Below are 57,671 nucleotides of genomic sequence, written 5' to 3' on the forward strand. Positions count from 1 at the left end.
TTGGCCGCGTATTTCGTCAGCTCCGCCGTCTCCAGCGAGGTGACGACGATCGGCGTCTCGATCAGGTAGAGCGGCCGGTAGAGCCGCCGCATCACCTCGCCCGCGCGGTCCGAGGTGGCGCCGATGACGACGCGGTCGGGTCGCATGAAGTCGCCGATGGCCGAGCCTTCGCGCAGGAATTCCGGGTTGGAGGCCACGTCGAACTCGGCGTCTGGACGAACGCGGCGAATGATGTCGGCCACCTCCCGCCCGGTGCCGACCGGCACGGTCGACTTGGTGACGACCACGGTGTAGTGGTCGAGGTTGGCGGCGATCTCCTCGGCGGCGCCGTAGACGTAGGAGAGGTCGGCGTGGCCGTCGCCGCGCCGCGAGGGAGTGCCGACCGCGATGAACACGGCGTCGACGCCCTGCATCGCCTCCTTCAGGTCGAGCGTGAAGGACAGGCGGCCGGCGGCGACGTTGCGGGCGACCAAATCGTCGAGGCCCGGCTCGTAGATCGGGATCTCGCCGCGCCTCAGCCGCTCGATCTTGCCGGCGTCCTTGTCGACGCAGGTGACGTGAACGCCGAACTCCGAAAAACAGGCGCCCGACACCAAGCCGACATAGCCCGTGCCAATCATCGCAATACGCATGGTCTTCCTCTTTTGGAGGAAGGTTTATCCAACCCGGCTTCCATGCCGCAAGGACAAACTCGGCCCGCTCCCAAGCGCGTCCCGACGCATGGGCAGACACGCCATGACTTGTCCCAGCATCCGCAGGGGATAGGGATTCGCGCAAGGGCGCGCCTGTGCTATAGCTGCGCATTGCAGCGTCAGCCAGAGCGCCCCAATGCAAATCTCTCCTAATACATCCAAATACGATGCGATCGGCGCTTCCCTGCGCAGCCGGCACAACAATTTCGATTTCATCCGCTTCGCCGCTGCCACGCTGGTGCTGGTGAGCCACTCCTGGCCGCTCTCCGGCACGCCCAACGAGTTCTTCGCGACGTGGAGCGGGGGGGTGGACACCGGTGGCGGGCTGGCGGTCTGCATCTTCTTCGTCATCAGCGGCTTCCTGATCACCGGCTCCTTCCAGAACGCGCGCTCGCTCGGCGCCTACGCGCTCGCGCGCGTCCTGCGCATCCTGCCGGGGCTGGTTTTCGCCGTGCTGTTCACGATCCTGGTGATCGGGCCGCTCAACACTACGCTGCCGCTCGCCGAGTACTGGCGGCATCCGCTGACGGCGGCCTACCTGCTGAACGCCACGGTCTTCCAGTCCTCGGCGGTGCTGCCGGGCGTGTTCGAGACGCTGCCCGACCCCTTCATGGTCAACGGCTCGCTGTGGACCCTGCCGGTCGAGGTCTTCATGTACGCGCTGGTGGTCGGGCTCGGGCTGGCCCGCGTCCTGACGGTGCGCTGGTTGATCGCGCTGGTGGCGGCCTTGTTCCTGCTCCGTCTCAACCTCACCGTCCATTGGGGCTGGCGCTGGGAGAAGCAGGGCGGCGTCCTGCTCGGCTCCATCCCGCTCTACTCGACGCTGCGGCTCGCCTTCTTCTTCTTCATGGGCAGCCTGCTCTACGTGGCGCGGGACAAGGTTCCGGTCCGCTGGGATCTGGCGCTGCTCTGCGTGGTCGCCATCGTCGCCTGCCGCTACACCCCGGCCGGGGAGACCGTGTTCTTCCTGCTGCTGCCCTATCTGGTCCACTTCGTCGCCTTCGCCCGCATCCCCGGCCTGGGGATCTTCGCGAAGCACGGCGACGTCTCCTACGGCATCTACATCTTCGCCTTTCCGATCCAACAGACCGTGATGAACCACGCCCCCGGCCTCAGCCTGCCGGCCTTCATCGCCGTGTCCTTCGTCGCCACGCTGGCGATGGCGGTGGTGTCCTGGAAACTGGTGGAGCAGCCGGCCCTGCGCCTGAAGTCCATCCTCCTGCCTCGCCGCATGACCCCCGCCAGCGAAATGGCGTGAGGCGCGCCCCGTTCTGATTTCCGACGCCCTGCCCCCGTCGCCCGCCGCCTCCACAGGCCCACCACCGCAGGCTCCGCCATGACCAACGCCCTTTCCAAGCCCAGCCTCGACGGTCTCACGGGCCTGCGCTTCTTCGCCGCCCTCTGGGTGGTCCTGTTCCACGTCCGGCCGCTGTTCCTGCCCGACGCCTCCCCGCCGGTGTTCGAGTTCGTCAGCATGGGGTTCGTCGGCGTCGGGCTGTTCTTCATGCTGTCGGGCTTCGTCCTGGGCTACCAGTACACGGACCGCGACAGCACCAGCCGGGCCGGACGGCGGCGGTTCATGATCGCCCGCTTCGCCCGCATCTACCCCGTCTACCTGCTCGGCCTCGCGCTCACCTTCCCGAGCTTCTGGCAGGACAGCGTCGATCTCATTTCGGTCGGCCTGCGGACGCAGGCACAGCTTCTGGGAACGCTGTTCGGCAACGCGACCCTGTTGCAGGCCTGGACGCCCTGGACCTCCTGCCAATGGAACTGCCCGGGCTGGTCGCTGTCGTCCGAAGCCTTCTTCTATCTGGGCTTCCCCCTGATCGCCGCCGCCGTCGCGCGGCTCGGCACCGGCCGGCTGGTCGCCGTCGCGGCGCTGCTCTATCCCCTGGCCCTGCTGGCGCCGGCCCTCTACAGCTACAGCCCGGCGGTCCAGCACTGGGTCGCGCAGAGCCCGGAACGGCTGGTCCTGGCGAACGCCTTCATCCAGTACACGCCGCTGCTGCGCCTGCCCGAGTTCATCGCTGGCATCCTGCTGGCGCGCGTCTTCACCATGGGGGTGCGGGTTCCCGCCTGGGGCGGCGTGACGGCGGTGGGGCTGGCCGTGCTCTTCGCCTGCTTCTGGCGGACGCTCGGCACGCCCGACCTGATGGTCAGCAACGGCCTGCTGATGCCCCTCTTCGCACTGCTGATCCTCTCGGTCGCCGGCGGTCGCGACTGGCTGGGAAGCCTCCTGGCGAGCCGGCCGCTGATCTGGCTGGGAGAGGCCAGCTACGCCACCTACATCCTGCACTTCTTCCTGCTCAGGGCCTTGCAGCCGCGCCTCGCCGGGCTCGGCCTTCCCCATGGCCTCCAACTGGCGCTCTACCTCGCCGCCACCGTGGCCGCCTCGCTGGTGACCTTCGTCTGCCTGGAAAAGCCGGCGCGCCGGTGGCTGAAAACCCGGCTGGAAGCGCTTCTGGTCGACCGCCGGCCGCCGGCCGTGCAGGCCGCGACGCCCTGAGGCGATCCTCCGGCGCTCTCTTGAGAGTCGTCCGCCCTCAAGGCTCGCGGATGCTCTCGTCGAGCGCCCGGATCACCGGGTAGAGGAAGTAGGACAGCACCGACCGCGTGCCGATGCGGATCTCGGCCGAGGCGACCATGCCGGGGCTGAGGCGGGTGCCCTCCGGAACGCCCTCCGGCCGGGTCGCCAGCAGGCGCACCCGCGCGCGGAACACGGCGGCGCCCCCCTCCTTGGTGCCGTCCTTGGCCTCGCGCTGGAAGGCGTCGGCGCTGATGGTGCGCACCTCGCCCGCCAGGGTGCCGTGGCGCTGGAAGGGGAAGGCGTCCAGCTTCACCCGCACCATGTCGCCGACCCGGACCAGCCCGACGTCGCGCGACGGGATCTCGGCCTCGATCTCCAACGGCACGTCGCTCGGCACTAGGGTGACCAGCGGCTCGGCCTCCTTGACGACGGAGCCGACCGAGCGTTTCGCCACCTCCAGCACCACCGCGTCGACCTGGGCCGTCATGGTGACCAGCGAGCGGCGGCGCTCGGCCTTGGCGATCTGCTCGACCAGCGTGCCCCTCTGACGGGTCTGATCGACCAGCTCCTCGGACGCCTTGCGGCGCCATTCGTCGATGAAGGCGGAGCGTTCGGCCTGCACCGCCTTCAGCTCGTGCCCGGCCTCGCGCTCGCGGTCCTGGAGGGCGGCGAGGTCGTCGCGCACGCGCAGACGCTCGCTGCGCGCCTCCAGCAGGTTCAGCAGCGAGCCGGTCTGGCGCTGCTGGGACTGGTGGCGGATCGTCTCGACCTCCTCGATCACGGACAGCCGCTCGGCCAGCCCGCTCTGCGAACGGCGGCTGGTGGCGATCACCGCCTGGGCCTGGGCCGCCTTCTCGTCCAGCGCGGTCAGCCGGGCGACGTATTCGGCGCGCCGCCGCTCCAGGATGGTGTCCTGCAGCGCCGCGTCGGCGTTGCCGGCCTCGGCGCGGAAGACGCCGCCGTCGATCTCGGCGCGCAGCCGGCCGATGTGGGCGTCCAGGCTGACCAGCCGGGCGGCGAGGTCGGCCAAATCCGCCGCCGCGAAGGTCGGATCCAGCGTCGCCAGCCGGTCGCCGGCCCGCACCACGTCGCCCGCCGCCACGTCGATGGAGCGGACGATGGCGGTCTCCAGCGGCTGCGCCACGATGGTGGGCGCGGTGGTGATCAGCCGGCCGCCGGCGGTGACGACCCGGTCGACCTGCGACAGCGCCGACCACAGCAGCCCGGCCCCCAGCAAGGCCGCCAGGACGTAGAGGGTGGAGCGCGCCAGCCAATGCGGCGGGGCGTGTTCGATCGCCGCTCCGTCGGGCAGGAAATCGACGGCGAAGCCGGCGGGCAGCCTGGTTTCGGAGCGGGAGAACAGGCTCATCGCGCTCAGCCCCCCCGCCGGTTCTGCTGTTGCCAGAGATGGCGGTACTCGCCGCAGCGCTCCAGCAGGACGCCGTGGGGGGCGCGGTCGATCACCCGGCCCTTCTCCAGCACGGCGATGCTGTCGCAGCCGGTCAGGGTGGACAGCCGGTGGGTGACGATCAGCACGGTGCGCCCCTGGGCGATGCGGGTCAGGTTGTTCATCACCACCGCCTCGCTGTCGGGGTCGAGCGCGCTGGTCGCCTCGTCCAGGATCAGGATGCGGGGCCGCGGCAAGAGCGCGCGGGCGATGGCGATGCGCTGCTTCTGCCCGCCCGACAGGTTGGAGGCGCCCTCCTCCACGATGGTGTCGTAGCCGTCGGGCAGGTTCTGGACGAACTCGTCGGCGCCGGCCAGCCGGGCGGCCTCGATGACCTCCTCGCGGGTGGCGTCGGGGCGGGTCATGGCGATGTTCTCGCGGATGCTGCCGCGGAACAGGAAATTCTCCTGGAGCACGACGCCGATGGAGCGCCGCAGATGCGACAGGTCGAGCTCGCGGATGTCGACGCCGTCGTAACGGATCGAGCCTTCCTGCACCGGGTAGAAGCCTTGGAGCAGCCGCATCAGCGTGCTCTTGCCCGACCCGCTGCGCCCGACCAGCCCGACGACCGAGCCGGCGGGAATCGGCAGCGACACCCCTTCCAGCGCCGCCGGGCGGTGGCGGTCGTAGCGGAAGCCGAGATCGGCGATGTCGATCCGACCGGCCAGCACCGGGTGGGCGCCGGTGCCCTCGCGACGCGGCTCGGCCGGATGGTTCATCACCTCGCCCAGCATGCGCACCGACAGCGCGGTCTCCTGGTACTGGTGGATCAGCGAGACGATCTGCACCAGCGGCGTCACCACCCGGCCCGACAGCATCTGGAAGGCGATCAGGGCGCCGACCGAGAGCTGGCGGTCGAAGACGTCGAAGGCGCCGACCGCGACCACCGCGACCAGCATGGCCTTTTCAAGGAACTCAGTGACCGTGCGCGCGGCGATGGAGATGCGGCCGACCCGGTAATGGCTGGTCACCGCGCGGGCGGCGCGGCGGTCCCACAGCCGGCGCTGCGTCGGCTCCAGGGCCGAGGACTTGACAGTGCGCATGCCGTGGATGGTCTCCACCAACATGGCTTGGCGCTCGGCGTCGGCGCTGTAGAGGTCGCGCAGACGCTTCTGGTAGACAGGCACCAGCGCCACCACCACCCCGGCGATCAGCGCCGCGAACAGCAGGGCGATCAGCGTCAGCTTGACCGAATAGAAGAACAGGACCGGCAGGAAGACCAGCAGCACCAGTGCGTCCAGCACGGTGGACAGCAGGTTGCCGGTCAGGAACTCGCGAATGCGCTCGACCTGCTGCATATGGCGCACGGTGACGCCGGCCGAATTGCCGTCGAAGAAGGTGATCGGCAGGTCCAGCAGATGGCCGAAGGTCCGGTTGAGCAGCCTTATATCGATCTTGTTGGCCGCCGACAGCAGGATGAACTGGCGCAGGAAGCGGAAGGCCGCCTCGAACAGCAGGGCCGCCAGCACGCCGACGGTCAGAACCTGGAGCGTGGTGATCGCCTCGTGCACCAGCACCTTGTCGATCACGATCTGGAAATAGACCGGGACGATCAGGGCCAACCCGTGCAGCACCAGCGCGGCGACGATGACGTCGCGGAAGGCGCCGCCCTGCTTGAGGATTTCCGGGACGAACCAGCGCAGGCCGAAGGGCTGGCGCGGGTCGGCGATGCCGTGGCGCGGCTTCAGGAAGATCAACTCGCCGTTCCAGCGCTCCAGGAAGCGGTCGCGCGGCACGTCGATCACGTCCAACCGGTCGGCCAGCGGGTCGACCACGCCGACCGTCGGCTCGGCATCGGCGCTCCCGGCAGCACCCTCCGCCGGGCGGGAGACGCCGACCAGAATGACGGTGTTGCCGTTCTTCAGCCGGGCCAGCAGCGGGAAGACCGGCGGCAGCGCCTGCAAATCCTTCCAGCCCAGACGCCGCGCGCTCGCCTTCAACCCGGCCTCGCCGGCAATGCGCAGCAGGGCGGCGGTGGACGGCTCGGCCGAACCGCCGGCCGTTGAACCACCGGCCGTCGGGACGGGGATCGGGGCCGGCGCGGGCAGTCCGTGGTGGCGGGCCACCAGGGCGAGGCAGCGCAGCGCGCTGTCCGGCCGGGGCGGCGCGGCGGCGGCAGAGTCCTGGGGCGCGGCGGCGCGCCGATCAAGCGGCGATGAGCTGGCGTCCGGCACGGCGGTCAACCGAAATTGGGTGATTTGGGCGGGACCGGCATCGACGGCGCGGGGGCGGCCACTGGGGAGGGCAGCGATCCACCCGTCATCGCCGCCGTTGGGGCCGCGACCGCGAACGGGCCGGGCGGGCGCGGAGCCGCGTCGGCGGGTGCAACGTTGGGAACGCCGTTCGGAACCAGAATCCCGGCCGCCTCCAGACGCTGGCGCATGCCGTCCATGGCGCCGAGGCTGGACAGGAAGCCCTGGAGGCTCATGACGACGCGCTGCCGGATGGCGGGGAGGGGCTGCCCGTTCTCGTCCTTGCGCAGGGGGGAAAGGCTGAACAGGTCGATGCGAACCATGCCGTTGCCGAAGCCGACGTCGAGGATTCCGTCGGCGTAGAGTTCGGGAATGCGGTCGTCCTGGCCGCCCTGCGGATCGCGAATCATGGTGGCCTTCGGGGAAACAGGGCCGGGACGGCGGGCCGTCCTCAATCATCCCTGTTTACCCGAAGGGTGTACCACAACCAAGCCGACTGTTGAGGGGTCCCCAAAGGGACACAAGCCACGCCCAAGCCAGACGGACAACCGCCGGCGGACGGGGCGGCGGCTCAGTTCCGCCCGTAGGAATCCTCCAGCCGGACGATGTCGTCCTCGCCCAGATAGGATCCCGACTGCACCTCGATGATGGTCAGCGGCACCTTGCCGGGGTTTTCCAGCCGGTGGACCGTGCCGATCGGGATGTAGATGGACTGGTTCTCGTAGACCAGGACCTGCTCCGCGTCGCGCGTGACCAGGGCGGTGCCGTTGACCACCACCCAATGCTCGGCCCGGTGATGGTGCTTCTGCAGCGACAGCCGCGAACCCGGCGCGATGGTCAGGCTCTTCACCTGGAACCGCTCGCCGGTGTGCAGCGACTGGTAGGCCCCCCAGGGCCGGTGGACCTTGCGATGGTTCACCGACTCGGTTCGTCCTCCCGCCTTCAGCTTGTCGACGATGCGCTTGACGTCCTGCGCGTGGTCGCGGTCGGCCACCAGCACGGCGTCGTCGACCACCACCACCACGGCGTTCTCCAGCCCGACCACGGCGGTCAGGTGGTTGTCGCTGCGCACGTAGCAATCGCGCGCGCCATCCAGCAACACGTCGCCGACGACGACGTTGCCCTGCTCGTCCTTGGCCCCGACGTCCCACAGGGCCGACCAGGCGCCGACGTCGGTCCAGCCGATGTCGCAGGGCACGACGGCGGCGCGGCCGGTGCGCTCCATGACCGCGTAGTCGATGGAGATGCCGGGCGCCTTGGCGAAGGCGTCGGTGTCGAGCCGGAAGAAGTCGAGGTCGGCCGCCCCCTTCTCCAGCGCCTCGCGCCCAGCGGCGACCACCGCCGGGGCGTGGCGCTCCAGCTCCGCCAGCAGCAAGGCGGCGGGAAACAGGAACATCCCGCTGTTCCAGACGTAGCCGCCCTCGGCCAGATAGCCCTGGGCGACCTCCAGCGTCGGCTTCTCGACGAAGGCCGCGACCTCGAAGGCGCCGTCGGCGTCCTCCAGGAAGCCGCCCCGGCGGATGTAGCCGTAACCGGTCTCCGGTGCCGTCGGGGCGATGCCGAAGGTGACCAGCCGGTCCGCCCGCGCCGCGCGCACCGCGATCCCAATGGCCTCGTGGAAGGCCGCGACGTCGCGGATTTGGTGGTCGGCCGGCAGCACCAGCAGCAGGGCGTCGGGATCGGTCGCGGCAACGGTCAGCGCCGCGACGGCGCAGGCCGCCGCCGTGTTGCGCCCCACCGGCTCCAGCACGATGCCGCGTGGCGCGATGCCAGACTGTCGGAGCTGCTCAGCCACGAGGAAACGGTGCTCCTGGTTGCAGACGACCAGCGGCGCCGTGAAGGCGACCGCGTTGCCGACCCGCAGCGCGGTGTCCTGCAGCATCGTGCGGTCGGAGCACAGGGGAAGGAACTGCTTGGGATACAGCTCCCGGGACAAGGGCCAAAGACGGGAGCCGGAACCGCCGGACAGCAGCACCGGTACGATCTTCTGCGTGGAAACGCCGTTCATCCTGCCGCCTTGAAACGTGTTTTGCCAAGGAACGCCACGGCCGCCACGGCGGACACCGCCCCGCGCCCAAGCGTTTCCCTTATAAACCGCGCTCCTCCACGACCACAAGCACCCCTCCGGCGGCTACCCGACCGGGGATCCCGGCCGGAACGGACGGCGCGAACCGACCGAAGGAGGGAGAGACAAGACTCCAACCCCCCGATCGATTGCCACGCCCAGGCTTGGAGTCTTGTCGCGCCCCCCCGCGCCGGATCCCCCCCGGCCCCTCTGCGGGAGGGGGGGCGCGACAGAACTCCAAACATCGTCCGATTCGCAGAGACACGGAGGGTGCCCAAAACAGCGTTGCGACTCGGAAAACAGCCCTTTGCAAGCGATTCGCCTCCAGAACCAAGCTTTTCCCCTGGAGTCTTGTCGCGTACCAGGAAAAATCCACAGGCCGTGTGGACTATCCGCTGGAGTCTTGTCGCGGCAATTCTGGAGTCTTGTCGCGCGACTCGCGATTCGCTGCTGGAGTCTTGTCGCGCAAACTAATAACTGAATCAAATAACCTAACAAATAGTTTGAGCGACAAGACTCCAAATTGCTGGGGTCGACCCGGCGTGATATAGGGTTTTCCACAAAGTCGTTCCAAGGTCAGCTCGCTATGGGACAGATACACAACCTGATCAGCCAGCTTGGACGCGACCAAGCCAGGGCACTCCAACCCGATCCGGAAAAGCGGTCGCTAGTCGATGTCGCCGCCGCGGTCATGGAAGAGGAGCGCCAAGAGCTCGGCATCACCTATTCGGGCTTCGCGCTGACGGCTCTTCCCCATCGTCGTCTTCCCGACGACCAGCCATGGGAACGCCGTGGTCATAAGATCCGTTTGCTGATCGAGCCCGGACGACTGCCGATCCGCAACGGGGGCTTCAAGCTCTACGGCGTGCCCTACGGCAGCCGCGCGCGCATGATCCTCCTCTATCTGCAGACCCGCGCGATCCAGACCGACAGCCGCGAGGTCGAACTCGGCCGCAGCATGCACGAATGGCTCGACCGCATGGGCTTGTCGGTGGGCGGCCAGACCTACCGCGACATCCGCGAGCAGGCGTCGCGCATCGCCGCCTGCAACCTGACCTTCGCCTGGGAAGATGCCCACAGCATCGGCTTCGAGAAGGGCTCCATCGTCAAGGGCGGCATCCACTTCTCCTCGAACACCGGATCGGACCAGGGGTCGCTGTGGGAGGACCGCGTTCTGCTCTCGGAAGCCTTCTTCCGCGAGCTGAAGGCCCACCCGGTGCCGATCTGGGAACCCGCCCTGCGCCACATCCAGAACAACAGCACCAGCATCGACATCTACATCTGGCTCGCCTACCGGCTGCACAGCCTGTCGCGCTCGATGACCATCACCTGGCCGGCGGTGTTCGAGCAATTCGGCGCCGGTTACAGCCGCCTGCGCGATTTCCGCAAGCGCTTCATCGAGGCGCTTCAACTGGCGCTCGCGGTCTACCCCGACGCCCGCGTCGAGGTCGAGGAGCAGGGATTGCTGCTGCACCCGTCGGCCCCGCCGATCCCGGAACGGAAATTCGCCCAGCTCTGCCGCTGAGAGCTGGACCTGGTACCGACGGATTGGGGGCTGCGACAAGACTCCAAACCCGAAGCCGATCCGTCGGCGCATCACGCTCTACCGGTTGGTTCGGATCGCCCGCGCGACACCCGCCAGAAGTTGCCGCAGGGCGCCGCGCGCATCCTCCAGCGGCACGGCCTCTCCAGCGGCGACGACCCCCTGGGGAGGAGCCACGAAGAAGGGCGGAGCACCCACGTCCGGCCTTGCCCGGTACAGGCTGGCGGAAAGTGCCAGCACACTGCCCGGCGGCGCGTCGCGTAGCGTGGCGTGCAGCAGAACGACCAGCGTGCCGGAATCGCCGACCCGTTCGTCGTTGCGGACCAACGCCGTCGTCGTCGGCCCTTCGACACCGATCAGGCTCTTCATCTCCGCCACGGCGAGGCCGCACAAGGCGGCCTCGTCCGGCGCGACGCCAGCCCGCTCCGGAGCCGCATCCATCGCGCACAGCACGCCGACCTGCCGCACCTGCTGAAAAAAGGGTACGGGGGACATGGCGAAGGCTCCGTTTGCAAGCAAAGCCGCGAGCGTTGCGGCAAGGCTGGTGATCCAGGCCATGCCTCGGCCTTTTCGCAGCAAGAAAACGGTCTTTCCATGGGAAGCGGGCCGCAACGGAAAGGGCAGACTGGGCAAGGGTCCCGGTCGACAGCCAGAGCCATACCCTTCGGTCAGGAAGTAAGCGGAGCTTCGCAAATTACCCTCCTCCGAAAGAACAAAGAAGAAAAATAAACAAGAATATTATTTTGATATTTTCATTGTATCTATAATGTAATGCAGAACATCCTCTCTATTATTCCACATCAATGCGTCAATTATCGACAGATTTTCAATATGATTGTAAGGATAACAGTCATAAGTATAAGATTTTGGTTCCAAGAAACACAAATCAATCCCTCGAGATTCCCAGTCATGCGAGACGAAAATCTCACGGCCGCCCGGCGCATTGACGTATCGCCGGGCTTCCAAAGCGCTGCTGATTTCCAGTGCCCACTGGCCGGCATAGTCGATGGTCGGCAACTCCAGAGCCATTTCCGAACAAACGCTCCAGTCGAAGGCGATGCCGAGATAATCGCAGACCACAGCAAGCGAACGCACATTGAGTTCGCAGAGACCGTTGGTTTTCGTTGAGGCGAAGGCTTCCGAAACCAGCCCACAGACTTGCTGGAAGAACGGCGCCTTTCCACGGTAATGCTCGAGCTGCCCAAGAATTCGCCGCGCCGCGGCCTCGCCGTCCACCACGGTCGCGGCGTTGATCGGTGTGCCGTGGGGGGCGTGGACCGGAACGCTCACATACTGCCAACCGCCATTCGGGTGGAGCACGCGATTCCGGTTCATCCAGCTCTTCCGGTTGTACTTGACGACGTCGAACACGATTCCGCGGTCGACGGCGAGGATGAGTTGGAAATAGCCCAGATACGGAAAGAAGTAGGGCTGCATGATGCCAAGCGTCGTCATGCCCGTGCCGCCATCCGGCCTTCCGGAGTGGCCGCCCAGCGGATTATGGCGCAGACGCGCTTGACGTCGGCGTCGGTCACGGCCTGCCCGCTCGGCAACTGGACCAGGGTTTGGCAGAGATGGTCCGTGATCGGAAGCTCGGCCATCCCTTCATCGCAGAACGGCGGGGTCCGGTGGACGCCGGGAAAGAAGTAACGGCGGGCAAGAACGTTTTTGGCTTGAAGCAGGTCGAGAAGCTCGTCCCGCGACAGGCCGAGCTCCGCTGGCGAAACCGACAGAACGATGAACTGGTGGTTGCTCGTCTCACCCGCCGCGTAGTCGAGAAAGTGAATCCCCGGCGTGCCGTCGATCCCGCTTCGGTAAAGTTCGTAGCGGTGGCGATTCTGCTCGATCAGGGAATCCAGGCTCCTGAGACCGAGCAGGGTCATCGCCGCCTGCGCCTCCGAAATCTTGGCGTTCAGGCGGAGAAGGCCGGGGACGCGCTCGTCCGTGTCATGAAAGCTGCGCATCGTCCGGAGCCGGGCGGCGAGATCGTCGTCGTCCGTCGTGATGCAGCCGCCTTCGGCGCCGTTGAGGATCTTGGTGGCGTGGAAGGAGAAGACCTCGGCGTTGCCGAATCCGCCGAAACGCCGCCCCCGGAAGGTGGCCCCGACGGCGTGGGCGGCGTCGAACACCAGCTTCACGCCCCGGCTGGCGGTCAGCGCCTCCAATTCGAGCGGATCGCAGCCGCGTCCCCAGATGTGCACGCCGAGAACGGCGGCCGTGGCCGGACCGATCTTCGGTGCGACGCGCGCTGCGGTCAGCGTCTGCGTCTGCGGGTCGATGTCGCAGAAGACCGGCCTCAACCCCGCCCAGACCACCGCCTGGACGGTCGCCGGAAAGGTGAAGGACGGCACGATGACCTCGCCGTCGAGGTCGAGCGCCCGAAGGACCAGCATGAGGGCGGCGGTTGCGTTCACCACGCTCACCGCGTTGCGCACGCCGAACAGGCTGGCCAGCTCCCGGTCCAGCCGCTGCTCCAGGGGGCCATGGTTGGCGAAGAACCGGCGGTCGAAGATGCCGTCGAAGGCTTCGCGAAACGCTTCCGCCGCCGGCAGGTTCAACTGACCGACGTGCAAGGGTGTCTCGAAGCCTTCCGGCGGACGGGGCGCCGGGCTTGGCGGGGTGCGTTCATCGCTCATCGGGGCAACTCCCGCAGGCGGCCGGCGATCGAGCCGGATCGGCGGTCCAGCGTGGTGAAGAATCGGCTGATCGCGCCGATGTCTTCGACGGAGACGAGATCGCCCACCGGCATCTGGATGAACTCTCGGCTTACTTGATCGGACACCGGCAGCTCCACCGCCGGGGCGCCGCCCGACGCCGGGACCGGATCCACGCGATGCAGCGGCGGCGCGTAATAGGGGCGCACCAACGCGTTCTCCGCCCGCAGGATGCGGATCAACGCGTCGCGCGTGTACGGCGCGTCCGGCGCCACCCTCAGGAGAACCAGGCTGTACGTGCCGGGCGACCGGCTGTAATCCGCGAAAGACACCCATGGGATGCCGGCGAGGCCGTGTCGATACGCGGCGAAGCGCTCGGCGTTGCCGTCGACGATGCTTTGGACATGGGGCAGATTCGACAAGGCGAACGCCGCGTGGAGTTCGTTGAGCTTGCCGTTCAGACCCAGCTGGCGCACCAAGCCGTCATCCCCAAATCCGAAATTCCGCTGGCTGCGCAGATCCAGCGCCAAGGCGTCGTCGTCGGTCGTGAGATAGCCGCCTTCGAATCCGTTGATCAGCTTGGTCGCGTGCAGGCTGAAGACGGAGGCCCTTCCGCGCGACCCCACGCGGTCCCGGCCATAGGAGCCGCCGATCCCATAGACGCAATCCATCAGCAGGGGAACGCCGGCGGCCCCGGTCAGCCGCTCGATCGCGTCGATGTCGCAGAGAGCGTTGACGTTGTCCACCGCCAGCACCGCGGCCGTGTCGGGGCCGATGTGCCGCGCGAGGCTTTCCGGTGCCAGCGTGTGGGTCACCGGATCCACGTCGCAATACTGCGGCTCGAGACCGGCCCAGCGGATCAGGTGCGGCAGGCCGCGAAACGTCAGCGCCGGCAGAAGAACCCTCTTCGCCCCCGGCCGCGCCAGCGTGCGGAGGGCGAGGGCCAACGCGAAGCAGGCGTTGGCGAAGGTGACGCAATGGGCCGTCCCGTGGAACCGGCACAGCCGCTCCTCCAGTTCCTGCACCAGCGGTCCCTGGTTGGTCAGCCAACGCCGCTCGAAGGCGCCGGACGCCAAGGCAAAGAACCGATCGGGGTCGCGGTTGGCCAACTGGCCCGTCGTCCGCGCCCGTGAAAACAACGGCGCGGCGCCGAACACGGCCAGTTCCGCAAGGCTGCCCGCTTCATTCGACTCTGTCATTCCGATACGCCGTCCCCTGTTCCCCGGCACGCTCAAGAGCGCGTCAGGACCGCGTCGAAACGATAATGCGAGGCAAAGAAATGCGCCGGCATGCGCTCGCACCGGGCGGTCCAGCCTGCGGCCTCCGCCAACGCCGCCAATTCGGCCGGCGTGCGCCAGATCCCGAGCAGCGACGCCGGATCGTCCTCTTCCCCAGGCGCCGGATCGCGGTCGGCGAAGAAGGCCTTCATGCGCGTCTTGTCGGGCATCTGGCCAAGGAAGAGGTGGGTCGCCCGGTCGAACCGTTCGCTCAATCCCTGCAGAAGCCCATGCGCGGCGTCATGGCTGAAATAGGGAAAGGCGCCGTAGCAGAGAATCTTCGTGAAGGCCTGGGGATCGCTCTCGGTCCGGACATAATCCAGCGCGTCGGCAAGACGATAACGCTCGGATGGGCCACGCGTGAAGCGTTGGTTGGCGACTCCGATCAGAAAATCAGAATAATCGACGCCAAGACCGCCACGGCAAATCTCGAAAAGATGCGTCGTCAGAGCGCCGTTTCCGCAGCAGAGATCAAGCAGAACATCGTCGCCTGCGAGAGAGAGGCCGTTCTTGATGGTCGTGACGATCAGCGCGATCTGCTCGGGCGACACCGGCTTGCCATTGATCGTGCGCTTGACCTGGCCCCAGTGATCGTCCGGATCGCAGGTTTCGGGGTGATGCTTGAACATGTAATGGCTGCTGTCGGAAGACATGGTGCCTCTTGGAACAGGACGATCACGGATCAGGACAACCGGTGGGCGATGAGCCACCGGACGATGAAGGCCAGTTTGGCCGGGGTCAGTCCGCGCCTTGCCGACGGCGCCTCGTTGTCCTCAACGGAAACAGGGGCGAACAAATCCTCCCGATCCAGAAAGATCCGGGCGACCGAAGCGTTGCCCTGCGCATAGGAATCCACCAGGGCGGCGCGCTGGGAGGCCGACAGAAAGGGGGTGTCGTCGAAAACGGTGTCCCCGGCCGTGGCCGCGGTCAGCGCGATGAGGTGCTTGTGATAGCGTCTCTTCTGCGCGACCTTCAGCGGCAGCCGATTGAGCAGCCGCTGAAAATCCAGGATGTCCCGGTTGATCCGTTCGTTCGGCCGTACCGGCGGCAGGGCGAAGGGCGCGTGCGGCAGCCCGATGGCCGTCAGGAAATCCCCCCGCACGTCGCCGGAGGCGAGCGCGGTGTAATCCCGAAGGATGAGGGCCGAGGTTCCGAACTCGGCCTGCCAGGGCTTCAGACGCTCCGCGTAGTCCCACAGCCCATGATCGCGGCGAACGCTCGCCTCGAAGCCCGCCGAGTTTCCCTGGGCCTTGACGGTCTGGTTGTACCAGGAAACATGCGCCTCGTCCTGGCGGCGCAGATAGCAGACGATGGAAACCCGGTCGTCCGCCTCCATTCCCGCGCTGCGCAGCAGGCCGCGCAGCGTCGCCGGCTCCGGGTAGAGATAGAAATTCTCGCTGCTGAGAAGGACGGTATCCGTCCCGCCCGCCCTCACGGCGTCGCGCAGAGCCGCACCGAGTTCCGCAAGCGTCCGGTCCTGCGGAGTGGCCCACACGGGGTAGCCGCCGCCGAGCAGGAAGGCGAGGTCATGATGCCCGTAGCCGCGGAGGCTGACGTCGGGATACCGGACGCCACAGGCGAGAAGCGACTCCCTGTTCTCGAACAGGAACCGCTGTATGGCGGTCGAACCTGTCTTGGGCGCGCCGATATGGACGATCCAATGCATCCCGGTCGATCGCACCCTTGTTCATTCCTGGTTCAACACTGATCATCCAGACGCTGCAGCGGATTTCTTTCTCGCTTGTCAAGCCAAAGGATCAGAACCAGTCCATTTTTCGGAACGGACCCTATCGGTCGGGCCCATTGTAATGAAGCGATTGTATGACAAAGAATTTTGGCAGAGTCAACCACCCTCACTGTCTGAAGTAGTTGCCATCCGCCCTATGATCCTTGCATAAATCCCGGTAAATATCCTGTTAGGGCCCGCGTTTGGAAACGACATCTTTCGCAGAGGATGCCTTCCAACGTGTCCATTGGAACGGAGTGACAACGGCATGGACGCATCCGAGCAGCCTCTCGAAGCTTCAGCGGACTCGCGAAAACTCGAGATAGAAAAACTTCTCGTGCTCCATCGTTTCGAAGAGACCAAGGCCCGTCTGCAGGCGGCCCGGGCCGCCTTCCCTGAAAACGCTTGGTTTGCCATGATGACAGGGGCCGTTCTTCAAATATCGGGCGCGGACGAACAGGACCGGTCAGCCCGGATGGGCAGGATAAGAGCCAAACAAATATCCGACGATTTCGAAAAGGCCGTAACGGCTTGCACCGAAGCCATTCGGCTCGGATCGAAAGATTGGGCGACGTATTTTTACCTCGGCATGGCGCAGCAGGCGCTCGGGCGTTCCGCCGAAGCGGCCGTGGCGCTGATAAAGGCCTACAACTGCCGCCCCGACGTGGCAACGGGGTGCCGTCTGCTGGAAACGGTCGTCGCTGCACGCGGCATCGATTGGGGGCGCAAGCTCTACAATGATTTTACCAAGAGCTATGCGGAGCGAAATCTGCCGGATCGAGCGTTCACCGAGACCTGGGCGACGCTGCTCTTCGAGGCCGGGCTTGGTGGGGAGATCGAGGCGCTGGGGGTGGATTACCATTGCGCCAGACTGTCCTCGGTGATGGATTGGGCCGAAAAGGCCGGTGTGGCGTTGGATTTCACCGACGAATGCGAAGACATCCCGGTCGAAGATCCCAGCCTGATCGGCGGTCCGCCGGTCACCCTCTTCAAGGGAATGGTCCGCAGCTATCGCCCCTATGTCTGCACGGCGTCCGATGCCGTCGTTCTGTCGAAATCGGACATGGTGCTGACCCCGGACGGCGCCGCGCTCAACGACGTCGCGGCGGACAGCCGCTATGGCCGGTTCATTGAGTTTTATCACGACAAGTCCGTGCGGCGTCGACGCGGCGAACAGATCCTCATCGACCCGCAGCAGCACCGGATCACCGACCTCGACGAGGGAATCATGCTGTCGGGCGGCGCGTCCGAGCATTTTGGGCACTGGGTGCCGGAATTCCTGTGCCGCCTTACCTTCCTTGTCCAGCATCCGGACTTTGCGAAACTGCCCATCATCGTCGACGAAGACATGCCGGGCAGTCATTTCGATTACCTCCGGCAGCTTGTCGACAACGAGCTCGTCCTATTGCCAAGCAAGAGCGGGTTTCGCTGCCGGCGTCTGGTGATGGCGCCGCCGCCGACCTTCTTCCCGGTCTATTGGGCCGTGGATCATGACATTCCGACGCATGAGCAGGGGCCGTTCTCGCCGCGATGCTTTCGATTCCTCCGGGATCGCATCTTCGCCAGCCTGCCGCCCTCCGGTGCGCGCACGCGGCGGATCTACCTGTCGCGCGGGAAACGGCACTGGCGCCATCTTCTGAACGACGCCGAGATTGCGGAGCATCTTCGCACGGAAGGCTTCGAAACCGTCTTTCCCGAGGAACTGAGCTTCGTCGAGCAGGTTCGCCTGTTCCAGGACGCCGAGGCGATTGTCGCTCCCAGCGGTTCGTCCCTGGTCAATCTGATTTTCGCGGATCCGTCGGTGAAGCTCCTCGTTCTCAATCAACCCAACATCTTCAGTCTCAATGGTTTTTACGGACCGATGCGCGCGCTCGGGTACGATCCGAAAATCGTCTGCGGAACCGAAGGGGATCCCAGCGATAAGCATGCCCATTTCCGCATACCGCTCTGGCGGCTGCGTGAGGGGTTGGCGCAGATCGGGCTGTGAGGGACCAGCCGCTGGAAAGAGGAGATTGGGGACCCCTCACTGCCCTTGTTGGCGTTGCAGCGCCATCCAGCGCAGGCAGGCGACGACGGTCCCGCCATCCATCGCGGGTGACGTCAGCGCCAGTTCCTCGGCCTCCTCGGCGCTCATCATAACCAAGCGCCCGGCGCCCAACTCGGGGGTGGCCGCGGCGCCGTCAGGCAGGGGCCGGCACCGGGTCGCCGCGAACAGGGCGAGGCTCGCCTCCAGCACGCCGGGGTCGAGCAGCAGGCGGCCCAGCGGGCGCAGGTCGGCGGGCGCGCAGGTCAGCCCCGCCTCCTCCTCCAACTCGCGCAGGGCCGAGGCCTCCGCCATCTCGTTCGCTTCGGCGAATCCGGAGGGCGCGACCCACAGGGGCCCGGCGAAATGGGGCCGGTGGACCCGCATCAGCCCGACGCGGCCATCCTCCAGCACCGGCAGCACGCAGACCCCGGCGACGCCGCCGGCCAGCCGGACCTTCGGCCGCACCATCAGGAAATCCGGCACCTCCGCCCCGTCCGGTCCCGCCACATGGTCGAGCATCACGTCGAAGCGGCTGTTGGAAAGCCCGACCCGGCGGGCGAGGATGCGGTGGCGGCGGTCCATGGCGTGGGCCTCGGGAAGGTGGGAACGGCTCGAACCTCCGTTATAGGCGGCCCCGCCGGCGCGTGAAATGGCCGCCCCTTCCCTTTGTGGCATCGACAAGCACGCCCGAAGGACGCAGGCTGTCGGCCCTCCACCACTTTCGCGCAGCCTGTCCATGCGGATTCTGTTCGTCCACCAAAACACGCCCGGCCAATACAAGCATCTGGTCCGCCGCTTCGCCGCCGATCCGGCGCACCAGGTCGCCTTCATCGGCAAGGTCCAGCGCAGCCTGCCGGGGGTGCGGAGCGTCGTCTACCGTCCGGCCCGCGAACCGGGCAGCGCCACCCACCCCTACATCACCCTGTTCGAGGGGCAGATCCTGCACGGGCAGGGCGCGGTGCGCGCCGGGCTGGCGCTGCAGAAGGAGGGCTTCACGCCCGACGTGATCTGCGCCCATCCCGGCTGGGGCGAGGCGCTGTTCCTGAAGGACGTGTTTCCCGACGCCAAGCTGATGCTCTACTGCGAGTTCTTCTACCGCGCCGACGGATCCGACGTCGGGTTCGACCCGGAAAAGCCGGTGACCCTCGACACGCGCTGCCGGATCCGGGCCAAGAACGCCGCCCTGCTGGCCGGTCTGGAAGCGGCGGATTGGGGAATCAGCCCGACCGAATGGCAGCGCCGCCAGCACCCCGCCGTCTTCCGTCCGCGCATCTCGGTCATCCACGACGGCGTCGACACCGCGCTGTGCCGGCCCGACGAAACGGCGACCGTCACCCTGCCCGGCGGCCGAATCCTGTCGCGCGCCGACGAGGTCGTCACCTACGTCGCCCGCAACCTGGAGCCCTACCGGGGCTTCCCGACCTTCATGCGGGCGGCGGCGGATCTGCTGCGCCGCCGCCCCAACACCCACATCCTGGTGGTCGGAGGCGACGAGGTCAGCTACGGCACCAAGCCGGCCGAGGGCGGAACCTGGCGCGAGCGGCTGACGGCGGAGGTCCGGCCCGATCCCGAACGCATCCATTTCCTGGGTAAGATCCCCTACGAGTCCTTCCTGTCGGTGCTGCGGATCTCGCGCGCCCACGTCTACCTGACCTACCCCTTCGTCCTGTCCTGGTCGATGCTGGAGGCGATGGCCTGCGGCGCGGTGATCGTCGGCTCGGACACCCCGCCGGTGGCGGAGGTCATCGAGGACGGGCGCAACGGCCTGCTGGTCGACTTCTTCGACGCCAAGGCGGTCGCCGACCGGGTGGAGGAAGCGCTGGACGATCCCGCCCGGATGGCGGGGATCTCCGCCGCCGCGCGGCGCACGGTGGTCGAGCGCTTCGACCTGGAGACCGTCTGCCTGCCGGCCCAGATCCGCCTGCTGGAGGATCTGCACGCCGGCCGTCTGCCGCCGCTTTCCGAAGCTTGAGGGGAGTCCGCGCGGCAGACGCGCCTTGCGCGCGCCGGCCCGCTGAATTAACCCCCTGCTCAGGAAGCTCCGGTTACGGTCGACCGTGAGCTCTTCCATTCCCGATCCAGTCCATGACCAGCAGGCGGAACCGATGGTGAAGACAAGAGAGAGCGACCTCATCGGCACCTCCATCGAGGACTCGCGCGCCGCCGGCTTGCGGATGCTGGACGGGCGATCGATCCTGGTGACGGGGGGCACCGGTTCCTTCGGGCGGCGCTTCGTGGAGACGGTGATGCGCCACGCCAAGCCGCGACGCGTCATCGTCTTCTCGCGCGACGAGTTCAAGCAGTACGAGATGCAGCAGCGCATGCCGGCGGACTGGGCGCCGACCCTGCGCTATTTCATCGGCGACGTGCGCGACCGCGAAAGGCTGGAGCTGGCGATGCGGGGGGTGGATTTCTGCGTCCACGCCGCCGCGCTGAAGCATGTCCCGGCGGCCGAATACAACCCGATGGAGTGCATCAACACCAACGTCTACGGGGCGGAGAACGTGATGCGCGCCGCCCTGTCGACGGGCGTGCGCCGGGTCATCGCGCTGTCCACCGACAAGGCGGCCAACCCGATCAACCTCTACGGCGCCAGCAAGCTGGCGGCCGACAAGATCTTCATCGCCGCCAACAACCTGTCGGGCGCGCTCGACACGCGCTTCTCCGTGGTGCGCTACGGCAACGTGGTCGGCTCGCGCGGCAGCGTCGTGCCGCTGTTCCGCAAGTTGATCGACCAGGGCGCCGACCATCTGCCGGTGACCGACGAGCGGATGACCCGCTTCTGGATCACCCTGCAGCACGGCGTCGATTTCGTGCTGTCCTGCTTCGCCATGATGCAGGGCGGCGAGATCTTCGTGCCCAAGATCCCCAGCATGCGGATCGGCGACCTCGCCCGCGCGATGGCGCCGGATCTGCCCCTCAAGCTGGTCGGCATCCGGCCGGGCGAGAAGCTGCACGAGGTGATGATCACCGAGGACGACTCCCGTCAGACCTACGAGCTGTCCGACCGCTACGTCATCGAGCCGGCCTTCGCCTTCTGGCAGCACGCCCCCTACGAGGGGCTGGACGCCCGCCCGGTCGCCGACGGCTTCCGCTACGCCAGCGACGGCAACGACGATTGGCTGGACGGCGACCGGCTGCGCGCCCTGCTGGCCGAGGCGTCGTGACCGCCGCCGCCCCGCCTTTTCTGCCCTATGGCCGGCAGAGCGTCGACGAGGAGGACATCGCCGCCGTCGCGGCGGTCCTGCGCGGCGACTGGCTGACCCAGGGGCCGGCGGTCGCCGCCTTCGAGCGCGCGCTCGCCGACCGGGTCGGGGCCCGCGAGGCGGTGGCCTGCGCCAACGGCACGGCGGCGCTGCGGCTGGCCTACGCGGTGCTGGATCTGGGGCCGGGCGACGCGGTGGTGGTGCCCGCCAACACCTTCCTGGCCACGGCGTCGGCCGCACGCCACGCCGGGGCGGAGGTCGCCTTCGCCGACGTCGATCCCGCCACCGGCCTGATGGGGGCGGAGCAGGCCGAGGCCGCCGTCGCGCGCGGGCGGGCCGCCGGCTGGCGGGTGCGCGCCCTGGCGCCGGTCCATTACGCCGGCCAGACCGCCCCGATGGCGGATCTCGGCGCCCTCGCCCGCGCCGAGCGGCTGGCGGTGGTCGAGGACGCCTGCCACGCCGTCGGCAGCGTCGACCGCGTGCCCGGCGGGGCGGCGATCCCGGTGGGGGCCTGCGCGGAAAGCGCGCTCACCGTCTTCTCCTTCCACCCGGTCAAGACCATCGCCGCCGGCGAGGGCGGGGCGGTGACCGGCAACGACCCGGCCCTGATGGCGCGGGTTCGCGGCCTGTGCAACCACGGCATGCTGCGCGCCGCGCAGCACGGCGATCCTGGCTTCGCCGACCCCGAGGCGGCCTTCGACGCGGACGGCACGCCGAACCCCTGGTACTACGAGATGCCGGAGCCGGGCTTCAACCACCGGCTTTCGGACATCCATGCGGCCCTGGCGCTCAGCCAGATCCGGCGCCTCGACGCGTTCGTCGAGCGGCGCCGTCGGCTGATGGCGCTCTACGCCGAGCGGCTGGCCCCCCTGGCGCCGCTGGTCGAGCCCCCGGCCGCCGTGCCCTGGTGCGACCCGGCCTGGCATCTCTGCGCGGTCCGCATCGACTTCGCCGCCGCCGGCCGGTCGCGGGCGCGGGTGATGGCGGCGCTGCGGGCCGACGGAATCGGCAGCCAGGTCCATTACATCCCGGTTCACCGGCAGCCCTTCTGGCGCCGCCGCTACGGCGAAGCGGATCTGCCGGGGGCGATGGCGCATTACGGCCGGACCTTGTCGTTGCCGCTGTTCCCCAACATGGCCGACGCCGACGTGGACCGGGTCGCCGCCGCTCTTGAACGGGCGCTCACCGGTGCCATCTCGTGACGGAATGGCGAATCCGTTAGCCTTTTTTTCGGGATGGACGGATAAGGATTGTTATCCGGGACGCTATAGTGCCTAAGCCGAAAGCCAGAGGTGTGATGGTCCCGGCCATGCCCGCCTTCTCTCTGTGCGCTGCGTACGGACATCGCCCTTGTTTCGCAACACGCTCTGGAATCTGCTTGGCGAGGGGCTGCCGATGCTGGCGGCGCTCCTGTCGATTCCGTGGCTTCTCGCCGCCGTCGGCATGGAGCGCTTTGGCGCCCTGACCCTGATCTGGGCGCTGCTCGGCTATCTGGCCGTGCTCGACCTCGGGCTTGGGCGCTCGCTGGTCCAGATCGTCGCCGAGCGGGTCGGGCGCAACGGAACGGGAGGGGGCCGGGGCGGGGCGGCCGGGGAAGGGGCCGAGGGGACGGCGGGGATCGCCGGCCCGGCCATCGCCATCATGGCGCTGCTCGGCCTGCTGACCGGCGGCGTCGTGGCCGGCCTTGCCGGGGGGCTGGCGGATCGCTTCCTCCTGGGGTCGGGCACGCCGTCCCAGGAAATCCGCGACAGCCTGATGGTGGTGGCGGCCATCGTCCCCATCGCGCTCGTGTCCGCCGGCCTGCGCGGCGTGCTGGAGGCCCACCAGCGCTTCCGCCCGATCAACCTGGTGCGGATGACCGTCGGCGTTCTGAACTACCTCAGCCCGCTCTGCGTCCTGCCGTTCAGCCAGAGCCTGGTTCCGGTCATCGCCGCCATCGCGGTGGGACGGCTGATCGGCATGGTCGCCTACGGAGTGCTGGCGGTCCGGCTGGTGCCCGATCTGGTCCGGCCGGCGCGCTACGGCCGGCAATCCCTGCGCGGGCTGTTCACCATGAGCGCCTGGATGATGCTGAACAACCTGATCGGCCCGGCGATGCTGTACGCCGACCGCTTCATCCTGCTCAGCTTGGTGCCGGCCGCCCTGGTGGCCTTCTACACCACGCCCTTCGAGATCCTGACCCGGCTGATGGTCGTTCCGGGCGCCCTGTCGATGGCGCTGTTCCCGCTGGCCTCCAGCCTGTTCCGGCGCGATCCCGCCGCCCTGCCCCGCATGCTCGACGCCGCCGGACACCTGACGCTGGCCGTGTTCCTGGCGGTCCAGGCGGGAGTGATCGTCGGCGGCGACCGGGTGCTGGAGCTGTGGCTCGGGCCCGCCTTCGCCGCCAACAGCGGACCGATCCTGTCCATCCTGACGCTGGGCGTCTTCTTCAACGCGACCGCCTATGTGCCCTACACCCTGATCCAGGGGGTCGGGCGGGTCGACGTGACGGCCCGGCTGCAGCTGGCCGAACTGCCGGTCTATCTGGGCGTCCTGTGGTTCCTGGCCGACCGCTACGGCGCGACCGGCGCGGCCATCGCCTGGAGTCTGCGGACCGCCGCCGATTGCGGGCTTCTGCTGGTCCTGCTGCCCCGGCTGGCGCCGGGAACCGGAGCCGTGGCGCGGACCATCGGGCTGCGCGCCGGGGCCGCCGGCCTGGCCGGTCTGGCGGGGCTGTCGATCGGCGGCCCGTTCGGGGCGTCGGTCGGCCTGCTGGGGCTGGCCGCAGTCGGTTGGGGGGTCGTCCGCCGGCTGCTCGGCACGCGGTCCTGGAAACGTCTGTGCGGAGCGCAACGGTCGGCGGCCCGGCTGTCGGCGCCCATAGGCCAGCCCCGCCGGGACATGGTGCCGGACCGGCTGGTCGACACCGTCTAAAGATCGGGGAACCGGAGCGGCGGCAGGGAGTTCCTTTGCCGCTGGAAATGCGCTATGTGAGCGCAATCTCTTTTGCAACGCTTGTTTGGAGCAAGGCCATGGCCGAGGGAACTGTGGACTATTACGCGATGGTCGAAGAGGCGTGGCAGCTGAGCGACACCGCCCGCGACTACGTGAAGAACGCCGGCCGCGAGGTCGACAACACCGAGCTGTGGGAGAAGGTGTTCGCGCCGTCGCCGCTGCTCGACATCGACCGCACCCGCGCCGAGGGCGGCCAGCCGCTCCAGAAGATCTTCTTCAAGAACCCCTACGGTCTCCAGTACCGCGCCGACCACAAGGACTGGATCCCGTTCCGCCACGGCGCGCTCGATCCGGCCTATCTCCAGGTGGTCTGACCCGTTTCCGCTCCCGGCCGTCGCGTCGGGAGCGGCCTGCTTCGCCGTGTCACAGGCGATCTCTGGGAAGGGCTTGAGGCATGTCGCGGTTGGTGGCGGGGTCCGGCTTCGCGCTTGATTTCGACGAGGCCCGGCTGGCGAACGGCTTCGTGCACGACGCCTTCACGACCCAGCCCGCGTCCGGCGCGCTCGCCGCCGGGACGAACACCGTCACCGTCGCGCGCGTCGCCGACGGCCGGTGGCACGACACCAGCCTGACCTACAGCGCGACGGGAAGCGGGAACGGCCTGACCGCGCGCTTCACCGGCCTGATCGACCGCGACGCGGGAGGCGCCCAGCGCTACCGGATCGAGGGCGTCGACGTCGCCCTGCCTACCGGCCAGCTCGACCGGCTCGGTGTCCGCATCTTCCAGGGATTGACCGAGATCGTCGGCGCCGAAGGCGACGACGTCTTCTACATGGGCGTTCCCGGTGGCCGCTCCTTCGACGGCGGGGCGGGGAGCGACCGCGCGGTCTACGGCGCCGACCCCCGGCGCTACGCCCTGCGCGACGGCGCCTACCAGGCGGAGACCCCGGTCGTCGTCGCCCTGGGCGACGGCCGCTACGCGGCGGTGTCCGCCCAGGCCACCGACATCCTGGCGGGGGTCGAGACCGTCACCATCGACGGGCGGACCACGGCGACCGCCGACGCCGCCTTCGACGCGCTGGGCTATCTGGCGGGAAACCGCGACCTTGCCCTGGCCTTCGGCACCGACACCATCGCCGCCGCCCGCCACTACGCCCAGACGGGGCGGAACGAGCGGCGCACGGCCGCCGGCTTCGACGTCTACGGCTATCTGGGATCGAACCCCGACGTGCTGGCCGCCGTCGGGATCGACGGGCCTGCGGCGGAACGTCACTACCTGACCAACGGCCTGCGCGAGGGACGGACGACCACGGGTTTCGATCCCTACGCCTACCTCGCGGCCAACGCGGATCTGCGCGCCGCCATCGGCGCCGACCCGGCGGCGGCGCTGCTCCATTACGCCCGGTACGGCCTTGCCGAGGGGCGGACCACCCGGTTCGACAGCCGGTCCTATCTGGCCGCCAACCCAGACCTCGTCGCCGTGTTCGGCTTCGACGCGGTGGCGGGCGCCCGGCATTACATCGAGTTCGGCGCCCGGGAAGGCCGGAGCGTCCGCTTCGACTCCGCCGCCTATCTGGCGGCCAACCCGGATGTCGCGGCGGCGGTCGGAGGCGACGCCATCGCCGCGCTGGAGCATTACATCGCCCATGGCTTCGTCGAGCGCCGTCCCTTGCGCGCGGCCTCGGCATTGGGCCCCGTGGCCGCTGCGGTCGCCGGCACCACCGGCAACGATACCCTCAGCGGCACCGCCGGCAACGACAGCGTCGAAGGGTCGGGCGGGATCGACACCTTCGTCCTGACCGGCGCCATGGCAAGCTACGCGCTTGCCTTCGACGGCAGCGGCAATCTGGTGGTCACCGGCGCCGACGGCTCCGACACGCTCAGCGGGGTCGAAATGCTCCAGGCGACCGACGGGCTGTTTCCCGTGGGGTCGCTGGTGACCTTCTCCCTTCCCACCCTCGGCGGCTTGCCCGTGTCGGCGGCGGCGACCGCCGGGAACGATTACCTGGTCGGCACCCCCAACGCCGACGCGCTCGGCGGCGGGGCCGGCAACGACACCCTCAGCGGGCTGGCGGGCAACGACCAGCTGCTCGGCGGAACCGGCAACGACGCGCTGCTGGGCGACGCCGGGATGGACACGCTGGAGGGTGGCGCCGGCAACGACCGGCTGTCCGGCGGGACCGGCGACGACAGGCTGAATGGTGACGTCATCAATGTGTCCGGCAACGACACGCTGCTGGGCGAGGACGGGAACGACTGGTTGGACGCCGGCGAGGGCATGGACTGGCTGGACGGTGGGGCCGGCAACGACACGCTCTACGCCGGCATGGGGGCCGACGTTCTGCGCGGCGGCGAGGGCGACGACATCCTGTTCGGCGACGTCTATTCCGACCGCACCCACGCCATCGCGGTCTCCGCGACCTCGACCCTGTCCCACGACGACGTGCTGCTGGGCGGGGCCGGCAACGACACGCTGATCGGCGGCATCGGGGCCGACCTGATGGACGGCGGCACCGGCGCCGACTGGTTCTCGGTGCGCAACCCCAACGAATCGACGCTCGCCAGCCCCGACGTGATCGTCAACTTCAACGGCGCCGCCGTCGCCGCCCAGGCGCTGCTGGGGATGGCCGGCCATGGCACCATCGGGGCGGAGGGCGACCGCATCGACGTGTCGGAGATCGACGCGGTCACCGCCACGACCGTCAACGACACCTTCAGCTTCATCGGGACGGCTGGCTTTTCGGCCGCCGGGCAACTGCGCTACACGGTGTCCGGCGCGGTCACGCTGATCGAGGGCGATGTGGACGGCGATCGCGCCGCCGATTTCCGCATCCAGGTGAACATCGCCAACTACGGCTTCACGGCCTTCGATTTCATTCTTTAAAGCCATGAGATCATGAAAATAAATGATGACAGCGCCGCGCCGCTGGCTCGGGTGATCGTCGTCAGCTACAACTCGGCCGCCTACGTCAACCGTTGCCTGGCCGCGCTGCGGACGCAGACCGAGCGCCGGTTCGAGGCGGTGGTGGTCGACAACGCCTCGCGCGACGCCGACGCCATCGAAGTGCCGGACGATCCGCGCTTTTCCCTGATCCGCCTCTCGGAGAACACCGGCTTCGCCGCCGCCAACAACACCGGGGCGCGGGGGGCCGAGGCTCCCTGGATCGTCACGCTCAACCCGGACGCCTTCGCCGAGCCGGGGTGGCTGCGCGCGCTGCTCGAGGCGGCGGAATCCCATCCCGGCGTGGCCATGTTCGGCTCGACCCAGCTCTCGGCCGACGATCCGACGCGGCTGGACGGGGTAGGCGACCGCTACGCCGGCTTCGGGCTGTTCTGGCGCGGCGGCGTCGGGCAGTCCGCCGTGCCGCCCTTCGCGGACGGGGAGACTTTCTCGCCCTGCGCCGCCGCCGCCATGTACCGGCGCGATCTGTTCGAGCAGGCGGGCGGTTTCGACGAGTCCTTCTTCTGCTACGGCGAGGACGTCGATCTCGGCTTCCGCATCCGGCTGCTGGGCGGCGGCTGCCGTCAGGTCGGGGCGGCGGTGGTCCACCATGTCGGCTCGGGCATCACCAAGGAGTACGGCGATTTCAGCCTGTTCCACATCGCCCGCAACGGGCTGTGGATCCTGATGAAGAACATGCCCTTTCCCCTGATCCTGGCGAGCGGGCCGCTCTATCTGCTGGCGACGGCCTATCTGCTGCTGTTCCGCTGGCGGGGCGCGCCGGCCCGCACCGTGCGCCGGGGGCTGCGCGCGGCCCTGTCGGGCTTGGGCGGCGTCCTGCGCCGCCGCCGCGCCGTGCAGGCGAGCCGGCGGATCTCCCAGCGGGCGCTGATGGCGGCGATGATCTGGGATCCCCGGTCGGTCCGCCGGGGCGATTGAGGACCGCTTTTACAACCCCTCATTTCAGTGGAGGAGGCTCTCGCCGAACGGGGAGGGTCACCCCTTTTTCGCGGGTTTTTTCAGGATGCTTTGCTCGCAAACTATCCTTTCGAGTAACCGCCTCAGCGTCATCCCGAATCGGCAAATCAAAGCGGGAACAACAAATTATACCCCGAACATGTTGAAAGTTACCTCCCCCCTTCTTGCCGTGCCTAGCCCACATTAATGGATTGTTAACGTCGTTTTTTCAGCCACATTAGGGTCAACGAACGCTTTTCACACACACTCGTCAGCAGTGAGCGGCGGGAATACCAGACCGGAACGGGCCGTTTCTTGCCTGCATTCCGATGGGCCGCCATCCCAAGGAGGAAGACCTGTGCGCGACGTACTGATTGCGGATGCTGGCCTTGCCGATCTCGACGTTCTGCTCGGCCAATGCGGGCCGGACGTCCATGTCGTTCCGGTCGCGGCGGCGGGCGATGCCCACGCTGCCCTGGCCCAGGCGCTGACCCGGCGCCCGGCGGTCATTCACCTTCTGGCGCATGGCGAACCGGGCGCGGTCCGCATCGGCGCGCAGGTTCTCGACGCAGGCTCGGTCGCCGGCCGGACTTGGCCGCAGGCTCCGGACACCGCGATCCTGATCCACGCCTGCCACACCGGCGCCGACGGCGGCCGCTTCGCCCAGGCGCTCGCCCAGGCGACCGGCGCGCGGGTCGCCGCGTCCTCGCGGGCCGTCGGCCACGCCGATCTGGGCGGTTCCTGGGATCTCGACGTCATGACCGCGCCGGTCCCGGCCAAGGCCCCCTTCGCCCGCACCGAAGGCTGGACGCATGTGCTGGCCTACACCGGCACCCCCACGGACGGCGACGACACGCTGGTCGGCGACAACACCGGCAACACCATCAACGGCGGCGCCGGCAACGACTCGATCGTCGGCGGCACGGGCAACGACAGCCTGGTCGGCGGCGCGGGCGACGACACGCTGATCGGCGGAGGCAACGACGGTCTGGCGGGCGACACGTTGAACGGCGGCCTCGGCGCCGACCATTACGTAGGTGGCAACGGCTTCACCGCCGTCACCTACGAGGACGCGGCGACCGGCATTACCCTCGATCTGGGCAATCCGTCGAACAACACCGGCGAGGCGGCCGGCGACACGTTCGAGGACATCCAGCGCTGGATCGGTTCCAACCACGACGACAGCCTGACCGCCGGCGACGGCCCGGTCTGGTTCTGGGGCCATGACGGCAACGACGTCGAGCACGGCAGCGCCCACAACGACACGCTGGAAGCCGGCAACGGCAACGACACCGTGTTCGGCGGCGCCGGCGACGACCTGATCTACGGCCGCGCCGACAACGACGAACTGCATGGCGAGGCCGGCAACGACACCATCGGCGGTGGCAACGGCGACGACCTGATCGACGGGGGCGTCGGCAACGACCGCATCTTCGGCGACTGGGGCCGCGACACGATGAACGGCGGCGACGGCGACGACACCTTCGAGGCCGGCGAGGTCCAGTCCGGCGGCTTTTCGGAAACCCAGTCCGACATCATCAACGGCGGCGCCGGCAACGACGTCTACCTGATCGCCAACCAGCTTGAGGCCGGCACGGTCACCTACGACGGCGGCACCGGCACCGACACGCTGCGCATCAGCTCGGTCGCCCTGACCAACTACGAATACAAGGTCACTCCGGCCTCCCCGACGGTCGACATCACCGGCATGACGCTGACCAGCGTGGAAAACCTGGATCTGGTCGGCGCCGACCCCCACCACATCGTCATGACCGCCGAGCAGGCCGCCGGCTTTGAGCGGATCACCGGGGTCAAGACCGGCGACACCCTCACCATCAGCGGCGTGACCCTGTCCGGCGCGGTCACCGAGGGCACCGGCGCCGCGCTTGCGGCCGGCGCGGTCGCGATGGAGACGGTCGGCGGCAACACCGTCCTGCACATCGGCACGGACGCCACGGCCGGCGCCGACCTCAGCATCACCATCGCCGGCACCCTGACCGCCGCCGACATCCTGCTCGGCGCGGGGGGCATCGGCTTCGGCGTGACCCCGACCGGCCCGGTCGTCTCCCCGCCGCCTCCCCCGCCCCCGCCGCCCCCGGTCGGTGAGGAAACCCCGCCCGGCGGCACCGTCGGCGGCGTGGTGCCCGGCACCAACGACAACGACACGCTGACCGCCGACGACAGCGGCGCCCGCATCTGGGGCCTCGGCGGCGCCGACCTGCTGGTCGGTGGCGCCGGCAACGACACGCTGATCGGCGGCTGGGGCGTGGACACGATGCGCGGCGGTGCCGGCAACGACCTGTTCATGGCCGGCCAGAACATTTCGGGCGGCTATTCGGAGGCCCAGGCCGACGTGATCGAGGGCGGCGCCGGCAACGACCGCTACCTCGTCGTCAACCAGAACGACGCCGGGACGGTCAGCTTCGACGGCGGCGCCGGCACCGACACGCTGGAGATCAGCAGCGACGACCTCACCTACAACGATGTGTCCGCCGACATCTACCAGTCCACCATCGCAGCCTCGCCGGCCATCGACATCACCGGCATGACGCTGACCAGCGTGGAAGCGCTGGAGCTGACCGGCGCGCGGGGCCACGACGTCACCCTGACCGGCGCGCAGGCCCAGGCCTTCACGGCCATCACGGGCGGCGCCGGCACCGACGTGCTGCGCATCGACGGCAGCGCCGACCTGTCCGCCGTGGCGGTGTCGGGCATCGAGACCATCGCCCTGACCGACGCGGCCTCCACCCTGACGCTGTCCTCCGCCCAGCTCGCCGGCCTGTCGGTGACGGGCGCCGGGGCCGGGAACAGCCTGGTGGTCGGCGCCGCTGGGAGCGGTGCGACCATCGACGTGAGCGGCGCCGGGCTGGCCGGCTTCGGTCGGGTCGCGGTGACCGGCTCGGCCGGCGACGACACCATCACCGTGGGCGGCACGGGCGCCACCACCGTGACCGGCGGCGCCGGGGCGGACGTCTTCCACATCGCCGCCGGCACGACCGGCAGCGTCGCCATCACCGACGCCGCCATCGGCGACCGGCTGGTGATCGACGGGCTGACGCTCGACGGCTTGCTGGGGCTGGGCGACGGCGCCGACCTGCTGGCCGGCGGCATCCAGGCCGAGACGGTCGGCGGCAACACGGTGCTGCATTTCGGCCGCGACGCGGTGGCCGGCGCCGACCTGACCGTCACCCTGGCCGGGACCTTCGACCCGACGCAGTTCCAACTGACCGGCGGCGGCGTGACGCTGGGCGAAGTGGTGGTGTCTCCACCGCCCCCGCCCCCGCCGCCGCCCGTGACGGAGCCGGTCTCCCCGCCGCCGCCGCCTCCCCCGCCCGTGACGGAGCCGGTCTCCCCGCCGCCGCCTCCCCCGCCGGTGACGGAACCCGTCTCCCCGCCGCCTCCCCCGCCCCCGCCCGTGTCGGAGCCGGTGTCTCCGCCGCCTCCCCCCCCGCCGCCGGTGACGGAGCCGGTCTCCCCGCCGCCTCCGCCGACGCTGGAGCCGGTCGAGCTGGTGAACGACGCCCCCACGGTCCAGGCGGACAAGACGGTGACGATGCGGGAGAAGACCGCCGCCGTGTCGCTCGGCATCGCCGCGCCCACCGACATCAACGGTGACGCGCTGTCGGTGACGGTCATCGGCGTGCCGGCCGGCGGCGTGGTCCGTCTGGCCGACGGTTCGACGGTCGCCGTCAACCAGACGCTGACGGCCGGCGACCTGCCGGGGCTGAGCTTCGTGGCCACGGCCGGCGTCACCGGCAGCGCCGGCGCCTTCTCCTACAGCGTGAACGACGGTCGGGGCGGCGTCGCGGCCCAGAGCGTCGCGGTGGAGGTCACCCCGCTGGCGGTCATGATGGCGAATTTCGACCCGCTCGCCTACATCGCCTCCTACCAGGATCTGGCGGCGGCGCTCGGCACCGACACGGCGGCGGCCACCCAGCACTTCACCGCGCAGGGTGCGGCGGAAGGCCGGACGGTCACCTTCGACGCCTTGGCCTACATCGCCTCCTACCCGGATCTGGCGGCGGCCTTCGGCACCGACACGGTGGCGGCGACCAAGCACTACATCGAGACCGGCATGGCCGAGGGCCGGGCCGTCAGCTTCGACGCCCTGTCCTACATCGCCTCCTACCCGGATCTGGCGGCGGCCTTCGGCACCGACACGGTGGCCGCGACCAAGCACTACATCCAGAACGGCATGGCGGAAGGCCGGACGGCCAGCTTCGACGCCTACGGCTATCTGGCGGCGAACCCCGACCTGGTGCAGGTCTTCGGCGTCAACCCGGCGGCGGCGGCGCAGCACTACATCCAGAGCGGCATGACCGAGGGACGCACCGCCAGCTTCGACGCGCTGCGCTACGTCGCCAGCAACCCGGATCTGGTCCAGGCCATCGGTCCGGACACCAAGGCGGCCGAACTGCACTACATCCAGCACGGCTTCGCCGAGAACCGCTCGACGACCGCCTTCGACCCGGCGGCCTACCTTGCCAGCAACCCCAGCATCGGCGCCGTCTTCGGCACCGAGCCGGGAGCCGTCGAACTGGCCTACATCCAGCAGAGCACCTCGACGGCGGCGCCGGTCGCGGTGGCGATGCTGGCGGCGGGGATGACCGGGTCGGCCTCGCAGGGGATCGACGGCTTCCACCAGGACCAGAGCGCCGCCTCGGCGTCGCTCGGCACCCTGGTGGCCGCCGACGGCGGGCTCAACGGGCAGCGCCGGGCGGATCTGCCCGCCTGACGGCGCGGCCGAGCCCACCACCAAGCGTGACGTGACGACGGCGCCGGGTCCTCCCGGCGCCGTCTTTCGTCATGGCCGGGCGGGCTTGCCCTGGACGGGCTTGGCCGTGGCGACGTCGATAACCAGCCGGTGCCCCCGCTCGCCGTCCGGCGGCAGGGCGGTGATGCCCTTCGACGCGAGGGGGGCCGGTCCCTTGATGATGAGACGGCTGGATGTGCCGGTGTTCTCGACCCGGTAAGTGAACTCCGTGGCGGGAAGCCGGCCGGCGGGGGCGGCCCGCCAGTCCGTGCCCGGAAGCGTCACCGCCAGCGACCCGTCCGGCCGGCGCGACGGCGGCTCGAAGCGCGGCGCGCGATCGAGATCTAGGACGACCCGGACCGCGCCGTCGCTGTTTCCGGTGCGGATCCGGGCGACCTGGACGCCGGTCGCCGGCTTCGGGCTGGCCCTCATCTCCGGTGCCGGTGCGGGCGGGGAAGCCGGGCGCGAAGGCTCCGAATGGGGGGCCGGATCCGGTTGTGGTTCGGGGCGCGGCTTGGGGGGCGGAGCGGGAACGGCCGGCGCCGGTTCGGCGATGGCCGCCGTTCGAGGCGGCGGCTCCGGGATCGGCGCGGGGGCCGGTGCGGAAGCCGACACGGAGGGGGGAGCCGGAACCGGAGCCGTGCGGAAGCCGCCGGGGCGGTTCTCGGCCCGGCCGCTTTGGAGGTAATGGGCGTAGCCGCTGCTCATCCGGCCGTCGCGCACGGCGGCGGCGACGTCGGGGTTGGCGGCGAGATAGCCGGATTCCCGCCAGCCCGGCGGCGGCAGGCTGGCCGGATCGACCGTCTTCTCGAGCTGCAGCCAGTCGGACAGCACCGCGGGCAGCGACCAGCGCAGCCCCAGCCCCTGGGCCGCCAGAGAGAGCCACAGCGGCGTCAGCAACAGCAGCAGAAGGCGAAGGATATTCGGCAAAAGCGACAAGATCGGACGCATCCGGCGGTTGGCGGGGAAAACAAGGTCCGGAGACCCTGCGAATACGTTCGGGGCTGTCCTTTCCGGCGAAGGGATCGCGCTTGAATGCGTACTCCCATCGGTGCGTCCGGGTCTAGGAAAAGCCGGGATGACCGGTGGGTGTTACTCCATCGTTCGAGGTGGTGGCGGGGTCCGGGGATGCGCATTTTCGGTATGGTGCAGCCTTTCGGCGCCTCCCATAAAGTTTTCGGAACCGGAAAGCCTCATGGAAAACACGCAGAACGGGCCGGCGAACGATCCGACCCACAATGGCTCGACCCAGAACAGCCCGGCCCAAACCGGCCGGATCGACTCTGGAACGGACTCCGCGATCGGTCCCAAGATCGACGCGGGCATCGCCGGGCTGGTGGCGGCGTTGCGCATCCTGGGCGTTCCGGCCGATTACGAGAGCGTCCGCCACGCCTGCGGTGGCGAGACGCCGGGCCTCGACGGTCTGGTCCGGCAGGCCCAGCGCCTGGGCGCCAAGGCGCGGGTGGTCAAGACCTCGTGGGAGCGGCTGGAGCGCACGCCGCTGCCGGCCCTGGTGCCCGGTCCGGACGGCGGCTTCCTGGTGCTGGCCAAGGCCAACGCCGACCGCGTGCTGGTCCACGACGCGGTGAGCGGCCAGACCCGCGTCATCGACCGCGCCGCCTTCGAGCCGCTGTGGTCGGGCCGCCTGCTGTGTCTGGGCCGCAAGGGCGCCATGGGCATGGGGCAGGCGCGCTTCGACGGCCGCTGGATCGGGTCGGTCGCCTGGAAATACCGCAGCATCCTCGGCGAGGTGCTGCTCGCCTCCTTCTTCATCCAGCTCTTCGGGCTGGTGACGCCGCTGTTCTTCCAGGTCGTCGTCGACAAGGTCGTGGTCCACCGCAGCCTCGGCACGCTCGACGTGCTGATGATCGGCATGCTGGCCGTCACCCTGTTCGAGGCGGTGCTGGGGGGCCTGCGCACCTACACCTTCGCCCACACCGCCAACCGGCTGGACGTGGAGCTCGGCGCCAAGCTGTACCAGCGGCTGCTGTCGCTCCCCATGGGCTATTTCGCCGCCCGGCGCGTCGGCGACAGCGTCGCCCGCGTCCGCGAGCTGGAGACGATCCGCAACTTCATGACCAGCTCCACCATCACGCTGGTGCTGGACCTGCTGTTCACGGTGGTCTTCCTGGGCGTGATGATGGTCTACAGCCCGATGCTGACGGCGGTGGTCGCGGCCTCCTTCCCGGTCTACATCGCCATCAGCCTGGTCGCGACGCCGATCCTGCGCCGCCGGCTGGACGAGAAGTTCGCGCGCGGCGCCGAGAACCAGAGCTTCCTGGTCGAGACCGTGTCGAGCATCGAGACCGTCAAGGCGATGGCGGTCGAGCCGCGCATGCAGCGCAAATGGGAAGACCAGCTGTCGGGCTACGTCACCGCCGGCTTCCGCGCCGGCAACCTGAACAACATCGCCAGCCAGAGCGTGCAGTTCGTCTCCAAGCTGTCGACCATGGCGGTGCTGTGGCTGGGCGCCAAGCTGGTGATCGAGGGCAGCCTGACGGTGGGCGAGCTGGTCGCCTTCAACATGTTCGCCGGCCGCGTCGTGCAGCCGGTGCTGCGCATCGCCCAGCTCTGGCAGGACTTCCAGCAGGTGCGGCTGTCGATGCAGCGCATCGGCGACATCCTGAACACCGCGCCCGAACCGCTCCAGACGGCGGGCAAGGGCGCCATGCCGGCGATCAAGGGCGACCTGACCTTCGACCACGTGACCTTCCGCTACCGCCACGACGGGCCGGAGACGCTGAGCGACGTATCGCTGCACATCCCGGCCGGGCAGATCGTCGGCGTGGTCGGCACGTCCGGCTCGGGCAAGAGCACGCTGGCCAAGCTGCTGCAACGCTTCCACGTGCCCGAGCGCGGCCGGGTGATGGTGGACGGCACCGATCTGTCCACCGCCGACGCGGTGTGGCTGCGCCGCCAGATCGGCGTGGTGCTCCAGGACAACGTGCTGTTCTCCGGCACCATCCGCGAGAACATCGCGCTCACCGACCCGACCATGGACATGGCCCGCGTCGTCGCGGCGGCGAAGCTGGCCGGCGCCCACGACTTCATCGCCGAGCTGCCCGACGGCTACGACACGGTGGTGGGCGAGCGCGGGGCCAGCCTGTCGGGCGGCCAGCGGCAGCGCGTCGCCATCGCCCGCGCGCTCGTCACCAACCCGCGCATCCTGATCTTCGACGAGGCCACCTCGGCGCTCGACCATGAATCCGAACGCATCATCCAGGCCAACATGCGCCGCATCTGCGCCGGCCGGACCGTGCTGATCATCGCCCACCGCCTGTCCACCGTCGCCATCGCCGACCGCATCGTCACCGTCGAGCGCGGCCGGGTCGTCGAGGACGGCGCGCCGGACGAGCTGCTGCGGCGCGGCGGCCGCTACGCCACCCTGTTCCGGGGCCAGATGGGCGGGCATCCGGCGGCTCCGGTGGCGCAACAGCAGGTGGCCGCCCAGCCGGGTGGCCTGGTCACCCAGGCGGGTTGAGGAGAGCGATCATGACGCAAGCCCAGAACGCCACCCTTCCCGCAACCGCCAAGGCGGCCCCTGCTCCCGCTCCCGTCCCGGCGTCCAACAATGTCCGCCGCCTGCCGACGCGGCGGCGCGACGAGATCGACTTCCTGCCGGCGGCGCTGGAGATCATGGAGCGCCCGCCCTCGCCCACCGCGCGGACCTTCAGCGCGGTCATCATGCTGGCCTTCGCGGCGGCGGCGACTTGGGCGTGGTTCGGCGAGATCGACGTGGTCGCGGTGGCTCAGGGCCGCGTGGTGCCGAGCGGACGGACCAAGACCATCCAGCCGATGGAGGCCGGCGTCGTCCGCGCCATCCGCGTCGAGGACGGCCAACTGGTCAAGGCCGGCGACCTGCTGATCGAGCTGGACTCGACCGAGGCCACCGCCGACCGAGACCGTTTCCGCTCCGATCTGGCCGCCGCGCGGGCCGAGGCGGCGCGGCTGCGCGCCGCGCTGGACGTGGAGAACGGCAAGCTCGACGCGCTGCGCGCCTTCGTTCCGCCGGCCGGGTTGTCGCCGTCGCTGGCCCAGATGCAGCGCCAGCTCCTCGAAAGCCAGATCGCCGAGCAGCGTGCCAAGCTCGCCGCCATCGACCGCGAGCAGGCCCGGCGCGAGGCCGACCGCGCCACCGTGGTGCAGACCGTCAACAAGCTGACCGTCACCCTGCCGCTGATCCGCGAGCGGGCGGAGGCGTTGCGCTCGCTGTCGGCGCAGGGCACCACCTCGCGCTTCCAGTATCTCCAGCTCCAGCAGGATCTGGTCGGGCAGGAGCAGGAGCTGCTGGTCCAGAAGATCCGGATGACCGAATCCGACGCCTCGCTCGCCGCCAACGCCGAGCAGCGCAACCAGACCGAGGCGGAGTTCCGCCGCTCCCTCTACACCGGTCTGGCGGAGGCCGAGCGCAAGGCCGCCTCGCTGGAGCAGGATCTCGCCAAGGCCGAGCAGCGCGTCTCGCTGCAGCGGCTGACGGCGCCGGTCGACGGCTACGTCCAGCAGCTCGCCGTCCACACGGTGGGCGGCGTGGTGACCACCGCCCAGCCGCTGCTGGTGCTGGTGCCCGAGGACAGCCGGCTGGAGGTCGAGGCCTTCGTCCAGAACAAGGACATCGGCTTCATCGAGCCGGGCCAAGTGGCGGAGGTCAAGGTCGACACCTTCTCCTTCACCAAATACGGGCTGATCCCCGGCCGGGTCGCCTCGCTGTCGGGCGACGCGGTGCAGCAGGCCTCGGCCGACAAGAACACCGACAAGACGGCGGCGAAGGCGGCGGAGACCGGCTCGGTCTACGCCGCGCGCATCGCGCTCGACCGCGACACGCTGGACGTGGACGGCCGCGCGACCCGGCTGGCGCCGGGCATGACGGTGACGACGGAGATCAAGACCGGCCGCCGCCGCATCGCCGACTACCTGCTCTCCCCGCTGTCGCGCCGCGCCCAGGAGGCTATGCACGAACGCTGAGGCGGAAGGCGGGCTGCGTTCCAAGGCATCGCTCGAAGCCCCTCTCCCCTTGCGGGAGAGGGGCTTCAATCGGCCAAAATTCGGTTCACCCGATTGCCCTGGCCACGTCCCGTCAGGGGGGGGTGGCCCGGTATCGAGGACTCCGGCCGGTCGAGCAGGCCCAGCACGCCCAGCACCGTCCAGGCGTTCTCGAAGCGGACATGGCCCGTGCCCTTCTCCAGGGCGATGACGACGGTGTGATGCACCCCGGCCAGCGAGGCCAGATCCTTCTGGGACAGGCCCTCGGCCTCGCGGCGCTCCCTGGCCAGGGCGGCGATGCGCTTGAGGGACGGCAACTGATACCGACTCTCCGGGTCTATTGAAAAAGCGGTGAATGACTGATTCGATGGCGGTGTGAGGGAGGACACCGCCATGCTGGGTCAGCGGGATCGGCGCCAGCCCGAGCTGTTCGTTGCCGGATCGCTCAGGGATCTGGTGCCGGAGGACCATGTGCTGGTCCGGGTTGACAAGGTGCTCGACCTGAGCTGGTTGGAGGCGGAGGTGGCCGGGCTCTACCACGCGGGCATCGGCCGCCCCGGCATTGCGCCCGAGGTGGCGGTGCGCCTGATGCTGGCCGGGATGCTGCTGGGGATCGTGCACGACCGGCGCCTGATGCGCGAGGCCCAGGTCAACCTGGCCATCCGCTGGTTCATCGGCTATGGGCTGCACGAGCCGCTGCCGGATCATTCCAGCCTCACCCGGATCCGGCAACGCTGGGGAGCCGAGCGCTTTGAACGGATCTTCCGGCGTACCGTCCAGGCCTGCGTTGCAGCGCGGATCGCCACCGGCGAGGTCGTCCACCTCGACAGCTCCTTGATCCGCGCCAACGTCAGCTGGGATGCCATCGCCCGGCGCCATGTCGCGGCGGTGGAGAGCGCCAACACCGAGGACGGGGAGAGCGGGGCACCTGACGGCGGAACATCCCGGCGACGCGTTGCGCTGCCATCCGCGTGCACCACCGATCCCGACGCCAGCTTGGCGACCAACCGCAAGGGGCGGCGCAGCGAGCCGTCGTACAAGCATCACACCGCCGTCGATGCCGGATGCGGCGTGGTTCTCGATGTGGCGGTGACGACCGGCGCCGTCCATGACACCCAGACGGTCGGCGCGCAACTGGACGCCATCTCGGCGACCACTGGTGCCGCCATCCGGACGGCGAGCATGGATGCCAGCTACGCCATCACCCGCGTGTTCGCCGAACTGGAGGCGCGCCGCATCGAGGCGATTATCCCGACCAAGGCCGAGCACCCACCAAAACGCGGCGTAATCCCGGTGCGCCGGTTCAAGCTCGACGCCAAGAACCGGGTGGTCCGGTGCCCGGCCAAGCGGCTGTTGCGGCTGCACGGCAAGCCCGACAGCGATGGCTTTCAGGCGTACCGGGCGCGGGTTCCGGTGTGCCAAGCCTGCCGCCTGCGTCCGAAGTGTTTTGGCGCGACGATGAAGCGGCGGGCCATTCTGCTGCATCAGGATCACCCCGCTCTGCTGCGTGCTCGGCGCAAATACGCCCGCTGGCAGGAGCGCGAACGGGGCGTCTACCGCAGCCACCGCATCCGTGTCGAAGGCTATCATGGGGAGGCCAAGACGTGGCATGGCCTGGGTCGCGCCGTCCGGCGCGGCCTCGACAACATGCGCATCCAGGCCTACCTCGCCGCCGCGGCTGTCAACCTCAAGCGGCTGGCCGCAGTCCTTCGCCTGATCCTGGCTTGCGCCCGACAGCGTTCAACTGGATTCCAGCAGAAAGCCGCATAATGGCGAGCCGCCTCACCCAACTTGCCGGCACCTCCGCCAAGCCGCCTTTTTCAACAGACCCTCTCCTATGAAATGACCTTCTGGAGCCAAGGCGGGAAGCAGAGTGATTTGATGCGGCCGGTTTCGGCGACAAGCGCGTTCCAGGCGTCGCAGCAAGCGTCGATTATGGCGTCCTGATCGGGAAAGACCCGCAGCGACATCAGCTTTTCGCGGAGGAAGAGCCAGATCCGCTCGACCGGGTTACACTCGGGCGAAGAGGGCGGCAAGGGCACGAGGGTGAGATTGGCGGGCACGACCAGGCTCTTGCTGGCGTGCCAACCGGCGCCGTCGAGGACCATGACGGCGTGGTCGTCCGAGGCCAGGGTGGCGGCGAAGTCGGCGAGGAAGCGGTTCATGGCGACGGTGGACACCGTCAGCAGGACGAGGGCAAAGCCGTCCCCCGTCTTGGGTTCGACGGCGGCATAGAGGTAAGTCCAGTCGAACCTTTGGTCGCATAGGCCGGGCGGACGCTGGCCCTTCAGCCACCAGCGATGACACAGCCGCCCCTTCTGCCCGAACCGCGCCTCATCTTGGAAAAACGTGCGCCTCGGCGGCCGCGGTCAGGGCGCGGCGAAGCCCCCTTTTTTGAAACGCTCCTGCGCTTTGCTCTCGGTTTTCGGGTGAACGGGCCGGGCCTTCTGGCGCGAGAGGCCCAGCCGCCGCAACGTCCGACCGACACTGTGCGGATGGAAGGTTTTGCCGAACTTGGCGGCGATCCACACCGCCAAGGCCTCGCAGGTCCAAGTGCAGACCCCATCCACGGCGGGGGCCGGTCCTTTGAAGAGCGCGGCCGCCAAGGCCGCCTGCTCCGCGTCGGTCAGCCACTCCGCCCGGTGCCCCTTGGGCCGGTCGAACAGGCCCGCGACCTCTTCCACGTTGTAGCGCAGCACCGCGTCCCGCAGCGCCTGCCGCTCCATCCCAGCCAAGCGTGCGGCCTCCACGGTCCAGCCCATCCAAGGCGTTGGCGATGGCATACGCCCGCGCTGCCGCCCGACCGTTGCCGCACCGCCGTGCCCACAGCCGCAGGGCCGCCGCCGTCATCCCGTCCGCGATCTTCAGGCTTGCCGACATAGTCACCCCCACTCCCGGTGGAGCTTCAGTGAATCATGCTCGCTATAATTTGGGAATCCCCTGCGCCCCCAGAGTCAGTTCAGGCGTGAGCCGGTATTATTCATGGATCCGCTCCCAGGCGTCCCACACCGAGGCGCGGTAGAGATGGGCCAGTTCCTCACGGCAGGCCGAGGGGGCGGTCGAGCCGGGCGAAGACCACCTCCTTCTTCCGCTTCAGGCTGTCCAGGGCGGCTTCGGCCGCCTTGCGGGGCAGACCGATCCGGGCGGCCAGATCGAGCAGGCGGGTCCGGTCGTGGGAGTCCCACTGTGCCCGCTCCCCGTCGGCGAGCAGACCAAAGCGCGTGGTGTAGCCCTGTGCCCCGTAGACGTAGCCGTTCAGCGCATCGTAGGCCGGCGTCAGCCGCAGGCCGGTCGCGGTCTCCATCAGGCTCCAGTTCTTCATGTGGCAATCGACGTTGCCGACGAGGACATAGGCCGCCAGCCGCAGGAAGGCGCGCCGCCGGTCGAGGACCGGCGCCGACGAGAACTCCAGCGCCGCGCCCAGATCCTCGTAGCTGGCGTTGTACTTGCCCTGGTGATCGCGGCCCGGACGCCGGTTCAGGACCTGCATGAAGTCCTCGCAGCGGAGGTTCCCGCCGTCGCGGCGGTCGAAACGCTCGACGATCAGGGCGACGCCCGGAATGCCCTCGACCATCCCGAAGCGGACCGCGTTCACCTCCCCCTTGCCGAGCAGGACGGCGCAGAGCTCCAGGGTGAGGGCCTCGTTGCGGACCATGCCCGGCAGGTCGCGCTTGGGGAATTTGGCGATCAGCGGGGCCGGGCCGGAGTCGCCGGCCGGAAGGGTCGTTCCGTTCTCCTCGACGCACAGGATCTTGGCCTGGACGCCGCTGATGGTCCGTTCGCTGCGGATGGCGGCCTGATCGAGGGGGGATCCGAGTGCTTTGAGCCCGATAGGGCGCTGTTCGGGATCGATGACGCCGATGGCTCCGACGCAATCCCGGCCGAAGCTCAGCAGAAGCCCGAAGTCATCGGCGGAATCGACGTCGGCGTAGGCCGATTGCCAGTCGCGAAGCCAGCCTTCCGGGCCGAGATGGGCGAAGACGGGGAGCAGCCCCGCATCGTCGGTGAAGCTTCCTAGGGGGGCACTACACGAAAGTGATCAGATTGTCCAGGATGTGGGAACGAAAATAGAACTTATGTGGCGAGCAGGGACTGCATTCTCCGCAATGGCCTGAGGCCGGCTTCTGGAAGGGGTTCGGCTCCCCAGACATAGTCACCGGTGAGGCCGATATGCTCCCATCCCAGAGGCGCCACATGCCGCATCAATTCGGGGGCTACGCCATGCCCTTGGCTTGCCAGTTCGGCGAAGGCAGCTTCGAGATAGCGTGTGCTCCACAGGATGATAGCGGACACCAGCAGGTTCAGCCCCGATGCCCGGAAGACTTGGTTCTCGAAGCTGCGGTCGCGCATCTCACCCAGGCGATTGAAGAAGATGGCCCTGGCCAGGGCGTTCCGAGCCTCCCCTTTGTTGAGGCCGGCGTTGGCGCGCCGGCGCAGGGCGGGATCACGCAGCCATTGCAAGGTGAACGCGGTCCGCTCAATACGGCCGAGTTCTCGCAGGGCCAGGGCCAAGCCATTCTGGCGTGGGTAAGCCGAGAGCCGCCGCAGCATGGCCGAGGCCGTCGCGGTGCCCGAGTGGATTGAGGTTGCCAGTCGCAACAACTCCGTCCAATTGGCCGTGAGATGATGGGTGTCGATGGTTCCGCCGACCAAGGGCCGCAGAATGGCGGGGGCTTCCCGGCCGGGCAGCAGGTAAAGTCTCCGGTCCTTCAAGTCGCGAATGCGCGGGGCGAAACGGAACCCGAGCAGGGCACACAGGCCGAAAACGTGATCGCTCGCGCCTCCGGTGTCCGTGTAATGCTCCTCGATGTCCAAACCGCTCTGATGATGGAGAAGGCCATCGATGACGTGGGGTGCCTCGCTGGCGGTCGTTGCGATCACCTTGGTGTGGAAGGGGCCGTACTGATCGGAGACGTGGGTGTAGAAGGCGATACCCGGCTCGTTGCCATGATGGGCGTTCACATCGCCGACAGCTTCGCCGCGGCCGCCAGCACGGTAGAATTGCCCGTCGGAGGATGACGTGCGCCCGTCACCCCAGACGGCAGCCAACGGCAAGGCTCGATGGGTGTCGATGATGCGGGCGAGCGCCACCATGTAGGTATCGTCGCGGATGTGCCAGTCGTGCATCCAGGCCAGTTGCCGCATGGATGCCCCTCGGCAGGCTTCGGCCATCCGGGACAGCCCGAGGTTGATGCCGTCGGCCAGCACAGCGGTCAATGTTGCCGCCCTGTCGTCAGCGGGTCGGCCGCTCCGTTGGTGCGTGAAGCAGCCGGAGAAGTCGGTCCAGCCATCCACCTCCTGCAGAAGGTCGGTGATCTTGACCCGTGGCATGAGATCGTAAGCTCGGCGGTCAAGGTCTTCGACCTCCGGTGGGGTCGTGTCCCGGATCGGCGTAACGCGGAGTTCGCCATCGGACAGGTCGACGTCTTCAAGCAACCCCTCTTCGGCAAGGTCCGCCACTTCGGCAACGATCCGGTCGAGTTCCGCGCCTCTTTCAGCAAGGTGGCCGTCGGCGCTGCGTGGAACGGCCACGGGCAACGCCCCCTCCTCGCAAAGGATATCGAAGGTCGGACGCGGCATGAGGCAGTTCTCGAAGTCCCGGTACTGGCGGCTCCCCTCCACCCAAACGTCGCCTGCCCGCAACCGGTCACGCAGTTCGGACAATGCGCAGATTTCGTAAGCTTTCCGGTCGATGCCCTCCTTCTTGATGACGAAGGGGCGCCAGGAGCGTCGGATGAATCCGGTCGGTGGCTTCTCGGGCAGAGTGCGGCGCCCGGCGGCGTACATGACGCGAATGGTATCGAGCGCCCGCAGCAACGGCGTCACCGATGGACTGCCGAGAAAACTGAAACGGTTGAGGAGCGTGGGGGCAAAGGCTCGAACGGTCGCGTAGCGGCCAAGCATCTCGGTGCGCGGGTCGGTGATCTCCGGCTTCGCAAGGGCTTCGCTGTCGGTGACGCATTTCATGAAGCGGAACCAGCCGACCCCCTGGTCGACAGCCTCGTAGGGATCGGCGCCGGCCTCCCGCGCGCCGATCACCGCCTTGCACGCGGTCAGCAGCACCCGCAGTTGGGTCTGGGTATCGCGAACAGAACGCAGGGTGCTTTCCGCCGTCCGGCGCTCGGCCTTCCGTGCCAGACTGCCGATCAGCTTGTCGAACATCGACAGGGTGACATCGGTCAGATCCATCTCCAGGCGGATCGCGGTGGCTGCGAGCACAGCCCGCCGGCGCGACATCGCCAGATCCTGAAGATGCTGCGGCGTCATCCGCAGGCCTTCGGCCGCGAGTCGCTCGAACGCGACCTCCGGCACGCGAGCGCGCAACGACCGATCGATGCCGAGTTCCTTCAAGGCGGAAAGGCGCTCAATGACCGCCAGCATGTTGCGGGCGGTGGGGGCCGCCGGCACCCGACGCAACCAAGCGAGCATGGTCGTTTCGGTGTTGGCCTGCAGGGTCAGCAATCGGTCCAGCGCGTCGGTTGTGCGCTGGTCGACACCATCGACAAGGGCACGATGCAGAACCCGTTCGGCCCGGCCACGAGCCTGATGGAGCATCAGTTCCAGGATCGCTGCCGAAGGGATCAGGATGCGACGACGCCGGAACTCATCGATCAGGGTGGTCGCCAGAATGATCGGGTCCCGTGCGATCTGTGCCTTGGAGGTCAGCCAGGCGGCAAGGTCGCGAAAGAGGGTTCGATCAAAGGCACGGTGGCCGGTCCGTGCCATGATCGCGGCAACCTGCTCGCGCCGGTTCTGGTCACGTCGACTGTAGGCGATGAAATCGTCGGGCTCGGCGCCACCTGCCGGGCGACGAACGCCAGCAGCGCGATGGGCGGGCGCTCGTCCGGCCCGGGAATCCGCCCAGGATGATGGAGATAGCAGAGCAGAATGGCGCAGCCGAGGCGGGTGTGCGCCGTGCGCCGGAGGGTGACGATGTCGAGATCGTCCCTGCTGAGCGTATAGTGGCGCACCATCGCGCGTTCGTCGTCCGGCACTGCCAGGAGCCTTGCCCACTGGTCTTCGGTCAGCAACCGTCGACGCGCCATTTTTCCAATCTCCCATCGCCTCGTTTTCGGGGAGAATAGTGATGCGGTTCCAAGGCTGTCACGGAGTGAGCGGCCGGAGGCGCTGCTTCCGGTTTTCCCGCGTCCCCTTACCGCATGGCGCGCAAAACTGCTGATTGCCTCAAATCGATAATTCGACTATCGTCGAATCATGGAAAACAAGATTGCCGTCGAAGCCTTTGCCGCTCTTGCCCAGGAAACCCGTCTGGCCGTGTTTCGCCTGCTGATCACGGTCGGACCGAACGGGCTGACGGCCGGCGAGGTCGCCCAGCAGGTGGGGGTTCCGGCCTCCACCCTGTCCCATCATCTGGCGACGCTGGAACGCGCCGGCCTGCTCCGCTCCTGGCGAGTGCAGCGGCAGATCTTCTACGCGTCCGACTATGAGGGCACCCGCCGCCTGATCGCCTTCCTGATGGAGGACTGCTGCCAGGGCCGCCCTGAACTCTGCTCCCCCGACCTGATGCAGGCCGTCCCATGTGGTCCCGACGGATGTGACCGCGACGCCTGAGGCCTCGATCCCAACCGCCGCAAGTCCCGCAGCCTGGAAAGGCAATCCAGCGATGACCGACCGCATCTACACCGTCCTGTTCCTATGCACCCACAACAGCGCCCGCAGCGTCATGGCGGAGTGCCTGCTGAACCGCGAGGGCAAGGGCCGCTTCCGCGGCTTCAGCGCCGGCAGCCAGCCGTCCGGGCGCATCAACCCCTATGTCCATGACCTGCTGGAACGGCTCGGCTTCCCGGCCGCCGAGCCGCGCTCCAAGATCTGGGACGAGTTCGCCGCGGCGGACGCCCCGCACATGGATTTCGTCTTCACCGTCTGCGACAACGCCGCCGGCGAGGTCTGCCCCATCTGGCCCGGCCAGCCGATGACGGCGCACTGGGGCTTCTCCGACCCGTCGAGTGCCCAGGGCATCGACGCGGAGAAGGCAGCCTTCACCGCCACGGTGTTCGGGCAAATCCAGCGCCGCATCCAGGCCTTCGTCAGCCTGCCCATCGCCTCGCTCGACCGGCTGGCGCTGAAGCGCAAGCTGGACGATATGGGGCAGGCGTACGCCACCCCGGAGGCGGCGCGATGACGTCGGTCACCATCTACCACAACCCGGATTGCGGCACCTCGCGCAACACGCTGGCGCTGATCCGCAACAGTGGCGTCGAGCCGATGGTGATCGAGTATCTGAAGACACTGCCGACGCGCGACGAGCTGGCCGACCTGATCCGCCGCATGGGCATGCCGGTGCGCGCCGTGCTGCGCGAGAAGGGCACGCCCTTTGCCGAGCTTGGTCTTGAAGACCCCGCACTGACGGACGAAGCACTGCTCGACGCAATGATTGCGCACCCGATCCTGATCAACCGACCGATCGTGGTGACGCCGCTCGGCGTCCGGCTGTGCCGCCCGTCCGAGGTGGTGCTCGACATCCTCCCCGATGCCCAGCGCGGCGCCTTCGCCAAGGAAAACGGCGAGCAGGTCGTCGACGCCGCCGGACGCCGCATCGGCAAAGCCTTCTTACGGACACGCATCATGACCGCTGACATCCAGGCCACCCCGGCGGCCCGCCCCGCCATGGGCCTGTTCGAGCGTTACCTCAGCGTTTGGGTGGCGCTCTGCATCGTCGCCGGCATCGCGCTCGGCCATCTGGTACCCGGCCTGTTCCATGCCATCGCCGCGGCCGAGGTCGCCAAGGTCAACCTGCCGGTGGCGGTGCTGATCTGGCTGATGATCGTGCCGATGCTGCTGAAGATCGAGCTCGGCGCGCTGGGGCAGGTCAAGGAGCATTGGCGCGGAGTCGGGGTGACGCTGTTCATCAACTGGGCGGTCAAGCCCTTCTCGATGGCGCTGCTGGGTACGCTGTTCATCGGAAACCTGTTTGCCCCGCTGCTGCCGCAGGACCAGATTTCCTCCTACATCGCCGGCCTGATCCTACTGGCGGCGGCGCCCTGCACCGCCATGGTCTTCGTCTGGTCGAACCTGTGCGATGGCGAGCCGCACTACACGCTGAGCCAAGTGGCGTTGAACGACATCATCATGGTCTTCGCCTTCGCGCCGCTCGTCGGGCTGCTGCTGGGCGTTGCGTCGATCACCGTGCCGTGGGACACGCTGCTGCTGTCGGTTCTGCTCTACATCGTCATCCCCGTGGTCGGTGCCCAGCTCTGGCGCCGCAGCCTGCTGGCGACCGGCGGCGAGCCGGCGCTGAAGCGGACGCTGGACCTGATCCAGCCGGTCTCGCTGCTGGCGCTGCTGACCACGCTGGTGCTGCTGTTCGGCTTCCAGGGCGAGCAGATCCTGGCCCAGCCGCTGGTCATCCTACTGCTGGCTGTGCCGATCCTGATCCAGGTCTATTTCAACGCCGGGCTGGCCTACTGGCTGTCGCGCCGTTTCGGGGTGGCATGGTGCGTGGCGGCGCCGGCGGCACTGATCGGCGCCTCCAACTTCTTCGAACTGGCGGTTGCCGCCGCCATCAGTCTGTTCGGTTTGGGCTCCGGGGCGGCGCTCGCCACCGTGGTCGGCGTGCTGGTCGAGGTGCCGGTGATGCTGTCGGTGGTGAAGATCGTCAAGGCGACCAAGCCCTGGTACGAGGGACGCACCCATGCATGATATCGAGACGACCGGACGCGACTCCTTGCCGAGCGTGGACGAGCCTTATTTCGACGTGCCTGACCTCGACAGGCTGACACCGGAGCGGCCGTCGACCCACCCGCCGCGCATCCTGCTGCTCTACGGGTCGCTGCGAGAACGCTCCTACAGCCGCCTCCTGGCCGAGGAAGCCGCCCGGCTGCTCCAGCGCCTGGGAGCGGAGACGCGCATTTTCGACCCGCGCGACCTGCCGCTGCCGGACAGCGTGCCGGCCGACCATCCCAAGGTGGCGGAACTGCGCGCCCTGTCGCAATGGTCGGAAGGCCAAGTATGGGTCAGCCCGGAGCGGCACGGCACCATCACCGGCATCCTGAAATGCCAGATCGACTGGCTGCCGCTGGAAAGCGGCGGTGTCCGGCCGACGCAAGGGCGGACGCTGGCGGTGATGCAGGTCTCCGGCGGCTCGCAATCCTTCAACGCGGTCAACACGATGCGGGTGCTGGGCCGCTGGATGCGGATGGTGACCATCCCGAACCAGTCGTCGGTGGCCAAGGCGTTCCAGGAGTTTGACGAGGCCGGGCGGATGAAGCCGTCGCCCTATTACGACCGCGTGGTGGACGTGATGGAGGAGCTGGTGAAATTCACCCTGTTGGTGCGCGACCACAGCGACTACCTGACCGATCGCTACAGCGAGCGCCGCGAGGCCGGGCAGAAGACCGCAACCGAGGCGCAGGCCCTGGCCGCCGCTGCGATGAGCGGTGAGAAGACAGCATGACGGCATTTCGGCAGGGGCGGGTCGAAGATCGACTAGCAAAGGAACGGAAGCCGACATAGGCCCGGTTAGGGACCTGAGCCAGCATCCTCGGGGGGATGGAGTGCAAAGGCCCGGTACAGCGTCGATGCGTGGACGTTGAGAATCCGGGCTGCCTCCCGGGGAGATCGCCCTTCATCGACCAGGCGCCGAGCGAGAGCGATCTGGTCGGCGGTCAACTTCGGCGGCCGGCCGAACCGCACGCCGCGTGCTCTGGCCGCCACGCGGCCCATGCCGGTCCGCTCGGCGATCAGGGAGCGCTCGAACTCGCCGATGCCGGCGAACACGGTCAGGACCATCCGGCCGGCCGGCGAGGTGGTGTCGGCCCATGGCTCCGCCAGCGACCGGAGACCCGCACTGGCTCCCTGGAGCTGCTCCGCAATATCGAGAAGATCACGGGTTGACCGGGCCAGCCTGTCGAGGCGCGTGACCGTCACAACGTCATCGGCCCGGAGCTGGTCGATCAGCCGGGCAAGCTGTGGCCGGTCGCGCTTTGCCCCGGAGGCCTTCTCCTCATAGATCCGGCGACAGCCGGCCGCCTGTAGGGACGCCCGCTGCTGCGAAAGCTCCTGGTCGTCAGTGGAGACGCGCGCATAGCCGATGAGCATGGTGCATCCGTCGCAAAAGCCATCGCAAAACTCTTTCCTTTTGCGATAGATTTTCGCAACATCAAAAGCTCTAGGGATCCAGTCCGGTACCGACCTGTCGCGAAACTTAGAAGTTTTGCGAGGAACGAAGCCGTCGCAGGAACGTTACATATCCCATGTTCTCAGGCCGTTCTCAGATCCCGGACAATCTGATCACTTTCGTGTAGTGACCCCTCCTACGGCGCGCGGGAGGGCGCAGGCGATGGTATCCGGGAAGTTCTCGTCGTAGTCGAAGCGGGTACCGCCGTGTGGGGCTTCACGGAGGACGCCCGCACGCCGATTTTTGTAGGTGACGATCCCGTAGCGCAGCGCGGCCATGGTCTGGTTTTCCGTACCATGAGGAGAGTATCTCCTCATTTCGGTGCAGAAAACCGTATCATGGATTCGAGTGCTACGGAAAACCGTAGCGACTTCAATCGAGATCAAAGAGCCGGTACGGGAAAGCGTACCGACATTTTATCCGGTTCAGGCCACCAGATCGTGGTGGGCGGCCGAGGGGTCGAAGAGCAGGCCGTCATGGGCGGCGTATTGCGCGTGGACGGCGGCGATCCCGGACCAGTCGGCGGCGGAGTCGGTGGAGGCGTGACCGGCGACGGCGTGGCTCCACACGCTGTCGGCGGCTTGAAGCTCCGCCGTCTGGAGGGCGGCGGCCTGGGTGCCGAACAGGCTCTTGTCGGCGTGGACGGCCAACGTGCCGTTCCACCACAGGTTCGACTGGCCGGCGACCACGTCCTTGCCGTCGAAGGCGCCCTTGTCGTAGGTCACCGCGCTGTCGGTGGCGGCGTAGCTGTGGCCGTTCACCGTCACCGTGCCGACCGTCAGGTTGCGGTCCTGGCCGTTGATGTAGGCGTCGTTGTCGTAGCGGATCTGCACCGTGTGGTCGGTGCCGGCGGTCAGCTCGGTGGCGAAGCTGTAATTCTTCGCGGCGGTGCCGACGGTCGCTTCGCCGATCGTCTTGCCGTCCACCAGCACGGTGAAGTGGGCGTTCACACCGCCCGCCATCGTGCCCTTGGCGTTGACCACGATGGTCGAGGCGGCGGTGGTCGGGGCCGGAATGGCGGAGACCGGCGTGACGGGGGCCGGGGCGACCGGCGTGGCCGCGACCGTGGTGGTCTCGGTCGTGGGCGCGGTGTAGAGCTGGGCGATCTTGGCGAGCAGGGCCGGGGTGTTCAGGTCGGTGTAGCCGGTGGTGCCGATGGCGGTGCCGGTCTGCCGCGCCAGCGACAGGAACTCGTCCTGGGTCAGGGCGCTGCCGCGCAGCTGGATCGCCTCCTGCTGGGCGAGCGCCACGGCGGCGGTCACCGTCGGGGTCGAGAAGGAGGAGCCGTTGACCGTCAGCGTCCGTCCGGTCAGGTCGGTCAGCGCGACGGCGGTGCCGTCAGCGCAGAGGTCGGTGATCCCGGCGTTGCGCTGCGACCAGCCCGGCAGGGCGCCGTCCCCGGTCGAGGCCGAGACGCAGATCACGTTGTGGTCGGCGGCGTAGTAGGACACGTCGGTCGCCGTGCCGTTCTGCCCGGCGTTGCCGGCGGCGGCCGAGACCAGAACGCGTTGCGCCGCGAGGCTGGCCAGCTCGTCGGACAGGATGGTGGTGGTCTCCGCCGGGGCGGATCCGCCGGCCAGCGACAGGTTGACCCCGACGATGTTGTAGGCCGAGGCGTTGGCGGCGACCCATTGCAGGGCCTGCTCGATGGTGGCGCCCTCGGCCGAGTTGGAGCCGTCCGGCATCACCTTCAGCGCAATGATCCCGACGTCGGGGGCCTGGGACAGGATCCTCGAGGTGACCAGGGCGCCGTGGGCGTCGGCGTTGGGGTTGCGCGCGTCGGCGTCGCCGTTGGCGAAGTCGTACTGGTAGACCAGCCGTCCGACGTTCCAGCTGGACGACCAGCCGCTGTCGATGACGGCGATCGTTCCGCCGGCCCCGGTGTAGGTGCTCGCCATGGTCCTCGCCCTTCGTATTAACCCTGTTCGTATCGGGCGCAGTATCGCCGGATGGGTGTGGCCTTCGGATGATAAGGAAGGAACGACGAGCGGGCGCCGCGCGGAAAATCAGGCGCACCCGCGCGGGGGTCCCTTTGGCGGCGGAGCCGTTCCGGTGCTCTTTTCCGTTCCGTCCTGTTGCTTTTGAAGGAGAAACGGCGTGTCGAGGTCGAGGATGGCGTTGTCCTTTCTGTTTCGCTGGGGCGCGGTGTTCCTGCCCTTCGCGGCGTTGCCGGCCGGGGCGAGGGCGGAGCCGCCCTCGCTCCAGGTGCCGGTGCGCTGCCGGATCGGCGCGGAGTGCGTCGTCCAGAACTACGTCGACCGCGATCCGGGGCCGGGCGCGCGGGACTTCGCCGACGGCCGGCTGACCTATGACGGGCACAAGGGGACCGATTTCCGGGTGCCGGATCTGGGGGCGATGCGGCGCGGCGTGGCCGTGGTCGCCGCCGCCCCCGGGGTGGTCGCGCGCGTCCGCGACGGGGAGGAGGACGTCAGCATCCGGCAGAGCGGCGGGGCGAAGCCCGGCCGCGAGGCCGGCAACGCCGTCGTCGTCGATCATGGCGACGGCTGGGAGACGCAGTACAGCCACCTGCGGCGCGGCAGCCTGGCGGTCAAGCCTGGCGACCGGGTGGACGCGGGCGCGCCGCTGGGCGAGATCGGCCTGTCCGGCAACACCGAGTTCCCCCACGTCGATTTCTCCGTTCGCCACGACGGGCGGGTGGTCGATCCCTTCGTGGGTGAGGAGGCAGCCAAAGGCTCGCCGGAAGCGGAGGGGCTGTGGAGCCCGCAGGCCCGCGAGGTCCTGGCCTACCGGCCGAGCGGCCTGCTCAACGCCGGTTTCGCGGCGGAACCGCCCAAGGCGGAGAAGGCGCGCGACGGGGCCTATGAAGCCGAACGCCTGCCGGCCGACACCCCTGCGCTCGGCGTCTGGGCGGAGTTCTTCGGCGGCCGGGAGGGTGACCGCATGTCCCTCCAGGTGACCGGGCCGGATGGCCGGCGGCTGTACGCCAGTAACGGCGTCGTGCCCAAGCCGCTCGCCGTGCTGTTCGTCGGCGCCACCGTTCCCAAGCCGGCTCAGGCCTCGCCTCAATCCTGGCCCCCCGGCTCCTACCGGGTGACCGTGACCTTGTCGCACGGCAAGGATGTTGTCGTCCGTGAAGAGCGCAGCGTCGAGTTGCGGTGAGCCTTATTTCCGGAAGCCACAAGTGACAAATCTCCCCTGTAACCTTTTGTCATGAAAAGAACACGCGCAGTCTTGGTGAAAGTGATGACCCGAAAGGGGTAAGGCTATCCGTTATTAAGGTTTATGCCGTGTGATTGCCCCAATACGGGCAAGGCATCCGGCAATGACAGACAGCGCATCTCAGGCTTTCTTCGTCGCGACCAACGGCAACGATTCGTGGTCGGGGCGTCTGGCGGCTCCCAACGCGGAGGGGACCGACGGCCCCTTCGCCACGCTGGACCGCGCCCAGAGCGCCATGCGGGCGACCGGGGTGCGCGACACCTACGTGCGTGGCGGCACCTACGCGCTCGACCACACGGTCACGCTGACCGGGGCCGACAACGGCGTGCGGATCATGGCCTATCCGGGGGAAACCCCGGTGCTGAGCGGCGGCCAGCGGGTCACCGGCTTCACCGACCTCGGCGGCGGGCTCTACGCCGCGCCGGTCGCGTCGGCGACCGGGCTCGACCTCAGCATCGGCGGGGTGCGCCAGAAGGTGGCGCAGAGCGGCGACTGGAATGCCGGGGACGCCAAGTCCGGCTGGTCCTTCCTGGAGGCGGCTGCCACCGGGGCCAGCAAGACCAGCTTGCGCTACACCGCCGGCGACGCGTCGGTCCCGGCCTCGGTGCAGGCCGGCACCGTGATCCAGACCTTCGACACCGAGCATCTCGCCGACAACATCGTCGGCGTCGCCGGCATCGACACGGCGAGCCGCACCATCAGCTTCACCCAGGGCGTCCAATACGCCCTGCGCACCGGCGGCACCTTCCGGCTGCTGAACGACGACGCCTTTCTGCGCGACGCCGGGGAATTCGCGTGGCGCGCCGAGGACGGCCGGCTGGTCGTGAAGCCGCAGGACGCGGCGGCGCTGCTGTCGCAGGGCGCCGTGGTGTCGCGGCTCGGCACGCTGGTGGCGCTGAACGGGGCCAGCGGGGTGACACTCCAGGGGCTGACCTTCTCGGACACGGTCTATGACGGGTCGGCGCTGACCCTGACCAACGCGGCCGACAACAGCGTCGCTGGTAACCGCTTCGTCAACGTCGGGACGGCGATGACGCTGACCGGCTCGCCGCGCAACACCATCGAGGCCAACCGGCTGGAGCATCTGGGCGCCAGCGGCATCAAGGTCGGCTACGGCAGCAACGCCAACCTGATCTCCGGCAACAGCATCTCCGACATCGGCGAGGTGCTGAAAGGCGTCGCCGGGGTGTCGGTCTACGGGTCCAACGACACGCGGATCACCGGCAACGACATCCGCAACAGCCCGCGCTACGGCGTGTCGCTCAAGAACTGGGACTCCGCCACCGTCAACACCGGCACCGTCGTCGAGTACAACCGCATCTGGAACACGATGCTGGAGACCGCCGACGGCGGCGCCATCGAGATGCTGGGGCGGTCCAACGTCGACACCCGCACGGTCATCCAGGGCAACGACATCCGCAACGTCGGCGGTCTGGCGAGCAACGCGTCGGGCTGGCTCGAACGCTACAAGAGCTTCGGCGTCTACCTCGACGACATGGCCAACGGCGTCACCGTCAAGGACAACTTCATCCAGAACACCGGCTGGGCCAGCGTCTTCGTCCATGGCGGGGATTCCAACCGGGTCACCAACAACGTCGCCGTGCTGTCGAACCCGCGCGAGCGCTTCATCCGCCTGGAATGGAGCCCCAACGCCGGCACCATTGGGCTGCTGGCCGACAACAGCGTGACCGGGAACGTGATCGCCTCCTCCACCGGGGTGGATTACTGGGAGTTCTGGACCCCCGGCTCCTACAGCGTCACCGGCAATCTCGTGCAGGGGACGCGCGTCTTCAACAGCGGGGACGCCGTCGGCAGCGGGCTGTTCGTCAACGCGGCGGCCGGCGACTACCGGCTGAGTTCCAGCGCGGCGGCGTCGCTCGGCATCCACGACCTGGACTGGGCGCGGATCGGCACCGCCGCCGCGACGGTGCCGGGCATCCCGGCGCCGTCGATCGTCGCGTCGGGCGGGACGGGCGGGGTGGCCGGTGGAAGCGCCACCCCCACCGCCGCCGCCTCCGTCGCGGCGGCGGCGGTCTTCGTGCCGCTGGCCTACATCGCGTCCTACACCGACCTGTCGGCGGCCTTCGGCGCCAACGCGGCGGCGGGGCTGGCGCATTACATCGCGAACGGGCAAGCGGAGGGCCGCACGGTGACCTTCAACCCGCTGGCCTATACGGCCTCCTACCTCGACCTGTCCTCGGCCTTCGGCACCGATCCGGCGAGCGCGGCGGCGCATTACATCACCAGCGGCCGGGCCGAGGGCCGGACGGTGACCTTCGACCCGCTGGCCTACGCGGCCTCTTACGCCGACCTCGGCGCCGCCTTCGGCACCGACCAGACGAGCGCTGCCGCGCATTACATCGCGAGCGGTCGGGCCGAGGGCCGCAAAGTGACCTTCGACCCGCTGGCCTATGTCGCGGCCAACCCCGACCTCGCCGCCGCCTTCGGCACCAACCGGACGGCGGCGGAGACGCATTACCTCACCAACGGCCGGGCGGAGAACCGGAGCACCGTCTTCAACGCGACGGCCTATCTGGCCGCCAACCCGGACGTGGCCGCCGCGACCGGTGGCGACCTGGGCGCGGCCATGCGGCACTACGCCCTGATGGGCCGGCTGGAAGGACGGGCGTTGAGCGTGCCGGTGGCGTCGTCCAAGTCGGCTGACGTGCTGGCGTCCGCCGGGCTGCTCGCCGCCGCCTCCGGCGGGAGGTAGGGAAAGAGCCAGGGATGACAGGACGGGCCTGAGCGGCTACAACGGCGCGTTCGGCGCCGCGTTCACGCGGCGCTCATGCTTTGCGCAGGGATGATGCCCCAGGCCCTTCTCGACCCTCCCTTCACCCGCTCGGACGCGGTGCCGGACACGGCCCCCGCCCGGCGTTGGCCCACCCTGGTGAAGCTGGCGGTGACGGTCGCGATCCTCGGGCTGCTGGCCGCCGGGGCCGACTGGGCGGCCATCGCCGCGCGGCTGGCCGCCGCCGATCCCTGGCTGCTGGCCGCCGGCGTCGCGGTCAAGGCGTTCACCCTGCCGCTGGCCGCCCTGCGGTGGCGGGCCGTGGGTCGGGCCGCCGGCTTCTCCATGAGCCGGTGGATGTCCTTCCGGATCCAGATGGCGAGCGGCTTCGTCGGCCAGATCCTGCCAGGATCGCTCGGCGCCGATCTGCTGCGCGGCTGGTTCACTTGGCGGCTCGGCCATCCGGCGGGGGCGGTGACGTTGACCCTGCTGGTCGACCGGCTGCTGGCGCTGCTGGGCGTCGTGCTGATCGGGCTGGCCGGCTTGCCGCGTCTGGTCGCCGTGGCGCCCCCCGCTGTCGCCTGGAGCGTGCTGGGCGCCGCCCTGGTTCTGGGCGCCGGCGTCGCGGCGCTGCTGGTCGCCGCCCGCCTGCCGCGCGAGCGGCTTCCCCTGCCGGCACGCCTGCGCGACGGAAAGCCGGTGCGGGCGCTCTGGGGGGCGGTCGCGGAACTGCGCGCCATGGCGCTCCGCCCCGCCGCCTGGATGGCGCTGCTCCACGCCGTCGGCGTCCACCTCGCCACCATCGCCACGACCGTCCTGTTCGCTCGGGCCTTCGGCCTGCCGCTCGGCTGGCTCGACGGGCTGGCCATCGTGCCGGCCGCCATCGTCGCGTCGGCCCTGCCCGTCTCCTTCGGCGGCTGGGGCGTGCGCGAGGGGGCGATGGTCGCCGGCTTCGTGCTGCTCGGCTTCGACGCCGGCGCGGCGCTCCTCGTCTCGGTGATGATCGGGCTGTCGATCGCCGTCCTGACGCTTCCCGGCGGAGTCTTCTGGCTGCTGCTGCGGAGCGAAACCTCTTCCCTGCCGGATTCCTCCCGATGACCGACTCCACCCCGACCACGCTCGACCGGACCGCCGCGGAGGCCGCGCCCCGCCCCTTGTCTTTCCGGCAGGAGCGCATCCGTGCCTTGTTCGACCGTGTGGCGACGAAGCGCGAGCGCTGGGCCGGACACAACCGCGATTTCCACGACGCCGATTGCGCCTATCTGCGCTTCCTGGTGCCCGAAGGCGCCACGGTGCTGGAGATCGGCTGCGGGCTGGGCGACACGCTGGCGGCGCTGAAGCCGGCGCGCGGCGTCGGCATCGACCTCAGCCCGGCGACGGTGGCCGGGGCGAAGGCCCGCCACCCGCATCTGGAGTTCCACGCCGGCAACGCCGAGGACCCGGCGGATCTCGACGCCATCGAGGGGCCGTTCAGCCACATCGTGCTGTCGGGCACCATCGGCTTCCTCGACGACATCGAGGACACGCTGCGCCTGCTGCGCCGCTTCGCCACGCCCAAGACCCGGATCGTCGTCAGCTACCATTCCCGCGCCTGGGAGCCGATCCTGTGGGCGGCGGAAAAGCTGGGCCTTCGCCTGCCGCAGGGCCAGCAGAACTGGCTGTCCACCACCGACATCGTCAACCTGCTGGATCTGGCCGGCTGGGAGCCGGTGCGCCGCGAGTGGCGCCAGCTGGTGCCCAAGCGCCTGCTGGGGCTGGGGACGCTGGTCAACCGCTACCTCGCGCCGCTGCCGGGCATCCGCCGGCTGTGCCTGCGCAGCTACGTGGTCGCCCGCCCGCAGCCGGACGGCGCCGTGACGGTGGAGGGTAGGCCGCCCTCGGTCACCATCCTGATCCCCTGCCGCAACGAGCGCGGCAACATCGAGAACGCCATCCGCCGCTTGGCTCCCTTCGCCCCCGACATCGAGGTGATCTACTGCGAGGGCCACAGCCAGGACGGCACCTTCGAGGAGTGCGAGCGGGTCCGCGACGCCTACCCCGACTGGGACATCAAGGTCATGCGCCAGCCCGGCAAGGGCAAGGGCGACGCGGTGCGCGCCGGCTTCGCGGCGGCACGCGGCGACATCCTGATCATCCTCGACGCCGATTTGACGGTGCCGCCGGAGACGATGGGGAAGTTCTACCAAGCCATGGTGTCCGGCCGGGGCGAGTTCGTGAACGGCACCCGGCTGGTCTACCCGATGGCGGCCGAGGCGATGCGCTTCCTGAACTTCCTGGCCAACCGGGCCTTCGCGCGCATCTTCTCTTACCTGCTGAACCAGCGCTTCACCGACACGCTGTGCGGCACCAAGGTGCTGTGGCGCAAGGATTACGAGGAGATCGTGGCGAACCGCCACTACTTCGGCGATTTCGACCCGTTCGGCGACTTCGACCTGATCTTCGGCGCTGCCAAGCAGAACTTGAAGATCGTCGAGGTCCCGGTGCGCTACGCCGACCGCAGCTATGGGGAAACGCAGATCTCGCGCTTCACCCATGGCTGGCTGCTGGCCCGCATGGTGGTCTTCGCCTGGAAGAAGCTGAAGGCGTTCTGATGCCGGTCGCCTTGGCGATCGGCCTGCGCCCGCGCTCTCCCGGAGTTGTGGCCTCGCCAAGCGTCCGGGGCGTTGCAAACCTCCGTGTGCGAGGGGGCGCTCAGAAGATGAA

At 68.6% G+C, this 57,671-nt stretch carries 43 protein-coding genes and 4 pseudogenes (2 of these 47 cut by a window edge); 24 read left to right on the top strand and 23 right to left on the bottom strand.

Going from position 1 to position 57,671, the window contains the following annotated elements; all coding sequences use genetic code 11:
- Positions 1 to 632: the start of a UDP-glucose dehydrogenase family protein gene (locus EJ913_RS16815; RefSeq protein ID WP_126999925.1), read on the bottom strand. 688 nt of this gene lie to the left of the window's left edge; the window shows 632 of its 1,320 coding nt (coding positions 1-632); the start codon lies at positions 630 to 632; its stop codon lies beyond the left edge, outside the window.
- A gap of 196 nt (positions 633 to 828) precedes the next feature.
- On the opposite strand from EJ913_RS16815, the gene EJ913_RS16820 reads away from it, so the two are divergent.
- Together EJ913_RS16820 and EJ913_RS16825 are read left to right on the top strand one after the other, a co-directional pair.
- Complete coding sequence (locus tag EJ913_RS16820; RefSeq protein ID WP_126999927.1) at positions 829 to 1,950, top strand: acyltransferase family protein; 1,122 nt, start codon at positions 829 to 831, stop codon at positions 1,948 to 1,950.
- A gap of 78 nt (positions 1,951 to 2,028) precedes the next feature.
- Positions 2,029 to 3,198: an acyltransferase family protein gene (locus tag EJ913_RS16825; protein WP_126999929.1), complete on the top strand. Its 1,170-nt coding sequence runs from the start codon at positions 2,029 to 2,031 to the stop codon at positions 3,196 to 3,198.
- 37 nt (positions 3,199 to 3,235) lie between these two features.
- On the opposite strand, the gene EJ913_RS16830 is transcribed toward EJ913_RS16825, so the two are convergent.
- The 4 genes from EJ913_RS16830 to EJ913_RS16845 form a co-directional block, all read right to left on the bottom strand.
- Entirely contained in the window at positions 3,236 to 4,588 is a 1,353-nt protein-coding gene (locus tag EJ913_RS16830; RefSeq protein WP_126999931.1) for an HlyD family type I secretion periplasmic adaptor subunit, read from the bottom strand.
- A 5-nt stretch (positions 4,589 to 4,593) separates the two neighbouring features.
- Complete coding sequence (locus EJ913_RS16835; RefSeq protein ID WP_126999933.1) at positions 4,594 to 6,840, bottom strand: peptidase domain-containing ABC transporter; 2,247 nt, start codon at positions 6,838 to 6,840, stop codon at positions 4,594 to 4,596.
- A 5-nt stretch (positions 6,841 to 6,845) separates the two neighbouring features.
- On the bottom strand, positions 6,846 to 7,268 hold the full coding sequence (locus EJ913_RS32550; RefSeq protein ID WP_238519357.1) for a hypothetical protein: 423 nt from the start codon (positions 7,266 to 7,268) through the stop codon (positions 6,846 to 6,848).
- 161 nt (positions 7,269 to 7,429) lie between these two features.
- On the bottom strand, positions 7,430 to 8,866 hold the full coding sequence (locus tag EJ913_RS16845; protein WP_126999935.1) for a mannose-1-phosphate guanylyltransferase/mannose-6-phosphate isomerase: 1,437 nt from the start codon (positions 8,864 to 8,866) through the stop codon (positions 7,430 to 7,432).
- Positions 8,867 to 9,509: 643 nt separating this feature from the next.
- On the opposite strand from EJ913_RS16845, the gene EJ913_RS16850 reads away from it, so the two are divergent.
- Positions 9,510 to 10,448: a replication protein RepA gene (locus EJ913_RS16850; protein WP_126999937.1), complete on the top strand. Its 939-nt coding sequence runs from the start codon at positions 9,510 to 9,512 to the stop codon at positions 10,446 to 10,448.
- 78 nt (positions 10,449 to 10,526) lie between these two features.
- On the opposite strand, the gene EJ913_RS16855 is transcribed toward EJ913_RS16850, so the two are convergent.
- From EJ913_RS16855 to EJ913_RS16880, 6 genes are all read right to left on the bottom strand, one after another.
- The gene (locus tag EJ913_RS16855) at positions 10,527 to 10,961 is read right to left on the bottom strand and encodes a hypothetical protein (protein ID WP_126999939.1); all 435 of its coding nucleotides are present in this window, start codon (positions 10,959 to 10,961) and stop codon (positions 10,527 to 10,529) included.
- Positions 10,962 to 11,204: 243 nt separating this feature from the next.
- Positions 11,205 to 11,921, bottom strand: coding sequence for a WbqC family protein (locus tag EJ913_RS16860; protein WP_211098975.1), 717 nt, complete (start codon positions 11,919 to 11,921; stop codon positions 11,205 to 11,207).
- Positions 11,918 to 13,102 (bottom strand): DegT/DnrJ/EryC1/StrS family aminotransferase, encoded by a 1,185-nt coding sequence (locus EJ913_RS16865; RefSeq protein ID WP_126999941.1) that lies wholly within the window; start codon positions 13,100 to 13,102, stop codon positions 11,918 to 11,920. The genes EJ913_RS16860 and EJ913_RS16865 overlap by 4 nt, the downstream gene beginning before the upstream one ends.
- Complete coding sequence (locus EJ913_RS16870; RefSeq protein ID WP_126999943.1) at positions 13,099 to 14,319, bottom strand: DegT/DnrJ/EryC1/StrS family aminotransferase; 1,221 nt, start codon at positions 14,317 to 14,319, stop codon at positions 13,099 to 13,101. The genes EJ913_RS16865 and EJ913_RS16870 overlap by 4 nt, the downstream gene beginning before the upstream one ends.
- Positions 14,320 to 14,351: 32 nt before the next feature.
- A complete protein-coding gene (locus EJ913_RS16875; protein ID WP_126999945.1) occupies positions 14,352 to 15,050 on the bottom strand; it encodes a class I SAM-dependent methyltransferase in 699 nt (232 codons plus the stop codon).
- Between the two features lie 29 nt (positions 15,051 to 15,079).
- Positions 15,080 to 16,063 carry a hypothetical protein gene (locus EJ913_RS16880; protein WP_126999947.1) on the bottom strand — a complete coding sequence of 328 codons (984 nt, stop codon included), beginning with the start codon at positions 16,061 to 16,063 and terminating at the stop codon, positions 15,080 to 15,082.
- A gap of 328 nt (positions 16,064 to 16,391) precedes the next feature.
- On the opposite strand from EJ913_RS16880, the gene EJ913_RS16885 reads away from it, so the two are divergent.
- The gene (locus EJ913_RS16885) at positions 16,392 to 18,110 is read left to right on the top strand and encodes a glycosyltransferase family 61 protein (RefSeq protein ID WP_126999949.1); all 1,719 of its coding nucleotides are present in this window, start codon (positions 16,392 to 16,394) and stop codon (positions 18,108 to 18,110) included.
- 36 nt (positions 18,111 to 18,146) lie between these two features.
- Here the strand turns inward: EJ913_RS16885 and EJ913_RS16890 are convergent, their stop codons facing one another.
- Positions 18,147 to 18,731: an NUDIX hydrolase gene (locus EJ913_RS16890; RefSeq protein ID WP_185909812.1), complete on the bottom strand. Its 585-nt coding sequence runs from the start codon at positions 18,729 to 18,731 to the stop codon at positions 18,147 to 18,149.
- Positions 18,732 to 18,885: 154 nt separating this feature from the next.
- Here EJ913_RS16890 and EJ913_RS16895 point away from each other — a divergent pair, with 154 nt between their 5' ends.
- The 8 genes from EJ913_RS16895 (at position 18,886) to EJ913_RS32140 (ending at position 32,922) form a co-directional block, all read left to right on the top strand.
- Complete coding sequence (locus EJ913_RS16895) at positions 18,886 to 20,121, top strand: glycosyltransferase family 4 protein (protein WP_126999953.1); 1,236 nt, start codon at positions 18,886 to 18,888, stop codon at positions 20,119 to 20,121.
- A gap of 133 nt (positions 20,122 to 20,254) precedes the next feature.
- On the top strand, positions 20,255 to 21,316 hold the full coding sequence (gene pseB / locus EJ913_RS16900) for a UDP-N-acetylglucosamine 4,6-dehydratase (inverting) (RefSeq protein ID WP_238519364.1): 1,062 nt from the start codon (positions 20,255 to 20,257) through the stop codon (positions 21,314 to 21,316).
- Positions 21,313 to 22,557, top strand: coding sequence for a UDP-4-amino-4,6-dideoxy-N-acetyl-beta-L-altrosamine transaminase (gene pseC, locus EJ913_RS16905; protein WP_126999955.1), 1,245 nt, complete (start codon positions 21,313 to 21,315; stop codon positions 22,555 to 22,557). Before pseB ends, pseC begins: the two co-directional genes overlap by 4 nt.
- Before the next feature lie 148 nt (positions 22,558 to 22,705).
- The gene (locus EJ913_RS16910; protein ID WP_238519299.1) at positions 22,706 to 24,268 is read left to right on the top strand and encodes a flippase; all 1,563 of its coding nucleotides are present in this window, start codon (positions 22,706 to 22,708) and stop codon (positions 24,266 to 24,268) included.
- 98 nt (positions 24,269 to 24,366) lie between these two features.
- Positions 24,367 to 24,663, top strand: coding sequence for a hypothetical protein (locus tag EJ913_RS16915; RefSeq protein WP_126999957.1), 297 nt, complete (start codon positions 24,367 to 24,369; stop codon positions 24,661 to 24,663).
- 80 nt (positions 24,664 to 24,743) lie between these two features.
- The gene (locus EJ913_RS33040; protein ID WP_126999959.1) at positions 24,744 to 27,173 is read left to right on the top strand and encodes a calcium-binding protein; all 2,430 of its coding nucleotides are present in this window, start codon (positions 24,744 to 24,746) and stop codon (positions 27,171 to 27,173) included.
- 12 nt (positions 27,174 to 27,185) lie between these two features.
- Positions 27,186 to 28,169: a glycosyltransferase family 2 protein gene (locus tag EJ913_RS16925; protein WP_126999960.1), complete on the top strand. Its 984-nt coding sequence runs from the start codon at positions 27,186 to 27,188 to the stop codon at positions 28,167 to 28,169.
- Between the two features lie 376 nt (positions 28,170 to 28,545).
- The gene (locus tag EJ913_RS32140) at positions 28,546 to 32,922 is read left to right on the top strand and encodes a DUF4347 domain-containing protein (protein ID WP_211098976.1); all 4,377 of its coding nucleotides are present in this window, start codon (positions 28,546 to 28,548) and stop codon (positions 32,920 to 32,922) included.
- A 69-nt stretch (positions 32,923 to 32,991) separates the two neighbouring features.
- Here the strand turns inward: EJ913_RS32140 and EJ913_RS16940 are convergent, their stop codons facing one another.
- Positions 32,992 to 33,870 carry a hypothetical protein gene (locus EJ913_RS16940; protein ID WP_244939389.1) on the bottom strand — a complete coding sequence of 293 codons (879 nt, stop codon included), beginning with the start codon at positions 33,868 to 33,870 and terminating at the stop codon, positions 32,992 to 32,994.
- 265 nt (positions 33,871 to 34,135) lie between these two features.
- Between EJ913_RS16940 and EJ913_RS16945 the strand changes: the two genes are divergently transcribed.
- Both EJ913_RS16945 and EJ913_RS16950 read left to right on the top strand, forming a co-directional pair.
- Entirely contained in the window at positions 34,136 to 36,421 is a 2,286-nt protein-coding gene (locus tag EJ913_RS16945; RefSeq protein ID WP_126999964.1) for a type I secretion system permease/ATPase, read from the top strand.
- An 11-nt stretch (positions 36,422 to 36,432) separates the two neighbouring features.
- The gene (locus EJ913_RS16950; protein ID WP_126999966.1) at positions 36,433 to 37,902 is read left to right on the top strand and encodes an HlyD family type I secretion periplasmic adaptor subunit; all 1,470 of its coding nucleotides are present in this window, start codon (positions 36,433 to 36,435) and stop codon (positions 37,900 to 37,902) included.
- Positions 37,903 to 37,967: 65 nt separating this feature from the next.
- Here EJ913_RS16950 and EJ913_RS16955 read toward each other — a convergent pair whose 3' ends face one another.
- The gene (locus EJ913_RS16955) at positions 37,968 to 38,237 is read right to left on the bottom strand and encodes a helix-turn-helix domain-containing protein (RefSeq protein WP_185909813.1); all 270 of its coding nucleotides are present in this window, start codon (positions 38,235 to 38,237) and stop codon (positions 37,968 to 37,970) included.
- Between the two features lie 76 nt (positions 38,238 to 38,313).
- On the opposite strand from EJ913_RS16955, the gene EJ913_RS16960 reads away from it, so the two are divergent.
- Positions 38,314 to 39,690 (top strand): transposase, encoded by a 1,377-nt coding sequence (locus EJ913_RS16960; protein WP_126999970.1) that lies wholly within the window; start codon positions 38,314 to 38,316, stop codon positions 39,688 to 39,690.
- 65 nt (positions 39,691 to 39,755) lie between these two features.
- Here the strand turns inward: EJ913_RS16960 and EJ913_RS31685 are convergent.
- From EJ913_RS31685 to EJ913_RS16985, 5 genes and pseudogenes are all read right to left on the bottom strand, one after another.
- Positions 39,756 to 40,268: pseudogene (locus EJ913_RS31685) on the bottom strand (IS630 family transposase); the annotation flags it as partial.
- A 21-nt stretch (positions 40,269 to 40,289) separates the two neighbouring features.
- Positions 40,290 to 40,682 carry a winged helix-turn-helix domain-containing protein gene (locus EJ913_RS16970; RefSeq protein WP_185909814.1) on the bottom strand — a complete coding sequence of 131 codons (393 nt, stop codon included), beginning with the start codon at positions 40,680 to 40,682 and terminating at the stop codon, positions 40,290 to 40,292.
- Positions 40,683 to 40,957: 275 nt separating this feature from the next.
- On the bottom strand, positions 40,958 to 41,812 hold the full coding sequence (locus EJ913_RS16975; protein WP_274389736.1) for a type II toxin-antitoxin system HipA family toxin: 855 nt from the start codon (positions 41,810 to 41,812) through the stop codon (positions 40,958 to 40,960).
- Positions 41,786 to 41,944, bottom strand: a pseudogene (locus EJ913_RS33235) (HipA N-terminal domain-containing protein); the annotation flags it as partial. The pseudogene EJ913_RS33235 and the gene EJ913_RS16975, both read right to left, overlap by 27 nt.
- Before the next feature lie 50 nt (positions 41,945 to 41,994).
- Positions 41,995 to 44,894 (bottom strand): annotated as a pseudogene (locus EJ913_RS16985) (Tn3 family transposase).
- Positions 44,895 to 45,135: 241 nt separating this feature from the next.
- Between EJ913_RS16985 and EJ913_RS16990 the strand changes: the two are divergent.
- From EJ913_RS16990 to arsH, 5 genes and pseudogenes are all read left to right on the top strand, one after another.
- Entirely contained in the window at positions 45,136 to 45,492 is a 357-nt protein-coding gene (locus tag EJ913_RS16990; protein ID WP_126999978.1) for an ArsR/SmtB family transcription factor, read from the top strand.
- A 52-nt stretch (positions 45,493 to 45,544) separates the two neighbouring features.
- Positions 45,545 to 46,063, top strand: coding sequence for an arsenate reductase ArsC (locus EJ913_RS16995; RefSeq protein WP_126999980.1), 519 nt, complete (start codon positions 45,545 to 45,547; stop codon positions 46,061 to 46,063).
- Positions 46,060 to 46,395, top strand: a pseudogene (arsC, locus tag EJ913_RS32145) (arsenate reductase (glutaredoxin)); the annotation flags it as partial. The gene EJ913_RS16995 and the pseudogene arsC, both read left to right, overlap by 4 nt.
- Positions 46,396 to 46,548: 153 nt before the next feature.
- The gene (arsB, locus tag EJ913_RS17000) at positions 46,549 to 47,580 is read left to right on the top strand and encodes an ACR3 family arsenite efflux transporter (RefSeq protein ID WP_211098978.1); all 1,032 of its coding nucleotides are present in this window, start codon (positions 46,549 to 46,551) and stop codon (positions 47,578 to 47,580) included.
- Positions 47,573 to 48,334, top strand: coding sequence for an arsenical resistance protein ArsH (arsH, locus tag EJ913_RS17005; protein ID WP_126999984.1), 762 nt, complete (start codon positions 47,573 to 47,575; stop codon positions 48,332 to 48,334). Before arsB ends, arsH begins: the two co-directional genes overlap by 8 nt.
- 65 nt (positions 48,335 to 48,399) lie before the next feature.
- On the opposite strand, the gene EJ913_RS17010 is transcribed toward arsH, so the two are convergent.
- The 3 genes from EJ913_RS17010 to EJ913_RS33170 all read right to left on the bottom strand — a co-directional run bounded on the left by EJ913_RS17010 (position 48,400) and on the right by EJ913_RS33170 (position 50,955).
- Positions 48,400 to 48,978, bottom strand: a complete 579-nt coding sequence (locus tag EJ913_RS17010; protein WP_126999986.1) for a recombinase family protein — start codon at positions 48,976 to 48,978, stop codon at positions 48,400 to 48,402.
- Between the two features lie 192 nt (positions 48,979 to 49,170).
- On the bottom strand, positions 49,171 to 49,335 hold the full coding sequence (locus tag EJ913_RS31690) for a hypothetical protein (RefSeq protein ID WP_185909815.1): 165 nt from the start codon (positions 49,333 to 49,335) through the stop codon (positions 49,171 to 49,173).
- A 147-nt stretch (positions 49,336 to 49,482) separates the two neighbouring features.
- Positions 49,483 to 50,955: a carbohydrate-binding domain-containing protein gene (locus EJ913_RS33170; RefSeq protein WP_338019036.1), complete on the bottom strand. Its 1,473-nt coding sequence runs from the start codon at positions 50,953 to 50,955 to the stop codon at positions 49,483 to 49,485.
- A gap of 214 nt (positions 50,956 to 51,169) precedes the next feature.
- On the opposite strand from EJ913_RS33170, the gene EJ913_RS17020 reads away from it, so the two are divergent.
- The 4 genes from EJ913_RS17020 (at position 51,170) to EJ913_RS17035 (ending at position 57,559) form a co-directional block, all read left to right on the top strand.
- A complete protein-coding gene (locus EJ913_RS17020) occupies positions 51,170 to 52,177 on the top strand; it encodes a M23 family metallopeptidase (RefSeq protein ID WP_126999988.1) in 1,008 nt (335 codons plus the stop codon).
- 163 nt (positions 52,178 to 52,340) lie between these two features.
- A complete protein-coding gene (locus tag EJ913_RS17025) occupies positions 52,341 to 54,950 on the top strand; it encodes a right-handed parallel beta-helix repeat-containing protein (protein ID WP_126999990.1) in 2,610 nt (869 codons plus the stop codon).
- 93 nt (positions 54,951 to 55,043) lie between these two features.
- Positions 55,044 to 56,066, top strand: a complete 1,023-nt coding sequence (locus tag EJ913_RS17030) for a lysylphosphatidylglycerol synthase transmembrane domain-containing protein (RefSeq protein WP_244939390.1) — start codon at positions 55,044 to 55,046, stop codon at positions 56,064 to 56,066.
- Positions 56,063 to 57,559: a glycosyltransferase gene (locus tag EJ913_RS17035; RefSeq protein ID WP_126999994.1), complete on the top strand. Its 1,497-nt coding sequence runs from the start codon at positions 56,063 to 56,065 to the stop codon at positions 57,557 to 57,559. Before EJ913_RS17030 ends, EJ913_RS17035 begins: the two co-directional genes overlap by 4 nt.
- Before the next feature lie 100 nt (positions 57,560 to 57,659).
- Here EJ913_RS17035 and EJ913_RS33045 read toward each other — a convergent pair whose 3' ends face one another.
- Positions 57,660 to 57,671 carry the 3' end of a M10 family metallopeptidase C-terminal domain-containing protein gene (locus EJ913_RS33045; protein WP_126999996.1) on the bottom strand. Its footprint extends 1,191 nt past the window's final position, so the window shows 12 of its 1,203 coding nt (coding positions 1,192-1,203); its start codon lies off the right edge, out of view; the stop codon is at positions 57,660 to 57,662.

This window comes from Azospirillum doebereinerae (assembly GCF_003989665.1).
Taxonomy (GTDB): domain Bacteria; phylum Pseudomonadota; class Alphaproteobacteria; order Azospirillales; family Azospirillaceae; genus Azospirillum; species Azospirillum doebereinerae.

What these genes read in the sequence shown, in the direction of transcription:
- EJ913_RS16820 (WP_126999927.1), top strand. Translation starts at nt 829, where the DNA reads ATGCAAATCTCTCCTAATACATCCAAATACGATGCGATCGGCGCTTCC.
- EJ913_RS16825 (WP_126999929.1), top strand. Translation starts at nt 2,029, where the DNA reads ATGACCAACGCCCTTTCCAAGCCCAGCCTCGACGGTCTCACGGGCCTG.
- EJ913_RS16830 (WP_126999931.1), bottom strand. Translation starts at nt 4,588, where the DNA reads ATGAGCCTGTTCTCCCGCTCCGAAACCAGGCTGCCCGCCGGCTTCGCC.
- EJ913_RS32550 (WP_238519357.1), bottom strand. Translation starts at nt 7,268, where the DNA reads ATGATTCGCGATCCGCAGGGCGGCCAGGACGACCGCATTCCCGAACTC.
- EJ913_RS16845 (WP_126999935.1), bottom strand. Translation starts at nt 8,866, where the DNA reads ATGAACGGCGTTTCCACGCAGAAGATCGTACCGGTGCTGCTGTCCGGC.
- EJ913_RS16850 (WP_126999937.1), top strand. Translation starts at nt 9,510, where the DNA reads ATGGGACAGATACACAACCTGATCAGCCAGCTTGGACGCGACCAAGCC.
- EJ913_RS16855 (WP_126999939.1), bottom strand. Translation starts at nt 10,961, where the DNA reads ATGTCCCCCGTACCCTTTTTTCAGCAGGTGCGGCAGGTCGGCGTGCTG.
- EJ913_RS16860 (WP_211098975.1), bottom strand. Translation starts at nt 11,921, where the DNA reads ATGACGACGCTTGGCATCATGCAGCCCTACTTCTTTCCGTATCTGGGC.
- EJ913_RS16865 (WP_126999941.1), bottom strand. Translation starts at nt 13,102, where the DNA reads ATGAGCGATGAACGCACCCCGCCAAGCCCGGCGCCCCGTCCGCCGGAA.
- EJ913_RS16870 (WP_126999943.1), bottom strand. Translation starts at nt 14,319, where the DNA reads ATGACAGAGTCGAATGAAGCGGGCAGCCTTGCGGAACTGGCCGTGTTC.
- EJ913_RS16875 (WP_126999945.1), bottom strand. Translation starts at nt 15,050, where the DNA reads ATGTCTTCCGACAGCAGCCATTACATGTTCAAGCATCACCCCGAAACC.
- EJ913_RS16880 (WP_126999947.1), bottom strand. Translation starts at nt 16,063, where the DNA reads ATGCATTGGATCGTCCATATCGGCGCGCCCAAGACAGGTTCGACCGCC.
- EJ913_RS16885 (WP_126999949.1), top strand. Translation starts at nt 16,392, where the DNA reads ATGGACGCATCCGAGCAGCCTCTCGAAGCTTCAGCGGACTCGCGAAAA.
- EJ913_RS16890 (WP_185909812.1), bottom strand. Translation starts at nt 18,731, where the DNA reads ATGGACCGCCGCCACCGCATCCTCGCCCGCCGGGTCGGGCTTTCCAAC.
- EJ913_RS16895 (WP_126999953.1), top strand. Translation starts at nt 18,886, where the DNA reads ATGCGGATTCTGTTCGTCCACCAAAACACGCCCGGCCAATACAAGCAT.
- pseB (WP_238519364.1), top strand. Translation starts at nt 20,255, where the DNA reads ATGGTGAAGACAAGAGAGAGCGACCTCATCGGCACCTCCATCGAGGAC.
- EJ913_RS16915 (WP_126999957.1), top strand. Translation starts at nt 24,367, where the DNA reads ATGGCCGAGGGAACTGTGGACTATTACGCGATGGTCGAAGAGGCGTGG.
- EJ913_RS33040 (WP_126999959.1), top strand. Translation starts at nt 24,744, where the DNA reads ATGTCGCGGTTGGTGGCGGGGTCCGGCTTCGCGCTTGATTTCGACGAG.
- EJ913_RS16925 (WP_126999960.1), top strand. Translation starts at nt 27,186, where the DNA reads ATGAAAATAAATGATGACAGCGCCGCGCCGCTGGCTCGGGTGATCGTC.
- EJ913_RS16945 (WP_126999964.1), top strand. Translation starts at nt 34,136, where the DNA reads ATGGAAAACACGCAGAACGGGCCGGCGAACGATCCGACCCACAATGGC.
- EJ913_RS16950 (WP_126999966.1), top strand. Translation starts at nt 36,433, where the DNA reads ATGACGCAAGCCCAGAACGCCACCCTTCCCGCAACCGCCAAGGCGGCC.
- EJ913_RS16960 (WP_126999970.1), top strand. Translation starts at nt 38,314, where the DNA reads ATGCTGGGTCAGCGGGATCGGCGCCAGCCCGAGCTGTTCGTTGCCGGA.
- EJ913_RS16970 (WP_185909814.1), bottom strand. Translation starts at nt 40,682, where the DNA reads ATGGGCTGGACCGTGGAGGCCGCACGCTTGGCTGGGATGGAGCGGCAG.
- EJ913_RS16990 (WP_126999978.1), top strand. Translation starts at nt 45,136, where the DNA reads ATGGAAAACAAGATTGCCGTCGAAGCCTTTGCCGCTCTTGCCCAGGAA.
- EJ913_RS16995 (WP_126999980.1), top strand. Translation starts at nt 45,545, where the DNA reads ATGACCGACCGCATCTACACCGTCCTGTTCCTATGCACCCACAACAGC.
- arsB (WP_211098978.1), top strand. Translation starts at nt 46,549, where the DNA reads ATGGGCCTGTTCGAGCGTTACCTCAGCGTTTGGGTGGCGCTCTGCATC.
- arsH (WP_126999984.1), top strand. Translation starts at nt 47,573, where the DNA reads ATGCATGATATCGAGACGACCGGACGCGACTCCTTGCCGAGCGTGGAC.
- EJ913_RS17010 (WP_126999986.1), bottom strand. Translation starts at nt 48,978, where the DNA reads ATGCTCATCGGCTATGCGCGCGTCTCCACTGACGACCAGGAGCTTTCG.
- EJ913_RS31690 (WP_185909815.1), bottom strand. Translation starts at nt 49,335, where the DNA reads ATGGCCGCGCTGCGCTACGGGATCGTCACCTACAAAAATCGGCGTGCG.
- EJ913_RS33170 (WP_338019036.1), bottom strand. Translation starts at nt 50,955, where the DNA reads ATGGCGAGCACCTACACCGGGGCCGGCGGAACGATCGCCGTCATCGAC.
- EJ913_RS17020 (WP_126999988.1), top strand. Translation starts at nt 51,170, where the DNA reads ATGGCGTTGTCCTTTCTGTTTCGCTGGGGCGCGGTGTTCCTGCCCTTC.
- EJ913_RS17025 (WP_126999990.1), top strand. Translation starts at nt 52,341, where the DNA reads ATGACAGACAGCGCATCTCAGGCTTTCTTCGTCGCGACCAACGGCAAC.
- EJ913_RS17030 (WP_244939390.1), top strand. Translation starts at nt 55,044, where the DNA reads ATGCCCCAGGCCCTTCTCGACCCTCCCTTCACCCGCTCGGACGCGGTG.
- EJ913_RS17035 (WP_126999994.1), top strand. Translation starts at nt 56,063, where the DNA reads ATGACCGACTCCACCCCGACCACGCTCGACCGGACCGCCGCGGAGGCC.